Here is a 55,097-nt window from a genome sequence, read left to right as displayed (position 1 = left end):
GAGGCGGCCTTCGAGGACATGGACGTCAAGCGCCAGATCTTCACGGCGCTGGACGAGGCCTGCAAGCCCGGGGCCATTCTTGCCTCGAACACGTCGCGGCTGGACATCGACGAGATCGCCGGGTTCACGCGCCGGCCTGCCCGGGTGCTGGGGATGCACTTCTTCAGCCCGGCCCACGTCATGCGGCTGCTGGAGGTGGTGCAAGGCCGCGAGACGGACGGCGGCGTGGTCGCCGCGGTGTTCCGGCTGGCGCGCAGGATGGGCAAGCTGCCGGTGCTGGTGGGGGTGTGCGACGGATTCGTCGGCAACCGCATGGTCAGCCCCTACACGCGCGAGGCGCATTTCCTGCTGGAGGAAGGGGCGTCGCCGTCGCAGGTGGATGGCGCCTTGCAGCGCTTCGGGCTGGCCATGGGACCGCTGCGCATGGCGGACATGGCCGGGCTGGACATCAGCTGGGCGTTCCGCAAGCGCATGGCGCCCACCAGGCCTGCCCACCTGCGCTATTCGCGCGTGGCGGACAGCCTGTGCGAACAGGGGCGCTTCGGCCAGAAAACGGGCAGCGGCTTTTACCGCTACGAGGCGGGCAGCCGGGAACCGCTGGAAGATCCAGAGGTGCTGGCGCTGATCGAGGCTTGCGCCCGGCGCGACGGCATCGCGCGGCGGGCCATCTCCGACGAGGAGATCGTGCAGCGCACGATGTATGCCCTGGTCAACGAGGGCGCCCGCATCCTGGATGAGGGGATCGCCCGCCGCGCCTCCGATATCGACGTGATCTACGTCAATGGCTACGGATTCCCGGCGCACAAGGGAGGGCCGCTGTTCCATGCCGATCAGCAGGGGCTGCCGGCGGTCCTGGCCACGATCCGGCGCTTTCATGCGGAACACGGCGAGCTCTGGCGGCCGGCGCCGCTGCTGGAACGGCTGGCGGCAACGGGACAGTCCTTCGCGGACTTGTGAGGGGACGGGCGCCATGCATCGGGCGCGGCGCCCGGACAGAAGAACAGGAGACATCCATGCAGACAGAAACCGCCGGCGCCTCGATGCGCGGGCCGCAAGAACAGTATTTCTCCGCCCTGGCCGAGGGGCGCTTCCAGATCCAGCGCTGCGCGGGCTGCGGCGCGCACCAGTTCTTTCCCCGCGTGCTGTGCATGCACTGCGGCGCGACGGACCTGGCGTGGACCGAGCCGGTCGGCGCCGGCACCGTCTACTCCTTCAGCATCGTGCGGCGCAAGCCGGAGGCGGGCGGCGACTACAACGTGGCGCTCATCGACCTGGACGAGGGCGTGCGCATGATGAGCCGGGTAGACGGCGTCGCGCCGGAACGCCTGCGGATCGGCATGCCGGTCAAGGCGCGGGTGCTGCGTGACGAGGGCCAGGCCCTGGTGGTGTTCGTTTCCGCGGAGGCAGCATGATGTCGCTGGAATCGTTGCGCGGACAGGTCGCCATCGTCGGGGTGGGGCATGCCGGCCTGGGCGAAGCCCACGGCTACACCGAAATGGAAGTGCTGGCCCAGGCCGCGTCGCGGGCGGTGGCCGACGCCGGCCTGTCCATGCGGGATATCGACGGGCTGGCGACGTGCAGCTCTTCGGCCACGATGTGGAGCATGCCGGCCGCCGAATACCTGGGCTTGCGGCCCCGCTACATCGAAGCCACGATGCTGGGCGGATCGAGCTTTGTCTCGCACCTGCTGCCCTCGGTGATGGCGCTGGTCTCCGGCCAGTGCAACGCCGTGCTGGTCTGCTACGGCAGCACCCAGAAGACAGCCGCGTTCGGCCGCAAGGAAGGCGTCAAGGCGCGCACCCTGCTGGACCCGCAACCTTTCGAGCACCCGTATTCCCCCTTGCAGCCGGTCACGTCCTACGCGATGGCCGCCGCCCGCCACATGCACCAGTACGGCACGACGCGGGAGCAGCTGGCCGAGGTGGCCGTGGCCGCCAGGGCCTGGGCCAGGCTCAATCCCAAGGCCGCGATGCGCGATCCCCTGTCGATCGCCGACGTGCTGGGATCGCGGCCCGTGTCCGACCCCCTGACCGTGCGCGACTGCTGTCTGGTGAGCGACGGCGGGGGCGCCTACGTGATGGTGCGCGCGGACCGCGCCCGCCACCTCAGGCAGGCGCCGGTGTATGTGCTGGGCAGCGCCACCGCGGTGTGGAACCGGCAGATTTCGTCCATGGAGGACCTGACGGTCACGGCGGCGGCCGAATCGGGCAAGCGCGCGCTGGCGATGGCGGGGCTGAACGTGGGCGACGTGGACGTGGCCGAGCTCTATGACGCCTTCACGATCAATACCCTGCTCTTCCTGGAGGACCTGGGATTCTGCAAGAAAGGCGAGGGCGGCGCCTTCGTGCAGGGCGGCGGCATCGCGCCGGGCGGCCGGCTGCCGGTGAACACGAACGGGGGCGGCCTGTCCTGCGTGCACCCGGGCATGTACGGCATTTTCCTGGTGACCGAAGCCGTGCGCCAGCTGCGGGCGCAGGCGGGAGAGCGTCAGGTGCAGGGCGCCGACATCGCGCTGGTGCACGGCAACGGCGGCACCTTGTCCAGCCAGTCCACCGCCATCCTGGGCGGCCCGTCCACGCGTTGAGCGGCCAGTTTCCGCATCCTCGGAGAGAAATTCCATGCTGGACAAGACAGTCGATTCATTGGCGGCCGCGGTGGCGGGCGTGCAGGACGGGGCGGTCATCCTGATCGGCGGCTTCGGCGCCTCGGGCGTGCCCACCGAGCTGGTATGCGCGTTGCTGGAACAGGGCGCGCGCGAGCTCACCATCGTCAACAACAACGCCGGCAACGGCAAGCGCGGCTTGAGCGAGCTGGTGGAGGCCGGGCGGGTGCGCAAGATGATCTGCTCCTTTGCGCGCTCGTCGGACCGCAAGAACCCGAATGCCGCGGCCTTCGCGGACGCGTACCGCGCGGGGAAAGTGGAGCTGGAGTGCGTGCCGCAAGGCACCATGGCCGAGCGCATGCGCGCCGCGGGCGCCGGCCTGGGCCCGTTCTTCACGCCCACCGCCTATGGCACGCCGCTGGCCCGAGGCAAGGAGACCCGTGTGATAGACGGCGTGGGCTACGTGCTGGAGTCGCCGCTCAAGGGCGACTTCGCCTTCGTCAAGGCGCTCACGGCGGACCGTTGGGGCAATTTGGTTTATCGCTACGCCGGCCGCAACTTCGCGCCGGTCATGTGCATGGCCGCCGCCACGACCGTGGCGCAGGCGGAAGAGATCGTGGACCTGGGCGCAATCCCGCCCGAACACGTCATGACGCCCGGAATTTTCGTCAAGCGGGTGGTGAAGACAGGAGGCGCTCATGGCGCATGAAAAGCTAAGCCGGCAGCAGATCGCGCGCCTGGTGGCCGCGGACATCCCGGACGGGGCCTACGTCAACCTGGGCATCGGCATTCCGACGCTGGTGTCGGCCTTCCTGCCGCCCGGCCGCGACGTGATCCTGCATACCGAGAACGGCATCGTCGGCATGGGGCCGGGCGACCCGGGCGCGCCGCTGGACCTGGACCTGATCAATGCCAGCAAGGAGCCGGTGACCCTGCTGCCAGGCGCGTCCATCACGGATCACGTGGTGTCGTTCGCCATGATGCGCGGCGGCCACCTGGACCTGACCGTGCTGGGCGCGTTCCAGGTGTCCGGGCGCGGCGACCTGGCCAATTGGGATACCGGCGCGCCGGGGACGATTCCGGCCGTCGGGGGCGCCATGGATCTGGTGGCCGGCGCCCGGCAGGTCTATATCACGATGGAGCATGTCACGAAGGACGGGCAGCCCAAGATCGTCCGCGAATGCACCTATCCCCTGACCGGCGCCGGCGTGGTCGACCGGATCTATTCCGATCTGGCGGTCATCGACGTATTGCCCGACGCCATGCTGGTGAGGGCGGTGGTGGCGGGGCTGAGCTTCGAGGCCCTGCAGGCGCTGACGGACTGCCCGCTGACGCAGGCTGGCGATTGCCGGGTGCTGGCGCCGCAATAGCCCGCGGTTGCCGTACTTTCCCCGTGTTGACACGGGGAGTTTTCGATCCTTAGAATGTTCTTACAGAAAGAATAAGCGTTCTGTTTATAAGAACGCAAAAAAAGGGAAGAGACAATGGAAACCCAAGCCATGCCAGCGCAAGACGCTCGCGGCGCGCAGCTCGCGCATCGGTTCCGCCGCCGCGCCTTGTCGTTCTCGCGGCCCCGCCAGGTCGACATGGACCTGCTGCTGCGGTTCGGCGCCCATCCCGTGCTGGTCCGCATCCGGGATGGCCGGGTCGCCGCCGCCGACGTTCCGTCCGCGCCGCTGCCGTCCTGCGACGTGTCGCTGCGCGCGTCCGAAGACGCCTGGTCGCGCTTCTGGCAAGCCGTGCCGGATGCGGGTTGGCATGACATCTTCGCGCTCAGCAAGCGCGGCGAACTGGCCATCGAGGGCAACCTCCAGCCGCTCATGGCCCATCTGCAGTTCGTCAAGGATTTGCTGGCGACGGGCCGGGAGGGCCAGGCATGAGCGCCGCGCTGGAACCCATCGTCGGACGCTACGTGTCGTTCGACATCGCGGGCAAGTCCTGCCGCGTCTACTTCGAGGAAGCGGGCGAGGGCATCCCCCTGGTTTGCCTGCATACCGCCGGCGCCGACAGCCGCCAGTACCGCCACATGATGTGCGACCCGGCGATCACGTCGCGCTACCGCGTCATCGCGTTCGACATGCCGTGGCACGGCAAGTCCTATCCGCCGGAAGGTTGGCAGGACGAGGAATACCGGCTGTCCACCGGGCTGTACGTCGAAACCGTGACGGCGTTCTGCGATGCGCTGGCGCTGGAGCGTCCGGCGCTGATCGGCTGCTCCATCGGCGGGCGCATCGTGCTGCAGCTGGCGCATCAGCATTCCGAGCGCTTTCGCGCCCTGATCGGCGTCGAGGCCGCCGACTTCCAGGAGCCCTGGTACGACACCTCCTGGCTGCATCGCGGCGACGTCCACGGCGGCGAGGTCTGCGCCGCGCTGGTCTCGGGGCTGGTCGCGCCGCAGTCGCCCGCCGCCTACCGCCACGAAACGCTGTGGCAGTACATGCAGGGCGGCCCGGGCGTCTTCCGCGGCGACTTGTACTTCTACCGGGTGGACAGCGACCTGCGGGGCCGGCTGGACGGCATCCGCACCGACCGCTGCCCGCTCTATCTGCTGACGGGGGAATACGACTTCTCCTGCACGCCCGAAGACACTTTGCGCACCGCGGCCGGCATTCCCGGCGCGCAGGTGACCGTCATGCGCGAGTTGGGACATTTCCCGATGAGCGAAAACCCGCAGCAGTTCCGGGGCTACGTGCTGCCGGTGCTGGACGCCATCGCCCGCCTGTAGAGCCGGCATTACCGACGGGCAGCCACTGCCCGCGTTCCCTCAGGAGACATCATGCGTTATCCGATCATTCTGGCCGGCCTCGTGGCCCTGGCCGCAGTTCCCGCCGCAAAGGCGCAAGAGACGCTGAAGCTGGGCGCCCTGGTTACGCTGTCCGGCGCGGGCGCCGCATGGGGGCAGGGCATGAAGAACGCCGCCGAGGTCGCCGCCGACCAGGTGAACGAGGCCGGCGGGCTGGAGGTGGGCGGCAGGAAGTACCGGGTGCAGGTCGTGGCCTATGACGACAAGTACCAGGCCAACGAGGCCGTCACCGTGGCCAACCGCCTGGTGTTCGAGGACAAGGTGCGCTACGTGATCGGGCCGGTCGGGTCGGCGCCGGTGCTGGCCATCCAGCCCATGACCGAAAAGAACAAGGTGATCCTGCTGACCCTGGGCTTTACCGCCAAGGCGCTGGCCGCCGACAAGCCCTATACCTTCCGCCCGAACGTCACGACCGCCGAGGTCTCGCAGCCGCAGATCGACTGGCTGGTCAAGTCGCAGGGGCTGCGCAAGGTCGGCGCGCTGTTTCCCAACGACGAGACCGGGCAGCAGATCGCGCTGGACCTGGAGGGCGCGTACAAGAAGGCGGGAGCGGCCCTGGCCGCCAAGGAATTCTTCGAGCGCGACCGCGTCGACTTCGTGCCCATGCTGACCCGGATGATGGCGCGCGGCATCGACGCCATCGAGCTGGACGGCAACTCTCCCACCACCGCCGGGCTGATCGTCAAGCAGGCGCGCGAGCTGGGGTTCGAGGGGCGCATCGTGCGCACCGGCGGGCCGGCCACGCAGGAGATCGTCAACGTCGCCGGCAAGCAGGCCGCCGAAGGCATGCTGGTCCACACCCCGATCGATCCCGAACTGCCCGCCACCCAGGCCTACGCCGCGCGCTATGCCGCGAAGTACAAGCATCCGATGAACGGCTTCAGCCCGGCCTTCTACGACGGCACCAACATGCTGTTCGAAGCCATGCGCCGGGCAGGCACCGTGGACGACACGGACCGCGTGCGCGCCGAGATGGAAAAGCTCGACGGCTTCGACGGATCGCTGGGCAAGCTGAGTTGGACGGGCCAGGCCATGTACGGCATCAATCACCAGCTGAACGCGCCGTTCTACGTCGCCGAGGTCAAGGACGGCCGCGAAGTGATCCGGGCGCGCTGCACCGTCGAGGGATGCCGCTAGCGCGGCGGGAGAACCGACGTGGATTGGAGCATTCTGCTGGCGCAGGCCACGATCAACGGCTTGATCGTGGGACTGCTGTACCTGCTCATGGCCGTGGGCTTCACGCTGGTGTTCGGCGTGATGCGAATGGTGAACTTCGCCCATGGCGAGTTCTACATGCTGGGCGCCTTCGGCGCGTACTACCTGACGGCGCAGGCGGGCTTTTCGTTCCTGCCCGCCGTGGCGCTGACCTTCGCGCTGGCGGTGGCGGGCGGCGCGGTGCTGGAATGGGGCGTGCTCAAGCCGTTTCGCCGCGACGAGCTGAACGGCATGATCGCCACCATCGGACTGGCGATGATCCTGCAAAACCTGGCGCTGATGTTCTTCGGGCCGGATCCGCTGTCCATGCCCGCCGTCGCCCAGGGCACGGCGCGCATGGGCAAGCTGGTGGTGCCGCTCTCGCGCGTCTATGTGGTGGCGTTCGCGCTGCTTGCGCTGGCGCTGCTGTATGGCTTCCTGCGCTATTCGCGCCCCGGGCGGGCGCTGCGCGCCGTGGTGGAGGACTTCGAGATCGCCGCCATCCAGGGCATCCGCTCGCGCATCTATTACCCGCTGGGCTTTGGCCTGGGCGTGGGGCTGGCCGCGGTGGCCGGCGCGCTGATGGCGCCCCTGTTCTCGGTGTCGCCGTTCGTGGGCGCCACGCCGCTGCTCAAGGCGTTTATCGTGGTGATCCTGGGCGGGCTGGGCAGCATACCCGGCGCAGCGGTCGCGGGCCTGGCGCTGGGGCTGGCCGAGAGCTACGGCAGCCTGATGTTCGAAAGCAGCACGGCGGACATGCTGATCTTCGCCATCGTGATCGTGATGCTGGTCGTGCGGCCCAAGGGGCTGCTGGGCCGGGGGGAGGCATAAGCCATGACCGTACTTTCGCTTGAAGCCCGCGTTGCGCGGCCCGCGCCGCTGCGCTGGCTGTTGTGGGCCGCCCTGGCCGCGGCCGCGGCGACGCCCTGGTTCGCCGGGCCGTTCGTCCAGCATCTGGCGGTGCTGACCTGCCTGAACGTGCTGATCGTCAACGGGCTGGCGCTGATCGCGCGCTGCGGGCAGCTCTCCCTGGGGCATGCCGCCTTTGTCGCCGTGGGCGCCTATGGTTCGGTGCTGACAGCCCGCTACCTGGGCTGGAGCTTCCTGCCCGCCACGCTGGCCGGCATCGCGCTGACGGCCGGCGTCGCGCTTGCGCTGGGCGCGATCATCCTGCGGCTGAAGGGCGTGTACTTCGTCCTGGTCACGTTCGCGTTCGGGGAGCTGGTGCGCCTCATCCTGCTGGACGGGGCGTCCTGGTCGGGCGGCGCCAACGGCGTGGCCGGCATCCCGCCGGCTGCCCTGGCGGGGATGGCGTTCGACTCGCGCGCCAGCTTCTACGGCCTGGCGCTGTGCGTGGCGCTGGGCTCCGTGGCGCTGCTGGGCGCGGTGGCGCGGCGGCCGTTCGGCCACGCCATCGATGCCGTGGCCGAAAACCCGGCGCTGGCGGAGTCCACCGGCCTGAGCGTGCGCCGCATCCAGCTCTGCGCCTTCGTGGCCGGCTGCGCGCTGGCCGCGGCGGGCGGCGCCCTGCAGGCGCGCTATGTCGGCTACGTCTCGCCGGAGTCGTTCAACGCCAGCATCTCCATCGGCTTCATCATCATGCTGGTCATCGGCGGCCGCCGATCGGTGTGGGGCGGCCTCATCGGCGCCATGGTGCTGACGCCCTTGCCCGAACTGTTCCGCGGGGCGGTGCAGACGCAGCACATCTTCTATGGCGCGGCGCTGATCCTGATCTTGCGTTTTCTGCCGGCGGGCCTCGCCGGCTTGCCGGGGCCGTGGCAGGCGCGCCGGAAAAAGGAGTCCCAATGAACCAGCCTTTGTTGCAGGTGCAGGGCCTGTCGCGCAGCTTCGGCGGCCTGGCGGCCTTGCGCGGCCTGAGCTTTTCCGTCGCCCAAGGCGAAATCGTGGGCCTGATCGGGCCAAACGGCGCGGGCAAGACGACGGCGTTCAACGTCATCAGCGGCGCCATGCCGCCCAGCGCGGGCGCCGTCCGCTTCGACGGGCACGATATTTCTGGCGGACCGCCCAGCCGCGTGGTCGTGCTGGGGCTGGCGCGCACGTTCCAGTCCACCTCCACCTACCCCGACGTCACCGTCGCCGAGAACATCCGCCGCGGCATGCTGTCGCGGGCGCGGCATTCCTGGCTGCGCCGGCTGGCGGGACGCAGCCAGGACCTGCTCTCGGCGTCCCAGATCGCGCAGGAAGTCGACCGCCTGCTAACCCTGCTGGATCTGCAGGCCTGGCGCGACGCGCCCGCGGGGTCGCTGGCCTACGGCCTGCAGAAGAAGCTGGGGATCGCCGTCGCGCTGGCATGCCGTCCGCGCATGCTGCTGCTGGACGAGCCGGCAGCCGGCCTGAACCACGAGGAATGCAATGAACTGGGCCGCCTGCTGCGCCGCCTGCAGTCGGAAGAGGGGCTGACGATGCTGCTGGTCGAGCATCACATGGCGCTGGTCATGGAGCTTTGCCATCGCATCGTGGTGCTGGTCCAGGGCGAGAAGATCGCCGAGGGCGCGCCGCAGGCCATCCGCGACAACCCCGCCGTCATCGAAGCCTATCTGGGAGCGCCCGACTATGCCCATGCTTGAAGTCCAGGACCTGAACGTGCGCTACGGGCAGCTGGAGGCGGTGCGCGGCGTCAGCTTCCATGTCGAGCAGGGGCAGATCGTCGCGCTGGTCGGCTCGAACGGCGCCGGCAAGAGTTCGACGCTGAAGGCGCTGATCGGGCTGGCGCCCGTGGCGGGAGGACGCATCCTGTTCGAGGGACGCGATCTCGCCCGGCTGGCGGCGGCCGCCCGCGTGTCGGCCGGACTGGCCCTGTCGCCCGAAGGGCGGCGGCTGTTCGGCCGCATGACCGTGCTGGACAACCTGATGGCGGGCGCGCACTCGGTCAGGCCGCGCGCCGGCATCCGCGCCCGCCTGGACGAGATCTACGCGCTGTTTCCCCGCGTGCGGGAGCGGCGCGCGCAGCTGGCCGGCTCCCTGTCCGGCGGAGAGCAGCAGATGGTGGCCATCGGACGTGCAATGATGGCGCAGCCTCGCCTGCTGATGCTGGACGAGCCGTCGCTGGGCATCGCGCCCAAGATCGTGGCCGAGATCGCGGGCGCCATCGAGCGCATCAACCGCGAAAGCGGCATCTCCATCGTGCTGGTGGAGCAGAACGCCCGGCTGGCGCTGCGCCTGGCGCATCAGGCGTACGCGTTCGAGCACGGCGAGGTGGTGCGCAGCGGCAAGGGCGCGGAACTGCTGGCCGATCCGTTTGTCCAGAAGGCCTATCTAGGAGTCTGAAGTGAGCCCCGCGATGCAGAGCGTCCCTCCCGAATACGAGATCTACGCTGTCCGCTACGCCCGGATGCCGCGCCAGCGGCGCGACAACTTCCTGGGCGGCGATCCGCACGACGGCGACATGCCCATGGATTTCTTCGTGTGGCTGGTGCGCGGCGCCGGCCGTGTCGTGCTGGTGGACACCGGCTTTAACGCCGACACGGCGCGCAAGCGCCGCCGCGAACTGATCCATTGCCCGATCGGGGCGCTGGCGGCGCTGGGCGTGCAGCCCGAAGACGTGCAGCATGTGGTGCTCACCCATCTGCACTACGACCACGCAGGCAATCTGGACCGCCTGCCGCGGGCCCGCTTCCACGTGCAGGACGACGAGATGGACTACGCCACCGGCCGCTGCATGTGTTTCGAGCCCTTGAGGCATGCGTATGCGGTGGAGGACGTGGTCGCCCTGGTCAGGCGGGTGTATGAAGACCGGGTAGTGTTCCATGACGGCGATGGGGAGCTGCTGCCGGGCATCGAACTGCTCAAGATCGGCGGCCACACGAAAGGCCTGCAGGCGCTGCGGGTGCATACCGCGCGCGGCTGGGTGGTGCTGGCGTCGGATGCCAGCCACTACTACGAGAACATGGCGCAAGGACGGCCGTTCCCTATCGTCTACAACACCGCCCAGATGCTGTCGGGCTACGCCAGGCTCTACGGCGCGGCGCAGTCCGAACAGCATGTGGTGCCGGGCCATGATCCGGCGGTGCTGGAGCGCTATCCCCGCTGGGAGGGCTCCCCGCATGTGGCGATGCTGCATTTGCCGCCGCGAGAGGATTGATCCGCGCGGGGCTGTCAGCGGCGGCCGGCGGTTTCCGCGTAGTCCATGTACAGCTTGTGGGCGCGGCGGGCGAGCGGGCCGTATTCCAGGGCGCGCGATTCCACGCGGTTCACATGGACCACCTTGCCGTAGTTGCCGGACGAGAACACCTCGTCGGCTTCCTCGACGTCGGCGCGGGTCAGGCTGCGCTCCTGCACGTCGACGCCGTCGGCCTTGAGCAGGGCCAGCACGCGGCGGCGGGTGATGCCGTTCAGGAAGGTGCCGTTGTCCACGGGCGTGTAGACCACGCCGTTCTTGGCCAGCCAGAGGTTGCTGGTGGCGAACTCGGCGATGTTGCCCGCGCCGTCCAGCATGATGGCGTTGTCGAAGCCTTTTTCGGCGGCTTCGCGGATGGCGCGCTGGCCGTTGGGATAGAGGCAGGAGGCCTTGGCGTCGGTGGGCGCCATGTTCGGCCATGACCGCGCAAAGCTGGAGAAGCACGCCGAAAAGCCCTGGTCGCCGGGCATCGGCACCTTGAACACGTGCAGCACGAACTGCGTCTTGTCGGCGTCGGGCAGCAGGAAGCCGTCGGCGCAGAAGAACATGGGCTTGATGTACAGCTCGCTGCCTTCCGGAAACCTGGCGACCGCCTGCAGGCACAGCTTCTGGATTTCTTCCCAGCTGATCGCGGGCTTCATCAGCATTTTTTCGGCCGAGCGCACGACGCGCTGGCAGTGCAGGTCCAGGTCGGGGGTCAGGCCGCGGAAGGCGCGCGCGCCGTCGAAGACCATGCTGGCCATCCAGAAGGCGTGGTCGGCGGGGCCGAGCAGTTTGGGATTTTCGGTGGTCCAGTGACCGTCGTGACAGAACAAGGCGTCCATGTTTATCTTCCTTCGCTTGAATCGGGTTGGCGCCTGCGCGGCGCCGAAACGTCAGGATACATGAGCGGATGGCCGCCGCCGGGCGGCAGCCTCGGGGTCATTCGCGCGCCAGCGCCGCCTGCACGCGATCGGCCACGTCCGCCGGCATCCATTGCCGCCAGACGGGGCCGTACTGCTTCAGGAAGTAGCGCGCGGCGTCGTCGGGCTCTTTGCCCTCGGTTTCCAGCCAGCCCAGCGTGGCGTCGATGGCGTCGTCGGGCACGGTCAGCTTGGACAGGAAATCGGTCAGCCGCGGGGCCTCCTTGGCGAAGGCGGCATTCACGCCCGTCACGACGGGGTTGGGCTTGAACTCGGTGGCCACCGGCTTGGCGCACTTGGGGTCGGTCATGCAGGTGTAGGCGGCCTGGTCGAACGGGGGGAGCTCAAGCTTCACCAGGTCCAGCGCGCCGACCAGCGACGTGGGGGTCCAGTAGTAGAAGACGATGTCGCGCTTGCGCTTGTACGCCGACACGATGGCCGCCTTCTGCGCCGCGCCCGAGCCGGGGGCGAACAGCGAGTAGTCCTTGTCCAGCCCCAGGGCGCGCAGCAGGTTGTCGTTCAGCGTGCCGCAGGCCCAGCCGGCGGGGCAGCCGTAGATGCGACCGCGCCCGGGGTCCTCGGGGTCGGCGAACACCTCCTTGAAGCGCGCCAGGTCGGCGGCCGTCTTCAGGCCGGGGTGGCGTTCCACGGTGTAGCGGGGCACGTACCAGCCTTCGCCCGCGTCATACACATGGCCCACGCCCAGCACCTTGCCGCTGGCCAGCGCCTTTTTCCAGGCGCCTTCGATCTGGCCGGGCCAGACTTCGGGGGTGACGTCCACGTCGCCGCGCTGCAGCGCGGCCAGCATGGGCAGCGTTTCGCCGATTTCGACGGAGGTCTTGCAGCCGTAGCCATGCTCCAGCACGTAGCGTTCTATGCCGGCCAGGACCAGGTTGGATTCCCAGTTCAGCCCGCTGAAGCGCACGGGCCGGTCGACTTCGCAGCTGGGGGAGGAGGGGGCGGCCAGGGCGGCGGCGGGGGACAGCAGGGCGGCCGCGAGCGCCAGGGCGCGAAAGCGGGGGGCGAGATGCGTATTGCGCATGGTCGGCACCTGTGGGGTTGGGTGCCTGCCATTGTACGGGGGGGCGCGCGGCCTGGCCGGCTTCCGGATGCAAGCGGGGCCGCATTGCGCGGCCCCGTCGGTGTTGCGATGCCTGCTCAGGCGCGGGCCGCGCGTCGCCGGTCGATGAACGCGCCCACCTCGCCGACGATGCCACGGCGGAAGGCCAGCACGCAGATCACGAAGATCAGGCCGATCACGATCGTGACGGACTCGCCCAGGCGCAGGAACCATTCCACGCCGGTCAGGTTGGCCATCATCTGGCCGAAGTCGCCGACCTTGTTTTCCAGCAGCACCACGATGAAGGCGCCCAGGATGGGGCCGGTCAGGGTGCCCAGCCCGCCGATCAGCGTCATCAGGATCACCAGGCCCGACATCTGCCAGGTGGCGTCCGACAGTGTGGCCGACACGAACACCAGGGTCTTGGTGGCCCCGGCCAGCCCGGCCAGCGCGGCCGACAGGACGAAGGCCAGCAGCTTGAAGCGGTCGACGTCGTAGCCCAGCGAAATGGCGCGCGGCTCGTTTTCACGCAGCGCCTGCAGCACCTGCCCGAAGGGCGAGTTCACCGTGCGCCAGATGATGAAGTAGCCGATGACGAAGATGGCCATCACCAGGTAATACAGGTTGATGTCCTTGGACAGGTCGACCAGGCCCAGCAAGGTGCCGCGCGGCACGCTCTGCAGGCCGTCCTCGCCGCCGGTGAACCTGGCCTGCAGGAAGAAGAAGAACACCATCTGCGAGAGCGCCAGCGTGATCATGGCGAAGTAGATGCCGCTCCTGCGGATGGCGATGGCGCCCATCGCCAGGCCCAGCAGCGCCGCCACGGCCACGCCGAACAGCAGGCCGAGTTCGGTGGGCAGGCCCCAGACCTTCATGGCGTGCCCTGCCGCATAGGCCGCGCTGCCCAGGAAGGCGGCGTGCCCGAAGGACAACAGCCCCGTGAAGCCCAGAAGCAGGTTGAACGCGCAGGCGAAGAGGGCATAGCACATGATCTTCATGGCGAAGATCGGGTACACCCCGATGAAGGGAAGAATGGCCACCACGATGGCCAAGACCGCATAGCCCAGGAATTGACGATTCATTTTTCTTTTCCGAACAGCCCGGCCGGGCGGATCAACAGAACGATTGCCATGATGATGAACACGACCGTGCTGGAGGCCTCGGGCCAGAACACTTTGGTCAGGCCCTCGATCACGCCCAGGCCCAGCCCGGTGACGATGGCGCCCAGGATGGACCCCATGCCCCCGATCACGACCACCGCGAACACGACGATGATGAGGTTGGACCCCATCAGCGGGGAAATCTGCAGCACCGGAGCGGCCAGCACGCCGGCAAAGCCGGCCAGCGCCACGCCGAAGCCATAGGTCAGCGTGATCATGCGCGGCACGTTCACGCCAAAGGCCTCGACCAGCTTCGGGTTCTCGGTGCCGGCGCGCAGCAGGGCGCCCAGGCGGGTGCGCTCGATGACGAACCAGGTCGCCAGGCAGACCACCACAGAAGCCGCCACGACCCAGCCGCGATAGTTCGGCAGGATCATGAAGCCCAGGTTGGTCGCGCCGCGCAGGGCGTCGGGCGTGGGATAGGGCTGGCCCGACACGCCGTAGAAGCTGCGGAACAGCCCTTCGATCAGCAGCGTCAGCCCGAAGGTGAGCAGCAGTCCGTACAAGTGATCAAGCTTGTACAGGTGTTTGAGCAAGAGCTTTTCTATGAGGATGCCGAACAGCCCGACGATCAGCGGCGCCAGCACCAGCATGATCCAGTAGTTCAACCCCAGGTAGGACAGCCCCATCCAGGCGATGAAGGCGCCCAGCATGTAGAGCGCGCCATGCGCGAAGTTGATGACGTTCAGCAGCCCGAAGATAACGGCAAGCCCGAGCGACAGCATGGCATAGAAGGAACCGTTGACCAGGCCCAGTAATAGCTGGCCGAACAAGGCCTGTATAGGGATGCCAAAAAGGTCAGTCATCTTGTGAAAATCCTGCGCGTACGGATGGAAGCGAGCTAGTCAAGATGCGGCCGGCCTGCCAGGCCAGGCCGCATCTGGGATCACATGGGCCGGTTTACTTCTTGACCAGCTTGCAGGTGGACTCGGACAACTTGGTGTAGACCTCGTCGCCCGGCAGCGTCGCCACGACCTTGTAGTAGTCCCACGGGCCCTTGGACTCGGCGGGGGTCTTCACTTGCATCAGGTACATGTCGTGGATCATGCGGCCGTCTTCGCGGACGAAGCCGCCCTGGGCGAAGAAGTCGTTGACCTTGTTCGACTTCATCCACTTCATTACGTCGTCGCCGTTGTCCGAGCCCGTGGCCTTCACGGCGTTCAGGTAGAACATCGCCGACGAGTAGTCGCCCGCCTGCAGCATCGACGGCTTGCGGCCCACCTTGGTTTCGAACTTCTTGGCCCAGGCGCGCGAGGCGTCGGATTGATCCCAGTACCAGCCGTCGGTCAGGTACATGCCCTTGGTGGCTTCCAGGCCCAGCGAGTGGACGTCGTTGATGAACACCAGCAGCCCGGCCAGCTTCATGGTCTTGGTGACGCCGAATTCATTGGCGGCCTTGACCGTGTTGATGGTGTCGCCGCCGGCATTGGCCATGCCGAGGATCTGCGCCTTGGAGGCCTGCGCCTGCAGCAGGAAGGACGAGAAGTCCGAGGCGCCCAGCGGTGCGCGCACCTGGCCCTTCACTTCGCCGCCCGCGGCCTTGACGACCGCCATCGTGTCGCGTTCCAGCGCGTGGCCGAAAGCGTAGTCGGCGGTCAGGAAGAACCAGCTCTTGCCGCCGTCCTTCACCACCGCCGAACCGGTGCCGCGCGCCAGCGCCACGGTGTCGTAGGCGTAGTGCACGGTGTAGGGCGAACATTGGGCGTTGGTCAGGTCGGACGAGCCGGCGCCGACCGCGATGAAGGGCTTCTTCTTTTCGGCGGCAACCGCCGCCATGGCCAGGCTGGTGGCCGAGTTGGTGCCGGCGATGATGACGTCGACCTTCTGCTGGTCGAACCATTCGCGGGCGCGGGCCGACGCCACGTCGGCCTTGTTCTGGTGATCCGCGGATACCACCTCGATCTTCTTGCCGTTGATCGAGCCGCCGGCGTCTTCGATCGCCATGCGGATCGCGTCCAGACCGGCCTTGCCGTCGATGTCGGAATAAACGCCCGACATGTCGGTGATGAAGCCGATGCGGATGACATCGTCGGAGATACCTTGAGCGTGGGCGGTGGCCCCCGCGAATCCCAGGCCCGCCATGGCCAGTGCAGCAGTGATGGTGTGCAGCTTCATGGGATGACTCCTCTTCCCTACGGTGTAGTGTTGCCGGGGTTCCGGCGGGTGACAGGTTGCTTTAGACGCCCAGCAGTTCGTTGAGCGTGTCCTGTTTTTCTGAAAGTTCGGCGGCTTCGAAATGCTCGACGATCTGGCCGTGCTCCATGACATAGAAGCGGTCCGCCAAGGGCGCCGCGAAGCGGAAATTCTGTTCCACCATGACAATGGTGTAGCCCCGCTGCTTGAGCGTCGTGATCATGCGCGCCAGCGCCTGCACGATGACGGGCGCGAGGCCTTCGGAGATTTCGTCGAGCAGCAGCAGGTTCGCGCCGGTGCGCAGGATGCGCGCCACCGCAAGCATCTGCTGTTCGCCGCCCGACAAGCGCGTGCCCGGAGAATTCCGGCGCTCTTGCAGGTTGGGGAACATGTCGTAGATCTCGGCCAGCGACATGCCGCCGCCCAAGGAGCCGACGACCGGCGGCAGCAGCAGGTTTTCTTCGCAGGACAGGCTGGCGAAGATGCCGCGTTCCTCGGGGCAATAGCCGACGCCCAGGTGGGCGATCTTGTAGGTGGGCAGGTCGATGGCCTCGGTGCCGTGTATGCGCACCGAGCCTTTGCGCGAGCCGGTCAGGCCCAGGATGGCCCGCAAGGTCGTGGTGCGTCCGGCGCCGTTGCGGCCCAGCAGCGTGACGACCTCGCCTTGCCCCACGCGCATATCCACGCCGTGCAGGATATGCGATTCCCCGTACCAGGCCTGCAGGCCTGAGATCTCGAGTGCCGGGGTGCTCATGCGTGCGCTCCTTGAAGTTCGCCGTCGGTCGTGCCCATGTAAGCCTGCATCACGGCCGGATGGCGGGAGACTTCGGCGTAGGAACCTTCGGCCAGCACCGAGCCGCGCGCCAGCACGGTAATGGTGTTGGCGATGGAGGACACGACGTTCATGTTGTGCTCCACCATGAGGATGGTGCGTCCGGCGCTGACTTGCTTGATCAATTGCGTGACGCGGTGCACGTCCTCGTGGCCCATGCCCTGCGTGGGCTCGTCCAGCAGCATCAGTTCGGGCTCCATCGCCAGCGTCGTGGCGATCTCCAGCGCGCGCTTGCGGCCGTACGGCAGGTTCACCGTGGTCTCGTTGGCAAAGGCGCCCAGGTCCACCTGTTCAAGCAGGGCGCGGGCAGGCTCGTTCAACGAGGCCAGGCGCTTGTCGCTTTGCCAGAAGTGGAACGACAGCCCGGTCTTGCGCTGCAGGCCGATCCGCACGTTCTCCAGCACGGTCAGGTGAGGAAACACCGCCGATATCTGGAACGAGCGGATGATGCCGCGCCGCGCGATCTGCGCGGGCCGCTCGCCCGTAATGTCGAGGCCGTTGAATTTGATGGTTCCCGAAGTGGGAGATAGGAATTTAGTAAGCAGGTTGAAGCATGTGGTCTTGCCCGCGCCGTTAGGCCCGATCAAGGCATGGATCTCGCCTCGCTTGATACGCAAATCGACCCCATTGACCGCGACGAATCCGCGGAATTCCTTGGTGAGGCCTTTTGTCTCCAGGATTGTGTCATCCATGTTCGCTGCACCAGCGTTGTTTTCATTTGGTCTCCACCTGGCGTCGTTGCGTCAGGCCCCCGCGGGGTCGGGAAAACTATTTGCGTGCGTAGTTTTCTTATGAGTTGCCGGCGAGTATGCGGACGTCGCAATCAAAATTCCATGAGGGTTTGTCATAGGTTTTGCACTGCGGAAAGGCCAATTGTCGGCACGCCGACAATGCTTGCTCCGCATGGGGAGAAAGCAATTCCAAAACAGAAATGCGTTGCAGCAAATATGCGTTGACCGTCATCAACATGTCACGCGATTAAAGCGAGGGAAAACCCGGTTTTCCCATTCGCTCAATTGCGTGCGCGCGCCTTGCGGAAGGCGTTATGCGGGGGTTTTCTGCTTGAATTCGCAGAGGTCGGAAATGCCGCATTGCGGGCATTTCGGTTTGCGCGCCACACAGACGTAGCGACCCAGCAGGATGAGCCAGTGATGGGCGTCCTGCATATATTCGCGCGGCACGAACTTCTCGAGTTTCTGTTCGACTTCCAGCACGTTTTTTCCGGGCGCGATGCCGGTGCGGTTGGACACGCGGAATATGTGCGTGTCCACCGCCATGGTGGGGTGGCCGAAGGCGGTGTTGAGCACGACGTTGGCCGTCTTGCGGCCCACGCCGGGCAAGGCTTCGAGCGCCTCGCGGGTTTGCGGCACATCGCCGCCGTGCTGCTCGATCAGGATCCTGCAGGTGGCGATCGTGTTCTTGGCCTTGGTGCGGTACAGGCCGATCGTCTTGATGTAGTCGGACAGGCCTTCCTCGCCCAGCGCCAGCAGCGCCTGCGGCGTGCCGTAGCGCGGAAAGAATTTGCGCGTGGCGATGTTGACCGACTTGTCGGTGGCCTGCGCCGACAGCAGCACCGCTATCAGCAGCTGGAACGGCGTGTCGTATTCAAGCTCGGTTGTCGGATGGGGGTTGGCCGCCTGCAGGCGGGCGAATATCTCTCGGCGTTTGGCGGCGTTCATGACTGCGTGGGGTTGCGGCGTGCCCGGGCGCGGGCCAGCGCGGATTCAATGGTGGAGCGCTTGCGGTCTTCCTTCTGCGCATCGTCGGCGGCAGGCGCGGCGGCGGCGGGCGAGGCGGACGCCTCGGGGGCCATCAGGCGGGCGTTGTCGGCCGCCAGGCGTTCGGCGCGGGCCAGGTGGCCCTGGTGCCTCTGCCGGCTGACGGCGGCGTCCTGGGCGCTCCAGGCGCGGCCGGCGGGCACCATCTGGATGCAATCGACCGGACAGGGCGCCACGCACAGGTCGCAGCCGGTGCACCAGTCTTCCAGCACCGTGTGCATATGCTTGTTGGCACCCACGATGGCGTCCACCGGACAGGCCTGGATGCACAGCGTACAGCCGATGCAATGGGATTCGTCGATGCGCGCGACCAGCAGCGGGCCCGGCTCGCCGCGGGACAGGTCCAGGGGCAGGGCGGGCGTGCCGAGCAGGGCGGACAGCGCGGCGACGCCTTCGTCGCCTCCGGGCGGACAGCGGTTGATCGGGGCGGCGCCCTCGGCGATGGCGTCGGCATAGGGCCGGCAGCCGTCGTAGCCGCACTTGGTGCATTGCGTCTGAGGCAGCAAGGCATCAATGCGGTCGGCAAGTGAGCGACAGGACATGTAAAGCCAATAAAAGAAAAGGGGCCGCTCGGGCCCCGTGGAATACGGATCAGGCTGCCGGCGGCGCGAGACGTTTTCCCGCGCGCCGCCTGGCGGACGGCGCGATGCCGTCCTTATGCCGATTGCCGGATGAACTCGGCAATTTTAGGACAGATCATTTCGCGCCAGCGCCGGCCCGAGAAAATCCCGTAGTGGCCGCAGTCGGGCGCGGTGTAGTGCGTCTTGCGTTCGGGCGGGATGTTCTTGCACAGCTTGATGGCGGCGCGCGTCTGGCCCTGGCCCGAGATATCGTCCAGTTCGCCTTCGATGGTGAACAGGGCGACGTTCTTGATATCGGCAGGGCGGACCAGCTTGCCGTCCACTTCCCAGGTGCCGTTGGGCAGGGCAAAGTCCTGGAACACCATGCGGATCGTGTCCAGGTAGAACTCGGCCGGCATGTCCAGGACCGCGTTGTACTCGTCGTAGAAGCGGCGGTGCATTTCGGCGTCGCTGTCGTCTCCGCGCAGCAGGTCCAGGTAGAAGTCGTAGTGGGACTTCATGTGGCGGTCCGGATTCATGGCCATGAACCCCGCATGCTGCAGGAACCCCGGATAGACCTTGCGGCCCGAGCCCGGATAGCGCGGCGGAACGGGGTGGATGACCTGGCTCTCGAACCAGGCGTAGGGCTTGGTCGTGGCCAGGCGGTTCACCTGCGTGGGCGACTGGCGCGGATCGATGGGGCCGCCCATCATCACCATGCTGCGCGGCTGGCAGGGATCATTGGCCGAGGCCATCAGGGAGACTGCCGCCAGCACCGGCACCGTCGGCTGGCAAACGGAAATGACATGCACGTCCGGGCCGAGGTGGCGGATGAAGTCCTGCACGTAGAGGACGTAGTCGTTCAGATGGAACGGCCCGGCCGCCAGGGGCACCATGCGCGCGTCGACCCAGTCGGTTACATAAACGTCATGGGCGGGCAGCAGGGCGCGCACGGTGTCGCGCAGCAGGGTGGAGTGGTGGCCGGACAGCGGGGCGACCAGCAGGACCTTGGGATCGTTCTTGCCGGCGAGGCGGACGTCGCGCTGGAAATGCACCAGGCGGCAGAACGGCTTGGCCAGCGCCACGGACTCGATGACCCGGACCGGCTTGCCGCCGATCTCGGTGGTGGGAAGGTTCCAGGCCGGCTTCTGGTATTCCTTGCCGATACGCGTCATCAGCTCGTACCCGGCGGCCATCTGGCGCGAAATCGGGGTGTAGGCGAGAGGGCTGTAGGGGCTGGAGAACAGCTGAGAACCGGCGTCCGTGAATGCAGCGAACGGAGTCAGGAAGGCGCGCTGCATTTCGTGCAATTGGTACAGCATTTCGGGGAAGTCCTTCTGGGTCGAGCGTGTGCCCCGATTATTGCCCCGGGGAGTAACGATATTTCGAATCAGCCTGAAGAATCTGCGGCAAAGTCCCGTTTATGTTGCTAAAAAGCGACCTGTCATACCTCTGGCACCAGTTTAGGGCGCTTTTTATGCCTTGCGGTGATACCAAACGGAGGATTTATGCACTAGTCCGGACCCTGCGGAATCACCAGTAGTTTTCTACCGCCAGGTTGCCCGGAATGCCCCGGCGGCCCGGCTTGAAGCCGCGTTCGCCAAGAAGCTTGCGGGCGTCGGCCAGCATGTCCGGATTGCCGCAAAGCATGATCTTGGCGCGCTCCGGATCCAGCGGATGCCCGGCCAATTGCTCCAGGCGGCCGTCGGCGATCAGCGTGGTCAGGCGTTCCCGAGGCATGCCGGGGACGGATTCGCGGGTGGCGATCGGCAGGTAGACGAGCTTGTCGGGATCGGCCGCGAACAGGTCGGCCAGGCCGGGTTCCTTGCGCCAGGATTCGATCTCCTGGCGATAGGCGAGCTCCGCCGCGGTGCGCACGCCGTGCACCAGGATGATGCGGCGGTAGGCGCGCCAGGCAGCGGGGTCGCGCAGGATGGACAGGTAGGCCGACAGGCCGGTGCCCGAGGCCAGCAGCCACAGGTCGCCGCCCGGGGCGAAGCGCTCCAGCGTCAGGAAGCCGTAGGGCGCTTTTTCGACATACAGCGAGTCGCCGGGCTGCAGGCGCGCCATGCGCGGGCTGAACAGTCCTTCCGGGACCACGATGGAATAGAACTCCAGCCAGGGCTCATGCGGGGCCGAGACCATGGAATAGGCGCGCCACAGCGTGGGCGGGCCTTCGGGGGCGTCCGCGCCCGGCAAACCGACCCGGGCAAACTGGCCCGGCAGGAACGTATACGCGTCGTCGCGCGTCACGCGCACGGAGAACAGCTTGTCTGGCACCCAGGTGTGGACGCTGGTTACGGTCTGGCGCGTGTATTTGGAGTCGTCGGTCATCGGGGCATCGCGCGATGCCGGCCTCTTGGGGCCGGCGGTCGCGGATTATTTTTCCAGGTATTGCAGCTTGTCCTGCTTGCCGTTCCATTCGTCGGCGTCGGGCAGGGGCTTCTTGGCGCGGCTGATGCTGGCGAACTCGGGGGAGAGCTCGGCGTTCAGGGCGATGAAATTCATTTGGTCCTGCGGCACGTCTTCTTCGGCGTAGATCGCGTTGGCCGGGCATTCGGGGATGCAGACCGCGCAATCGATGCACTCGTCCGGATCGATCACGAGGAAGTTCGGGCCCTCACGAAAACAGTCCACCGGACATACATCTACGCAGTCGGTGTACTTGCATTTGATACAGTTTTCGGTGACAACGTGGGTCATTCAGGAACTCCGGGATCGGCGGCATTTGTGTCTTGTTGGGCGGATTTTACCCAATGCCGCGCCGATGTGCCGGTAATACCCGTATTGACATAGTGGCCCATCGTCCCGGACGGCCTGTGCTCTATGCTATGGTGTCGCGAAACGAAACGCGCAACCATGATAATCACCTCGCTGCTCGACACCGATCTGTATAAATTCAGCATGATGCAGGTGGTGCTGCATCAGTTTCCCGCTGCCCAGGTCGAGTACCGGTACAAATGCCGTACCCCGGGGGCCGATCTGCGCCCCTATCTGGACGAAATCCGCGAGGAAGTGCATCAGCTTTGCCAGTTGCGCTTCACCCAGGAAGAACTTAAATATCTCGGCGACTTGCGCTTTATCAAAAGCGACTTCGTCGATTTCCTCGGCCTGTTCCACATGCCCGAGCGCTGCATCCACATCACCGAAGGCGATGCCCCTGGCGAGATCAGCATCGAAGTGAAAGGCCCGTGGCTGCACACGATTCTCTTCGAGATCCCGGTGCTGGCCATCGTCAACGAAGTCTATTTCCGCAACACGCGCAAGAATCCCGACTGGGAAGAGGGCCGCCAGCGCCTGCAGTCCAAGATGCACCTGGTGCTGGACGACCCCGCCCTGGCGGATTTCCGCGTGGCCGAGTACGGCACCCGCCGCCGCTTCTCCAAGGTCTGGCACGAGGAAATCGTGTCGACCATGAAGGAGCAGATGGGCCCGCATTTCGCCGGCACCAGCAATGTGCTGCTGGCCAAGCAGCATGAAGTGCTGCCGCTGGGCACGATGGGCCACGAATACCTGCAGGCCTGCCAGGCACTGGGTCCGCGCCTGCGCGACTCGCAGGTGTTCGCCCTGGAAGTCTGGGCCAAGGAGTACCGCGGCGACCTGGGCATCGCGCTGTCCGATGTTTATGGCATGGACGCCTTCCTGCGCGATTTCGACATGTATTTCTGCAAACTGTTCGACGGCGCGCGCCACGACTCCGGCGATCCTTTCGTCTGGGGCGAGCGCCTGCTTGAGCACTACCGCAAGAACCGCGTCGACCCGCGGGCCAAGACGCTGGTGTTCTCCGATTCGCTGACCTTCCCGCGCGCCATCGAACTGGCCCGCCAGTTCTCCGGCCGCTGCAAGGTGTCCTTCGGCATCGGCACCAACCTTACCAACGACCTCGGCCACGAGCCGCTGCAGATCGTCATGAAGATGGTCCGCTGCAACGGGCAGCCCGTGGCCAAGGTGTCGGACGCGCCGGAAAAGACCATGTGCGACGATCCGGCCTACCTGGCCTATCTGCGCCAGGTTTTCCAGCTGCCTCCCGCCTGAGGGCGGCTCGCGGTAAATTGCGCATTCCTTTGCATTGTTCCACCCAACCCATTCGACTCTAGGGGAATATTCATGAGCAGCATCAAGCGCTTCCACGTCGCCAAGCGCCTGTCGGACATGGCCGTGTACAACGGCGTCGCGTACCTGGCGGGCCAGGTGCCGGACGACGACACGCTGGACATCACCGGCCAGACCGAGCAAGTGCTCGCGACGATCGATCGCCTGCTGGCCGAAGCCGGCACCGACAAGACCAAGATCCTGATGGCCCAGATCTACGTGGCCAACATGAAGGAATTCGATGGCATGAACAAGGCATGGGACGCCTGGGTCGCCGACGGCAATTCGCCGCCGCGCGCCACGGTCGAGGCCCGCCTGGCCAACCCGGACTACAAGGTCGAGATCGTTGTGACGGCCGCTGTCTGAGCCTCTCTGCGCGTCAGGCGCCAAAGGCGACTGACGCCAGCCAGAAGAAAGCCCTTCGGCACGCGCCGAGGGGCTTTTCTTTGCGCGCGGGCCGCGTCACGCGCCCATCAGCATCATCCCCGCCAGCAGTCCGCCCAGTTCCTCGCACCGCGCAAGCTCCGGCGCCGCGACGGTCTTGGGCGCCAGGATCCGCTCTGGCGTCTGCGCGCCCATGTTGACGATCAGGGGCGGGGCCACGGCGCTTAGCCGCCAGCCCGTGCAGATCCGCTCCACCTGCCGCGCCGCGCCGGCGCCGTCGCTGCCGGCGCTGATCATCGCCGCATAGGGCTGGCCCTGTATCCGGTCCAGCACGGCGTAGTAGTTGCGGTCAAAGAACTCCTTCATTTCGCCGCTCAGGCTGGCCAGGTTCTCGGGGGCGCAAAACAGATAGCCCTGGCTGGCGAGCAGCGCCTGCGCGTCCACGTCCGAGGCGCGGCGCAGCACGACCAGAAGCTCGTCCGCCTGCTCGAGCTGCCCGGCGGCCGCGGCCGCTCCGCGGGCGGCGGCCTCGGCCATCTGCCGCGCGGCGCCCGTGCGCGAATGCCAGACGATCAGCAACTGCTTCATGCGTAGCGCTCCAGGGGGTCCTGCCGGTAGTAGGCCCGCAGCAGTCCATACCACTCGGGCAAGGCCTGCTGCATGGGGTAGGGGTCCACGAAGAAGTGCTCCGAACTGACGGCGAAGAACTCCGCCTCGTCGGTGGCGGCGTACGGGTCCATCGGCAACTGGCCGTACCAGGCGTCCGCCTCCTCGCTTTCGGGGTCCACATCGCGCGGGATGGCCGCCTCCACCGCTTCCACCGCCGCAATGAAGCGGTCCAGGCTGTCGTCCAGCACCCGGCGCCAGGCCTTGGGCTTGAGCTCCGGGTGCGCCGCCAGCGAGGGCATGCCGTCGGCAAAGCCCGAGCGCAGGTCCAGCTTGTGGGCGAACTCGTGGATCACCACGTTGAAGCCGCCTTCGGAGAGCTGCGTGTCTTCCCAGGACAGCACCAGCGGCCCCCCCTCCCAGGCCTCGCCCGCCGCGTCCTCGACATACTCGTGGACCACGCCGTCCTCGTCCTGCCGCGAGCGGGGGATGCGAAAGCTGGCCGGATACACGATGATCTCGTCCCAGCCCTCGTACAGCTCGGGGACGAGGTTGAGGATGGGCAGGCTGGCCTGCGCCGCGATCGACAGGCGCATGAAGTCCGACACCTCAAGGCCTTGCGCGCCGTTGATGGTCTTGCTCGCCAGCAGCCAGGCGGAGCGCGCCTGCAACTGGGCGGCCTCGTCGGCGTTCAGCGCCGCCAGGAATGGGTGGGCGTCCAGCACCCCCCGCCAGAGTTCCGGCGAGATGCGGGCCTGCATCTCGGCCACTGCCGACGGACGGGCGCCCCGGCCCTTGAGCCAGCGCAACATAAGCTTTGGTTCCTTCTATATGCCGGGATAAGGCAGGGTGTTCAGGGTGATCAAACCCTAGTGTAGAGTGTCGGGATACTCAACCAACACCCGCACGAAACCCCTCATGTCCGCCCCGCCTGTTCCCAATGCGCCTTCGCCTTTCGACGCTGCCTGGCGACTGGAGGTGGGGGCAGGCCTGGATGCCGGCGGCCTGGCGCTGATCGACCAGGCCGTCGCCTGGTCCGTGCCCAGGTTCGAGGGGCAGCACGCGCTCACCGGCGAGCCCCTTGCCGGGCATGGCGCCGGCGTCGTCCGCATTCTGGCCGCCTTGCATACCGACGCCGCGACGCGCGCCGCCGCGCTGCTCGCCGCCTTGCCCACCGACCTGATGGCGCCCGCGCCGTCCCTGCGCAGCGACCCGGTCGCCGCCGCGTTCGGCGCCGAAGTCGCGCGGTTGGTGCAGGGCACGCGAGCGCTGCTGCGCCTGGGCGTGGTCGCCCGCCAGGCCAGCGACGCCGAGGCCGAAAGCGGCTCTCAGAAGGAAATGCAGCGCAAGATGCTGCTGGCCATGGCGGCCGACCTGCGCATCGTGCTGATGCGGCTGGCATCCCGGCTGCGCACCCTGCGCTGGCACGCGGAAAGCAAGGCGCCGTGCTCGCCCGATTTTGCCCGCGAGACCCTGGACCTGTATGCGCCCCTGGCCAACCGGCTGGGCATCTGGCAGATCAAATGGGAAATGGAAGACCTGTCCTTCCGCTTCCTGGAGCCGGACAAGTACAAGCAGATTGCCCGCCTGCTGGAAGAAAAGCGCGTGGAGCGCGAGGCCTTCATCGCCGGCGCCATCGAGCGCCTGCAGACCGCGCTGGCCAAGACCGGCATCCAGGCCGAGGTCAGCGGCCGGCCCAAGCACATCTACAGCATCTGGAACAAGATGCGCGTGAAGCGCCTGGATTTCGCCCAGATGTACGACCTGCGCGCACTGCGCATCATCGTCGACGACGTCCGCGCCTGCTATACGGCGCTGGGCATGGTGCATGAAATGTGGACGCCGCTCTCGGACGAGTTCGACGACTACATTTCGCGGCCCAAGCCCAACGGCTACCGTTCCCTGCACACGGTGGTGGCCGATGACGACGGCCGTCCGTTCGAGGTGCAGATCCGCACGCGCGAAATGCACCAGTTCGCCGAATACGGCATGGCCGCGCACTGGCGCTACAAGGAAGCCGGCGCCAAGGGCGGGCAGGTCGCGGCCTCCAGCGAATACGACCGGCAACTGGCGTGGATGCGCCAGCTGCTCGCCTGGAACAGCGATGTCGAAGGGGGCGGCGAGCCCGCGCCGGAACCCGCCAAGGCCGCGTCGGGCAAGCCCGCCACGGGCAAGAGCCGCAACGCCGTGGCGGCGCCTGCCCACACCGACGAGCGCATCTATGTGCTGACCCCGCAGGCGCGCGTGATCGAACTGCCCGCCGGCGCCACGCCGGTGGACTTTGCCTATCACCTGCATACCGACCTGGGCCACCGCTGCCGCGGCGCGCGCGTCGACGGCCAGATGGTGCCCCTGCAGACGCGCCTGTCCACCGGCCAGACCGTGGAGATCATCTCCGCCAAGTCCGGCGGCCCGTCGCGCGACTGGCTCAACCCCCAGCTTGGATTCCTGGCCAGTCCGCGGGCCCGCGCCAAGGTGCGCATGTGGTTCAACGCCATCGAGCTGCAGCAGCGCATCACCCAGGGCCAGGCGCTGGTGGAAAAGGAACTGCAGCGCCTGGGCAAGACCGCCGTCAATCTTGAGCAATTGGCCCAGAACCTGGGCTTTGCCCGCGCCGACGACCTGTACGTGGCGGCGGCCAAGGAAGAATTCAGCCTGCGCCAGATCGACGCGCTGTTCCAGCAGCCGGCGCCGGCCGCAGAGCCGCAACCGGCGGCGCTGCGCCACGCCAGCGCGGGCAGCGCCGAAAAAAGCGGCAAGAGCGGCGTGCTGGTGGTGGGCGTGGGGTCGCTGCTGACGCAGCTGGCGCGCTGCTGCCGTCCGGCGCCGCCCGACGCGATCTCCGGTTTCGTCACGCGCGGCAGGGGCGTGTCCATCCACCGCAGCGACTGCCACAGCTATCTGGCGCTCGCCGCGCGCGAACCCGAGCGCATCATCGAAGTGGCCTGGGGCGAAACGGCGGACACCTTTTATCCGGTGGACGTCAGCGTGCGCGCGCATGACCGCTCGGGCCTCTTGCGGGACCTCTCGGAAGTCTTTGCGCGGCTGCGCCTGAACGTGGTGGGCGTGAACACGCAGAGCAAGCAGTCGCTGGCCCACATGGTGTTCACGGTGGAAGTGCGCGGCGGGGAATCGCTGTCCCGCGCGCTGGACGCCCTGGCCGAAGTGCCGGGCGTGTCCTCGGCGACGCGCCGCTAGGACGGAAAGCCCCCGGGCCGCGCGCGGCCCCGGGGCTGTCTTGCTCGGGCCTTAGTGGTCCAGTTCCTCATGTGCGCGATCGCGCATGTAGAACGCGGCGATCAGGCCCAGCGCCACGCCGAACATCACGTAGTAGGCGGGAGCCATCGGCGAGCCGGTGGTCTTGATCAGCCAGGTCACGATGAACTGCGCGAAGCCGCCAAAGATCATCACGGCCACGTTGTAGGCCAGCGACAGGCCCACCGAGCGCACGCGCGCCGGGAACAGTTCCGCCATCACCGTGCTGAACACGCCGAAGAAGGCCGAAACGAACAGGCAGACCACGACCTGCACGGTCAGCAGGCGGGCGATCGACGGCGCGTCCGACAGCCAGTAGTACAGCGGGTACAGCACGACCAGGTAGCCGATCAGCGAGCCGATCACGATGGGGCGGCGGCCGACGCGGTCCGACCAGGCGCCCATGAAGGGCGTCAGCAGCACCATCAGCGCCGCGCCCGCCATCTGGACCAGGAAGGTCTGGTTCAGCGGCAGCTTCAGGATTTGCGTGGAGTACGTCACCAGGTACGTGAAGGTGATGTAGATGGACACCGTGGCCGTCACCACCAGGCCCACGCCGATCAGCGTCTCGCGCGTATGGGTCTTGAGCATCTGGCCCAGGCTCAGGCGCTGCACCTTGCCGCTCGCGGCGGCTTGGCGCTCTTCTTCCTTCATCTGCTTGAAGACTTCGGTTTCGTCGACGTTGCGGCGGATATAGATGGCGATGGGAACAATCACCAGGCCGAAGGCGAACGGCAGGCGCCATGCCCAGTCGGCGATCTGCTGTTGCGTGAAGAACTCGGTGATCAGCGTGCCGCAAGCCGCGCCGATCAGCAGCGCCAGCATCTGGCCCGCCATTTGCCAGGAGCCGTAGAAGCCGCGCTTGCCGTTGGGCGCCATCTCGATCAGCAGCGCCGTCGAGGTGCCGAATTCGCCGCCGGCCGAGAAGCCCTGCAGCAGGCGCGCGATCAGGATGAAGATCGGAGCCAGGATGCCAGCGGCGTGGTAGGTGGGGGCCACCGTGATCAGCGCGATGGACACCGCCATCAGCGACGTGACCATCACCATGGCGGCCTTGCGGCCCTTTTTGTCGCCGTACAGGCCCAGGATGATGCCGCCGACCGGCCGCATGAAGAACCCGACGCCGAAGATGGCGGTCGTCATGAGGATGGCGTTCAGCTCGCTGCCGGGAATGCTGGGGTCCGTGGGGAAGAACAGCTTGGCGATGATCGGCGTCATGAACGCGAACACCAGGAAGTCATACCATTCGAGGGCGTTGCCTATCACTGCGGCCACGATGTTGCGTGTGGGGACTGCTTTGTGCTGCACGGTTTCTCCTTGGGGGTGTTTTCCAATCCGGGCGCCATTCTAGGCGCTTGGCCGGCGGACCGTCCGCCCGGCCGTCCGAGACGCGGGCGCTTCCTGGCTTTACACTTCTCTTTTTCCCCAAGAGAGTTGTGACCATGAATGCGCGCACCTGGCTGGAAACGCTGGTTGGCTTTGACACCACCAGCCGCAATTCCAATCTTGCCCTGATCGAAACCGTCCGTGATTGGCTCAAGGGCCAGGGGGTCGAGGCATGGCTGGCGCACAACCCCGAGCGCACCAAGGCCAATCTGTTCGCCACCCTGCCCGCGCAGGACGGCAACCAGCAGGGCGGGATCGTCCTGTCGGGCCATACCGACGTGGTGCCCGTGGATGGCCAGGACTGGAGCACGGATCCGTTCAAGCTCGTCGAAAAAGACGGGCTGCTCTACGGGCGCGGCAGCTGCGACATGAAGGGCTTCATCGCCGGATCGCTGGCGCTGGTGCCGGAATTCCTGGCCATGCCGCGCAAGAAGCCCATCCACCTGGCGTTCTCCTACGACGAGGAAGTCGGCTGCGCCGGCGCGCCCTACATGCTGGCCGACCTGCACGAACGCGGCATCCGCCCCGAGGGCTGCGTGGTGGGCGAACCCACCGGCATGCAGGTGGTGGTGGCTCACAAGGGCATCAACCTTTTCCGCTGCAAGGTGCATGGCAAGGCGGCGCACTCGTCGCTGACGCCTCGCGGCTGCAACGCCATCGAATACGCCGCCCGCCTGATCTGCCGCATTCGCGACCTGGCCGACAGCTTCAAGGCCAATGGCCCGTACGACCAGTTCTACGACGTGCCGTTCTCCACGATGACCACCAACCAGATCCGGGGCGGCATCGCGGTCAACACCATCCCCGAGCTGTGCGAATTCACTTATGAATTCCGCAACCTGCCGGGCATGCAGCCCGACGAGATCCAGGCGGAAGTCGAAAAATACGTGCGCGAAGAGCTGTTGCCGCGCATGAAGGCGGAGTTCGACGGCGCCAGCATCGAGATCGAGACCGGCGCCGCCGCGCCCGCCCTGGAAGCCTCCGAAGAGGCCGCCATCACGCAGCTGGTGCGCGCCCTGACCGAGGACCGCGCCACCCGCAAGGTGGCCTACGGCACCGAGGCCGGCCTGTTCCAGGGCATCGGCATCCCGACGGTGGTCTGCGGTCCTGGCCACATCGAACAGGCCCACAAGCCCAACGAATATGTCGCGCTGGACCAGCTGGCCTCGTGCGAGACCTTCCTGCGCCGCATGGGGCAGTCTCTCTAAGAGTTGCGCGGGCAGCCGGGCCCGGCGCCCGGTCGCCGCCCGCGTCAGGTAAAATGACGGGTTGCAAACCGGATTTGCGGCCGGCAGTGGCTTGCCGCGATGCCCGGGGGAGATGCTTGGTGAAACCTTACGACTTTCCGGATGCCAAGGGCCATTTCGGCCCTTATGGCGGTGTTTTCGTGGCGGAAACGCTGATGCACGCGCTCGACGAGCTGCGCGCGGCCTACGACCATTACCGTGTCGACCCCGCCTTCCTGGAAGAGTTCAACTACGAACTCAAGCATTTCGTCGGCCGGCCCAGCCCGGTCTACCACGCCCGCCGCTGGTCCGAGCTGGTGGGCGGCGCCCAGATCTGGTTCAAGCGCGAAGACCTGAACCACACGGGCGCCCACAAGGTGAACAACTGCATTGGCCAGGCATTGCTGGCCAAGCGCATGGGCAAGCCCCGCGTCATCGCCGAAACCGGCGCCGGCCAGCACGGCGTGGCCTCGGCCACGGTGGCGGCGCGCTACGGCATGGAATGCGTGGTGTACATGGGCAGCGAAGACATCCGCCGCCAGGCCTCGAACGTCTACCGCATGAAGCTGCTGGGCGCCACCGTGGTGCCGGTCACTTCCGGTTCGCGCACCCTGAAGGACGCGCTGAACGAAGCCATGCGCGACTGGGTCACCAACATCGAAAACACGTTCTACATCATCGGCACGGTGGCGGGCCCCGATCCCTACCCCCGCATGGTGCGCGACTTCCAGACCGTCATCGGCAATGAATGCCTGACGCAGATGCCCGAGGCCATCGGCCGCCAACCCGACTACGTGGTGGCGGCGGTGGGCGGCGGCTCCAACGCCATGGGCATCTTCCATCCCTATATCCCCTACGAAAACGTGCGCCTGATCGGCGTCGAGGCAGCGGGCGAGGGCATGGACAGCGGCAAGCACGCCGCATCGCTGGCCGCGGGCCAGGTGGGCGTGCTGCACGGCAACCGCACCTACGTCATGCAGGATGCGGACGGCCAGGTCCAGGAAACGCATTCGGTCTCCGCCGGCCTGGACTACCCCGGCGTCGGTCCCGAGCACGCCTGGCTCAAGGATTCCGGCCGCGCCGAATACGTCGGCATCACCGACGAGGAAGCCTTGAAGGCCTTCCATGACTGCTGCCGCATCGAAGGCATCATGCCGGCGCTGGAATCGTCCCACGCCATCGCCCAGGCCGTGAAGATGGCGGCCACGCTGCCCCGCGACGCCGTCATCCTGGTCAACTTGTCGGGCCGCGGCGACAAAGACATGCATACCGTCGCCGAACGCGCCGGTATCGAGCTCTAACACCATGACAACTCGCACCGATCGTATCGCCGCCGCATTTGCGCGCACCGCCGAATCCGGCCGCGCCGCGGCGCTGATTCCCTACATTGCGGCAGGCGATCCTACGCCTGCCGCCACCGTTCCCCTGATGCACGCGCTGGTCGAGGCCGGCGCCGATGTCATCGAGCTGGGCGTGCCGTTTTCCGATCCCATGGCCGACGGCCCGGTGATCCAGCGCGCCGCCGACCGCGCCATCGCGCAGGGCGTGGGTCTGCCCCGGGTGCTCGACCTGGTGGCTGAATTCCGCCAGCGCGATGCCTCCACCCCGGTGGTCCTGATGGGGTACGCCAACCCGATCGAACGCATGGGCCAGGCCGAATTCGCCCGCAGGGCCGAAGAGGCCGGCGTGGACGGCGTGCTGGTCGTGGACTATCCGCCGGAAGAAATCATCGAGTTCGCCGCCACCCTGGGCGAGCACGGCATTGCGCCCATTTTCCTGCTGGCCCCGACATCCACCGAAGCGCGCATCAAGGCGGTCGCCGAAGTGGCCCGCGGATACGTCTACTATGTGTCGCTCAAGGGCGTGACCGGCGCGGGATCCCTGAACACCGACGACGTCGCCGAGCGCGTGGCCGTGATTCGCCGCCATGTGCGCAACATTCCGGTCGGCGTGGGCTTCGGCATCCGCGATGCCGAGAACGCCCAGCGCGTGGCGCGCGTGGCCGATGCGGTCGTCATCGGCAGCAAACTGATTGAAACCATGGAGCAGGCGGTCGCGAATGCGCCCGCTGCCCAGAAAACCGACGCCGCAGTCGCCGCAGCCAGCGGCTGGCTGCGCACCATCCGGCTAGCGCTGGATCAAGTAAAACGAGAAAACGCGTCGGCCTGAGCGGCCGGGTGCGACCTCACACGGGATGAAAAATCAATGAGCTGGATCGATAAACTCCTGCCTCCTCGCATCAATAAAACCAGCGACAGCGGCGCCCGCCGCGTTCCCGAAGGCCTTTGGGTGAAATGCCCGTCGTGCGAATCGGTGCTGTACAGCGAAGACTTGGCGGCCAACCTGCACGTTTGCCCCAAGTGCGATCACCACATGCGTATCGGGGCCCGCGCCCGCATCGATTCGCTGCTCGACATGGAAGGCCGCGTTGAAATCGGCCAGACCACGCGTTCGGTCGATACGCTGAAGTTCAAGGACACGCGCAAGTACCCCGAGCGCCTGCAAGAGGCGGTCAAGGCAACGGGCGAGTCCGATGCGCTGGTGGTCATGAGCGGCTCGATCCGCGGCGTGCCGGCAACGCTGGCCTGCTTTGAATTCGAATTCATGGGCGGGTCCATGGGCTCGGTCGTGGGCGAGCGCTTTGCGCGCGGCGCGCAGGCCGCCCTGGACAACAAGACGCCGTTCATCTGCGTGGCCGCTTCCGGCGGCGCGCGCATGCAGGAAAGCCTGCTGTCGCTTATGCAGATGGCCAAGACCAACGCCATGCTGACCCGCCTGTCGGCGGCCGGCCTGCCGTTCATCAGCGTCCTGACCGACCCCACGATGGGCGGCGTGTCGGCCAGCTTTGCCTTCATGGGCGACGTAGTCATTGCCGAGCCCAAGGCGCTGATCGGCTTTGCCGGCCCGCGCGTGATTGAACAGACCGTGCGCGAGAAGCTGCCCGAAGGCTTCCAGCGCGCCGAGTTCCTGCTGCAGAAGGGCGCGATCGACATGGTCATCGACCGCCGCCAGTTGCGCGAGGAAATCGCGCGCCTGCTGGCGCTGTTGAACAATCAGCCTGCGGACGTGGTCACGGCCTGATCAAGCTTTTGCCGTCCCGGCGCCGCCACATGGCCGCCGGGCGCGCGGAAGATGCCGTCGGCAGCCTGCAGGTTGCAGGCGGCATTTTCGTTGGAACGTTGCCAGATGCGCGGCTTGCCCTCGCGGGGACATGGAAGAGTCCGATCACGCTCGCAACATGCGTTTTTCGGAACAGTGTTTTTCACGCGGGTATGTTGCCTTATTGCTACAAGGCCGATCCATCTGGCCCGGATTTTGCTATGTTGCCGGTTAGTCCTGAAATATACGGAGTTATCCAATGCAGTCGACCAAGAAGAAAATGCTCACGCGCCTTGCCGGCTTGGCTCTGGCCGGAGCCGCCACGATGGCAAGCGCCCAGTCGTCAGAAGGCACGCAAGGCGGCGTGAGCCTCCACTACGGCATTGGCGACCACTACCAGCGCCTGACGCTGAACTACGAAACTCCCTCGGTCTGGACCTATCACTTTGGCGGTAATTGGGGCCGGCTGGACCTGACGCCCGAACTGGGCGCGTCCTACTGGCAGGCTGACGGCTCGCGTTCGCCGGGCCATGTCTGGCAATTCAACGCCATCCCGATGTTCCGCTGGTGGACCGGCGAGCGCTTCTACATCGAGGCAGGCATTGGCGCCACGCTCTTCTCCAGCACGCGCTTCGCCAACGAGAACATCAGCACCGCCTTCCAGTTTGGCGATCACGTTGGCCTGGGCTTCCTGTTGACGCCCAACAACCGCATCGGCGTGCGTTATTCGCACTTCTCGAATGCCAGCATCAAGCGCCCGAACCCGGGCCTGGATGTGGTGCAGCTCACCTATACGTACCAGTTCTGATTCCACCGCGAACAGAAGCAGGCAGCCCTCGGGAACGAGGGCTTTTTTTCGCCCGGACGTTATGGACCGGGACCCGGATCGCGATCGTGGCGTCCGTTCATAAAAAAAGCCCCCGTCATGAGACGGGGGCTTCTTCAGGCTTGCGGCTTAGTGGTGCGTTTCGACCTGAACCAGCGGCTCGTTGGAAACTGCTGCCACGGGCTTGCGCTCGCGGCCCAGGCGGGTCGGGGTGTGCGCTGCGGCGATGCGCAACTGCGTCTGCGCGTGGCGGTCCGGATCGGTCTCCACCCATTGCAGGCCGGCGGCGTTGACCACCTCGTGCAGGGCTTGGGCCTTGGCCGACGGCGCCGCTGCGGGCATCACGATGGGCTGCTGCGCGGCGACCGGAGCCACGGGGGCCGGGGCCGGAGCGGCGGCGGGGGCCGCCGGAGCGGCTGCCACTTCGGGCGCGGGGGCGGCGGGGGCCACGGGGGCCTCGACCACGGGTTCCACGGCCGGAGCTTGCACCGGGGTTTCCACGGGCGCGGCCGGGGCCGAGGCCTGGGCGGGTTCCACGGAGACCGGTTGCGTCGCCTCGGGGGCAGCGGCTTGCACGGGCTGGGCCACGGGTTCAGCGGCGGCCTGCACGGGTTCGGCCTTGGGGGTTTCAGCCGCTTGGGCTTCGACCTGTTGGGCCTGGACCGGTTGGGCGGCAACTTCCTCGGCCTGAGCCGGCGCGGCTTGCGCCTCTTGCACCTGCACCGGAGCGGCTTCGGCCTTGGGGGCTTCCACTTGCTCAGCGGCTTGGGCGGGCTGGGCGGCTACGCCTTCGGCCTGCTCGCCGGCGTCGTCGTCGGAACCGTCTTCCAGGCGCTCGTCGCTGCCGGCCAGGCCAGCTTCGTCCTGGCTGCGACGGCCGCGGCGGCTGCGGCGGCGGCGGCGCTTGCGTTCCGGATCGGCTGCGCCTTCGGCGCCTTCGGCGGTCGGGATGCCATCGGCGGTGAGCTCGGCGGCATCGGCGTCCTGCGCGGACTCAGCGGACGGCTTGGAGTCGGGCAGGGCGGTGGCAACGGTCTGGGCCAGCGCCGCGACCATGCTTTCCTGTTCGCTCATCGGCGCGTCGCTCTGGCCTTCCTCGCGGCGGTTGCGGCCGCGGCCGCGGCGGCGGTTGCGGCCGGCGCCCGTGTCTTCGCCATTGAGTTCCGTCGCATGCTCGGGGTGGCTGGACGCCAGGGCCGATTGGGTGGCCTGGGTGTCGCGCTCGCCGCGGGCTTCGTTGCGGTTGTGGCGTTCGCCGCGTTCCTGGCGTTCACCGCGCTCGCCCTCGGCGCGGCGGTTGCCGCGCACGTGGTGGCGGCCGCCTTCGCTGCCCTCGGCGCCTTCGCCGCGCGATTCGCCGCGACGGTTGCGGTTGCGGTCCGAACCATGGCGCTCGCCACGGCGTTCCTGGCCGTCATGGCCGCCGCGGCCCTTGCCGCGGCCGGAAGTGGCGCGCTTGGCGCTGTCTTCCTGGACGGCGGGGGCGGGCTTGGCGGGTTCGGCGCTGCCGGTCAGCCAACCGACCAGGCGCTTGAACAGGCCGCCCAGGCCGCCTGCCGCCGCGGGAGCGGCGGGGGCGGCAACGGGCGCTGCGGGCGTCGAGACCGGAGCGGGCTGCGAAGGCGTGATGCCCTTGACCAGCGCTTCCGGGCGAGCCTTGATTTCGCTTTCGCGAGGCTGCCAGGGCGCATCCGTGGCCGGCGCTTCAACCAGCTCGAAGCTGGTTTTCAGTTCTTCCAGGCGCGGATCGTCGTGGCGCAGGCGCTCGATGTGGTGGTGCGGCGTTTCCAGATGCTTGTTGGGGATCAGCATCAGGTTGACCTTCAGGCGGGCTTCCATCTTGGTGATGTCGGCGCGCTTTTCGTTCAGAAGGTAGGTGGCCACATCGACCGGCACCTGGGCGTGGACCGCCGCGGTGTTTTCCTTCATGGCCTCTTCCTGCAGCAGGCGCAGCACGTGCAGCGCGCTGGACTCGGCGTCGCGGATCACGCCGGTGCCGTTGCAGCGCGGGCAGGTGATGTGCGAGCCTTCGTTCAGGGCCGGACGCAGGCGCTGGCGCGACAGTTCCATCAGGCCGAAGCGCGAGATCTTGCCCATCTGGACGCGGGCGCGGTCGAAATGGAGAGCATCGCGCAGGCGCTGTTCAACGGCGCGCTGGTTCTTGCTGTCTTCCATGTCGATGAAGTCGATGACGATCAGGCCGCCCAGGTCGCGCAAGCGCAACTGGCGGGCCACTTCGTCGGCCGCTTCCGAGTTGGTGCGCAGCGCGGTTTCCTCGATGTCGGCGCCGCGCGTGGAGCGGGCCGAGTTGACGTCGACGGAAACCAGCGCTTCGGTGTGGTCGATCACGATGGCGCCGCCCGAGGGCAACTGTACGGTGCGCGAGTAGGCCGTTTCGATCTGGTGTTCGATCTGGAAGCGCGAGAACAGCGGGATATCGTCGCGGTAGCGTTTGACGCGCTGGACGTTGTCCGGCATCACCACGCTCATGAAGGCGGTGGCTTGGTCGGCGATCTCGTCGGTATCGATCAGGATCTCGCCGATTTCCGGCGAGAAATAATCGCGGATGGCCCGGATGACCAGGCTGGATTCCAGATAGATCAGGATGGGCGCGGAGTTGTCGCGCGCGGCGCCGTCGATGGCCGTCCACAGCTGCAACAGGTAGGACAAGTCCCACTGGAGCTCTTCGACGTTGCGGCCGATGCCGGCCGTGCGCGCGATGATGCTCATGCCCTGGGGCAGTTCGAGCTGCTCCATGGTGTCGCGCAGTTCCTGGCGGTCCTCGCCCTCGACGCGGCGCGAAACGCCACCGCCACGGGGGTTGTTGGGCATCAGGACCAGATAGCGGCCAGCCAGCGAGATGAACGTGGTCAGGGCAGCGCCCTTGTTGCCGCGTTCTTCCTTTTCGACTTGGACGATCAGTTCCTGGCCTTCGCGCAGGGCGTCCTGGATGCGGGCGCTACGGACATCCACGCCTTCCTTGAAGAAGCTGCGGGCAACTTCCTTGAAGGGCAGAAAGCCGTGACGGTCTTCGCCATAGTTGACGAAGCAGGCTTCGAGGCCGGGTTCGATCCGGGTGATGACACCTTTGTAGATATTGCCTTTGCGTTGTTCGCGGCCGGCAGTCTCGATGTCGAGGTCGATGAGTTTTTGCCCATCGACGATAGCGACGCGTAATTCTTCCTGATGCGTCGCATTGAACAGCATGCGCTTCATGAGAGGGTTTCTCCGTTGTCATGACGCGCCGATATCGGCGCGTGACCTCGGGTCACTCGGGCTGCGGCTGAAGCGGGCAAGAAATGCGGACCGTACCTGGGCGGCGCCCAGGCGTATCCGCCGCGGGTCAGGCGGGCACGTCGTGCCGTGGGGCACGGGGTTCTGTCAGCAGGAGGGTCAGCTTCACTGAATGTGGTTTGACGGAAAAATTGCTGTGAACGGCAGCTGCGGTCGGATTGGTTGCCTACACGCAGCTGGTGCTTTAAATATGCGACGATTCTTGCAGTGCTTCAGAGCCGCTTGCGGCATGCAACGGACCTGCTGGGACAGCGGGCAAAATGAATGCCACACCACTATCCGGCAGGGCGCGGTTGCGCCGGCGACCAAGAGACCCAGGGGTTGAATGAGCAGGCAGTACAATGGCGGCCCGCGCGCTCGACGGAGTTGCGTGTAAGTTGCATCTCTACGCCAGGCGGCTAGTTCAGCCCCTTAAGGCTGTCCCGATTATATGTCGCTTTCCGCAATGCGCAAAGAAACTTCCTCCCCCATATCCTCCTCTAAAGCCGCCCCCGCCGTCCGAATGGTGGAGGTCGGCGCCGAGCATGCCGGCCAGCGCCTCGACAACTATCTGATGCGGCTGTGCAAGGGCGTCCCCAAAACGCATATCTACAAGGCCATCCGTGGCGGCGAGGTGCGAGTAAACAAGGGACGCATCTCCGTCGACTACCGCATCGTGGAAGGCGATATCGTCCGCATCCCGCCCTTGCGGCTGCCTGACCCGGGCAAGCCCCGGCCGGTGCCCGGCGCAGAATTTCCCGTCGTGTTCGAAGACGACGCCATGCTGGTGGTGGACAAGCCCGCCGGCGTGGCGGTCCATGGCGGCAGCGGCGTGTCCTTCGGCGTGATCGAGCAGTTGCGCGCCGCCCGGCCCGAGGCCAAGTTCCTGGAACTGGTGCACCGGCTGGACCGCGAGACCTCGGGCCTGCTCATGGTGGCCAAGAAGCGCAGCGCGCTGCTTGCGCTGCACGCCATGCTGCGCGAGGGCAAGAGCGACAAGCACTACCTGGCGCTGGTCGAGGGCGATTGGGTCAATGACCGCCAGCACATCAAGCTGGGCCTGTCCAAATGGACTACGCAGTCCGGAGAGCGCCGCGTCAAGGTGGATCCGGACGGGCAGACGGCGCATACCATCGTCACGCTCAAGCAGCGGTTCGGCGGCTACAGCCTGGTGGACGCCGAGCTGCGCACGGGGCGCACGCACCAGATCCGGGTGCACCTGGCGGCCAGCGGCTTTCCCATCGTGGGCGACGACAAGTACGGCCACGACGAGGTGCGCGCACACTTTGCGCGCCAGGGGTTCGGCCGCATGTTCCTGCACGCCCACCAATTGACCCTGGCCCACCCTCTGACGGGCGAGGTCATGACGCTTACCGCCGAGCTGCCGCCTGCGTGCCGGAACATACTGAAATTACTGGAGTCGGTCTGATATGTCGTATTCACTGGTCGTTTTTGACTGGGATGGAACCCTGATGGATTCCACGCACAGCATCGTGGCCGCCATCCAGGGCGCTTGCCGCGACCTGGAACTGGCGGTGCCGTCGGCGTCCGACGCGAGCTGGGTGATTGGCCTGTCCCTGGAAAGCGCCCTGCGTCGGGCCGTGCCGGACCTCACGCAAGCCATGCTGCCGCGCTTTCTTGAGCGCTATCGCACTCACTATCTGCTGCGCGACCCCGAGCTGCGCCTGTTCGAGGGTGTGCAGGAATTGCTGACGGAACTGGCAGGGCAGAACGTGCGGCTGGCCGTCGCCACCGGCAAGAGCCGCGTCGGCCTGACCCGCGCGCTGGCCGCCACCGGCCTGGGCCCGCTGTTCGATGCCACTCGCACGGCCGACGAAACCTTCAGCAAGCCCCATCCCGCGATGCTGCACGAGCTGATGCAGGAGCTGGACGTGGATCCGGCCCGCGTGGTGATGGTGGGCGATACCTCGCACGATCTGCAGATGGCGGCCAACGCCGGCGTGCATGGCTTGGGCGTCACGTACGGCGCGCATACCATGAAGGAACTTCAGGGTTGTGCGCCGCAAGCCGTGCTCGACAGCGTGCCGCTGATGCGCGAATGGCTGTTGCCCCGGGTCGGCGCGGGCATCTAGCCTTCATGCGCTGGACGTCGGCGCGGAATATTATGGGGTTGTCCGGCGTCCATGGGTTGCGCAGGGCGCGCCCATGACCCTGCGGGCGCCATACCGGAGACCATGATGCTGATACGCAAGCCCGACGATTTTGTCCCGTCCGAGATCACTCCCGAGGCCGTATGGCGCTCGCGCCGCGACTTGATGCTGCGCGCCGGGTTGGCGGCCGCCGCCGTGGGCTTGCCGGGCTGGGCGGCCCGCAGCGCCTTCGCCCAGGACGCGGGCGCGCTGCCGGGCACGGCCAGCCCCGCGTTCAGCGTCATGGACAAGCAGACCTCGCTGGCTGACGTCACGTCCTACAACAATTACTACGAGTTCGGCGTCGATAAAGGCGATCCGGCCGCCAATGCCGGCAAGTTGCAGACGCGCCCCTGGACCGTCAGCGTCGAGGGCGAGGTCGGCAAGCCGCGCACGTTCTCCATCGAAGAGCTGCTCAAGCTGGCGCCGATGGAAGAGCGCGTGTATCGGCTGCGCTGCGTCGAAGGCTGGTCGATGGTCATTCCCTGGGTGGGCTATTCGCTGTCGGCGCTGCTCAAGCAGGTGGAGCCCACCGGCAACGCCAAGTACGTGGAGTTCGTGACTGCCGTGCAGCGCGAGAACATGCCCGGCGTGCGCACGGCGATCCTGGAATGGCCCTATGTGGAAGGGTTGCGCATCGACGAGGCCATGAACCCGCTGGCCATGCTTGTTTTCGGCGTCTATGGCCGGGTGCTGCCCAACCAGAATGGCGCTCCCCTGCGGCTGGCCGTGCCCTGGAAATACGGTTTCAAGTCGGCCAAGTCCCTGGTGAAGATCCGCCTGGTGGAAAAGCAGCCGGTCTCGTCCTGGATCAAGGCCGCGCCGCAGGAATATGGCTTTTACGCCAACGTGAATCCCAATGTGGCCCATCCCCGCTGGAGCCAGGCCACCGAGCGCCGCATCGGCGAGGACGGCCTGTTCAGTCCCAAGCGCAAGACCTTGATGTTCAACGGCTATGGCGAGCAGGTGGCCTCGCTCTACCAGGGCATGGACCTGAAAGCGAACTACTGAGGCAGCCCATGTCCGCAGGTGCTCCGCAGGCGGCTCCGGCCGCGCCGCCGCGCAAGGCGCAGATTTCCGCCAGGACGGTCGGGCGTTTCAAGCCCCTCTTGTTCCTGCTGGGGCTGGCGCCGTTTGCGCGCTGGGTCTGGCTGGGGGTGAACAACGGCCTGACGGCGAATCCGGTCGAATTCCTGACCCGCTCGTCCGGCACCTGGACCCTGGTCTGCCTGCTTGTCACGCTGGGCATCACCCCGTTGCGCCGCTTGACGGGGCAGCCGGCGCTGGTGCGCGTGCGCCGCATGTGCGGGCTGTTCGCCTTCTTCTACGGCTCCATGCATTTCATGGCCTGGGTCTGGTGGGACCGTGGCTTTGATCCGGCGGGAATGTTGAAGGATATCGCCGAACGTCCCTTCATCATGGTGGGATTTTCCGCCTTCGTGCTCATGACGGCGCTTGCCGCCACCTCGACGCAGTGGGCCATGCGCAAGCTCGGCAAGCGCTGGCAGACCCTGCATCGGGCCGTCTACGCCATCGGTTTGCTGGCGATCGTGCATTTTTGGTGGCACAAGGCCGGCAAGAACGACCTGGCGCAGCCCGCGCTGTACGCCGCGGTGCTTGCCGTGCTGCTGGGCTGGCGCGTGGTGGCGTGGTGGAAGCGCCGGCCCTAGCGCCGGCGCCTTACAGAATCGCCAGCATGATGGCCGCCGTTTCCGCGTCCGGCTGGCCGTCGTGCAGCGCTGGGCGGTAGTGCATCTGGAATGCCGCCAGCGTGTTGATCGTGGCGCGGTCCAGCGTGCCGTCCTGAGGGCAGGCGTAGCCCAGCCGCTGCAGCTGCTTCTGGAACCAGGCCACGTCGGGCGTGCCTTCCGCCTGCAGCCGCGCCAGGTGCTCGGCGGCGCCTGCTTCGTTATACCAGCGGCCGATCCCGGCCTCGGCCAGCGTCTTCCACGGGAAAAGCGGGCCCGGATCCACCTTGCGCTGCGGCGCGATGTCGCTGTGGCCCACGACGTTCTCGGGCGCGATGCCGTGGCGCTGGATGATGTCCCGCAGCAGGATGGTCAGCGCGCGCACCTGGCGGTCGTTGTAGGCATGCCATAGCGGCTTGCCGTCTTCGCCCTCGGTCCAGCCCGGGTTCACGACCTCGATGCCGATGGAAGTGCTGTTCATCGCGATGTTGCCGTACCAGGAGGCGGCGCCCGCGTGCCACGCGGAGCGGTTCTCGTCGACCAGCCGATAGGCGCGCCCGGCATCGTTCACCAGGTAGTGGGAGCTGACCTTGCCTTTGGACAGCAGGTGCATCGACCGGACGTCGTCCACGGTGGTGTAGTGCACCACCACGTAGCGGACTCGGCTGCTCTGGCTGACGGCCGTGACCGAGGTGTCCAGGTCCAGCCCGGCGGGGCCGCGCGCGGCGCAGCCGGCCAGGACTGCCGCGGCCAGCAGTGTGGCGATAAGGCGAAACATGATCAGCGGGCCAGGTAGAGGAACAGCGTGGGCAGCTTGTCGAGCTGGGGCGCCGGCAGCTTTTTCCAATCGGCGACGGTGTGCGTGACGACCCATTCGTCGGCCGTCGTCACCGAGCGGGCCACGCAGAGTTGCGTGTCCGCCTTCAGGCTGGCCAGCAGCGTGGCGAACATGGCGGCGTTGCGGTAGGGGGTTTCGATCAGCAGCTGGGTCTGGTTGTGCTTGGCCGAGTGCTGCTCCCAGGCGCGCAGCTGCTTGGCGCGTTCGGCGGGGTCCACCGGGGCGTAGCCATGGAAGGCGAAGCGCTGGCCGTCCAGGCCGCTGGCCATGAGGCCCAGCAGGATGGAGGAGGGGCCGACCCAGGGCTTGACGGTGATTCCCATGCGGTGCGCCGCAGCGACCACCTTGGCGCCGGGATCCGCCACGGCGGGGCAGCCAGCCTCGGAAACCAGCCCGATCTCCCCTCCCTGCGCAACCGGCGCCAGCCAGGTCTTGATCTGGGCGGCGTCGACCTTGTCGGTCAGGGTGTGGACCGTGATCTCCTGCAGCGGCCGGGTGGTGCCGACGAGCTTCAGGAAGGCGCGGGCCGTCTTGGCGTTCTCGGCGATATACGTGTCCAGCCGGCCGGCCAGGGCGCGGACCTCGGCGGGCAGCCAGCGCTCGGGCGGGGCGTCGCCCAGGCCGACGGGTATCAGGTGCAGGGCGCCGCTCATGCGGGCGCTCCCGGCGCGTCCAGCGGATCCAGGCCGAACCGGGCCAGCATGCGCGTCAGCTCGATCAGCGGCAGGCCGATGATGGCGGTCGGGTCGTCGCTCTGCATGCTTTCCATCAGGGCGATGCCCAGGCTTTCCGCCTTGGCGCTGCCTGCGGTATCGTAGGGTTCTTCGGCGCGCAGATAGGCGTCGATGGAGTGGGGAGGCAGTTGGCGGAAGCGGCAGCGGGTGATGATGTCGGCCTTTTCCACGCGCAGCCCGTCGGTAACCGCCAGGGCGCTGTGGAATTCCACGGTCTGGCCCGACAGGGCGCGCAGTTGCGCCTGGGCGCGCGCGAAGTCTCCCGGTTTGCCGATGGGCGTGCCGTCCACGGTGGCCACCTGATCCGATCCGATCACGATGCTGCCGGGGTGATTGGCCGCCACCGCCATGGCCTTTGCCACGGACAGGCGCAGGGCCAGCGCTTCGGGCGTTTCGCCGGGCTGTGGCGTTTCGTCTACATCGGGGGAAATCGCCGTAAAGGGCAGGCGCAGGCGCGACAGCAGTTCTTTGCGGTAACGCGAGCTGGACGCGAGGATCAGGCTAGGCTTCAGAGGCATGCGGGATTTGACGGTGATACGTAAGTCACAGTATTATCTAACGTTTTGCGGCATTTTTGCAGGAACATCAACATGACACCCAAGGGATTGCCTGACGGCGCAAGCCGCAACTCGGGCGGATCGGCAGGTGCAGGGAAGAATGTCGCTGCGGAAATGGCTGCGGATGCAAAAGTAAATGTTAAAGCAGATGCGCAGGTAGATCCTACCCGCATTGATGCTTACGCTTATGCCCGTTTGGGCAAGCAGGCGCAGGGCACCATCGCATTGCTGCGGCTTGCCCGGGTGGTTGAAGGCTTGCCTGAACAACCGCTGGGCGAGGCCGGTCTGGTGACATGGTCCGTGCGCGGCGAAGAGGGCAAGACCGGCTTATTGCTGGGTCAGCCGCTCTTGCATCTGCGTGTGCAGGCAAATCCGGTCGTTGTATGTCAACGGTGCAATGTTCCGTTTGCGTATCCGGTCGATAGCGAAGTCCTGCTGCAATTGGTCAAATCTGAAGACGACCTCGACGATGGTTCTTCCGTTGCTGAACAAGGCGACGGTTACGACGACGAGGACGACGAAGGCGAAGGAAGGAATTCTGCGCCCCATCTGCCTGAAAAGGTGGTGGGATCGCATCGTTTTGATCTGCTGGCCCAGGTCGAAGATGAGCTCATTCTGAGCATTCCGTATGTGCCCAAGCATGATGTATGCCCGGGCGCGCAGGCCAAAGTCAGTGAAGCTCCTGAAGAGGGGCCCGCTGTCAAGCGTCCGTCGCCGTTTGCGGTGCTGGAACAACTGAAGCACAAAGATTGAGATCAACATCGGGCCGCATCGCGTACAATGCGCCCCGTTTCTAGGAGTCATCATGGCCGTTCAACAAAACAAGAAGTCCCCCTCCAAGCGCGGTATGCACCGCTCGCACGATTTTCTGGTGAGCCCGTCGACGGCCATCGAGCCGAACACCGGTGAAACGCACCTGCGTCACCACATCAGCCCGAACGGTTTCTATCGCGGCCGCAAGGTCCTGAAGACCAAGGCCGACGAATAAGGCCCCCGGGCCGAACTCGTACCCGGACCAACTCGGCTGAGCGCTGATACCTGGCACCCGTGATACGCATCGCCATAGACTGTATGGGCGGAGACTTCGGTCTGCCCGTCACGATTCCGGCTGCGATCGAGTTCGCCCGGCAATTTCCGGATACCCGGCTGTTGCTGGTCGGGCTTCCCGACGCTATCGAAGCGGCGCTCTCCGAGCATCGCAACGTGGCGCGGGATCGCATGGAAATCGTGGCGGCTTCCGAAGTCGTCACCATGGACGACCCTGTCGAGGTCGCCCTGCGCCGCAAAAAAGACTCCTCCATGCGCCTGGCCGCTCAGTCCGTCAAGGACGGGCGCGCCGACGCCTGCGTTTCCGCGGGCAACACCGGCGCCTGGATGGCCATTTCACGCTACGTGCTCAAGACGCTGGACGGCATAGACCGCCCCGCGATCGCCACGTCCATTCCGAACCAGACGGGCCGCGCCACCACGGTGCTGGACCTGGGCGCGAACGTGGACTGCACGGCCGAGCACCTATTGCAATTCGCCATCATGGGCGCCGCGCTGTCGCAGGCGGTGGACCATCGCGAGAACCCCACCGTGGGCTTGCTCAACATTGGCGAAGAAGTCATCAAGGGCAATGAAGTCGTCAAGGAAGCCGCCGAGCTTCTGCGCGGCAGCCCGCTGAACTTCTACGGCAACGTCGAAGGCAATGACATTTTCAAGGGCACGGTCGACGTCGTCGTCTGCGACGGATTCGTCGGCAATGTCGTGCTCAAGTCCGTCGAAGGGCTGGCGAAGATGCTGTCCAGTGTCATTCGCGAAGAGTTCAAACGCAATCTGATCACGCTGCTGGCCGGCGCGGTGGCCAGGCCGGTGCTGAACCGCCTGCGTAACCGGGTCGACAACCGGCGCTACAACGGCGCCGCATTGCTGGGCCTGCGTGGCGTGGTCATCAAGAGCCATGGTTCCGCGGACGTTTACGCCTTCGGTTTTGCGTTGCAACGAGCCCGCGAAGCCGTAGTGAGTAAACTGCTGGAGCGCACCGCTCAGACGGTAGCGCAAATTACCAAGCGCGTTCAATCAGGCGATGGCCCTTCGGCGTCGTCGCCAAACGTGGCTGGGGACACCGCTTGATGGATACCGCAATGAAATATTCCGTGATCGCGGGCACCGGCAGCTTCCTGCCGGAACGCGTGGTTTCGAATGACGAACTGGCAGCGGAGCTGGCGACGCGCGACATCGCCACCTCCGACGAATGGATCGTCGAGCGCACGGGCATCCGCCAGCGCCACCTTGCCGAGCGTGGCGTCACCACCAGCCAGCTCGCCACCGAGGCGTCGCGCCGCGCGCTGGCCGATGCGGGCGTGGACGCCTCCGAAGTCGATCTCATCGTCGTGGCCACGTCCACCCCGGACTTCGTGTTTCCCAGCACGGCCTGCCTGGTGCAGGCCAACCTGGGCGCCAAGGGCTCGGCGGCTTTCGACGTGCAGGCGGTCTGCAGCGGCTTCGTCTATGCGCTCACCACCGCCGACAGCTTCATCCGCGCGGGCCGCGCCCGCTGCGCGCTGGTAATCGGCGCGGAAGTGTTCTCGCGCATCCTGGACTGGAACGACCGCAGCACCTGCGTGCTGTTCGGCGACGGCGCCGGCGCCGTGGTGCTGAAGGCTTCCGACCAGCCCGGCATCCTTGCCGCGCAACTGCATGCCGACGGCAGCCAGATGAAGATCCTCAGCGCGGCCGGAAACGTGGCCTATGGCGACGTGACGGGAGACCCGTTCCTGCGCATGGACGGCCAGGCCGTCTTCAAGCAGGCCGTCACCGTGCTGGACCGCTCCGCGCGCGACACCTGCGCCGAAGCCGGCATCGAAGTCGCCGACGTCGATTGGCTGATCCCGCATCAGGCCAATGTGCGCATCCTGAATTTCCTGGCCCGCAAGCTTGGCGTGCCGGTCGAGAAAGTCGTCATTACCGTCGACAGCCACGCCAATACGTCGGCGGCCAGCGTGCCGCTGGCGCTGGATGCCGCGCGCCGCGATGGCCGCGTCAAGCCGGGCCAGCTCATCCTGATGCAAGGCGTAGGCGGCGGATTCACCTGGGGCTCGGTACTGGCCCGCATGTAAGGGTGCGCCCGGGCGGAGCGGCATGCGTGCCGCGCCCGCCGGGAGAGCGCGCCTGACATTCTCCACAGACACTGAATCAATCCACACGGTCAATCATGAAAATCGCTTTTGTCTTTCCCGGCCAAGGTTCGCAAGCTGTCGGCATGCTGGATGCCTGGTCGGGCGTTGCGGCCGTCACGGACACCGTGGCGCAAGCGTCGCAGGCCCTCGGGCAGGACCTGGGCGCGCTGATCGCCCAGGGTCCCGTTGAGCAGCTCAACCTCACCACCAATACCCAGCCCGCCATGCTGACCGCCGGGGTTGCGTTCTACGCGGCCTGGTGCGCGGCGGGCGGCCGCAAGCCCGACGTCGTGGCCGGCCACAGCCTGGGCGAATACGCCGCGCTGACCGCAGCGGGTTCGCTGGCGCTGGCCGACGCCGTGCGCCTGGTGCGCGTGCGCGCCGACGCGATGCAAGCCGCCGTGCCGGTCGGCACCGGCGCCATGGCCGCCATCCTGGGCCTGGACGATGATGCCGTGCGCGCCGCGTGCGCATCCGCCGCGCAAGGCGAGGTCGTCGAGGCGGTGAACTTCAACGCGCCCGCGCAGGTCGTGATCGCGGGTCACAAGGCCGCCGTCGAACGCGCCTGCGAACTGGCCAAGGCGGCGGGCGCCAAGCGCGCGCTGCTGCTGCCGGTGTCCGCGCCGTTCCACTCCAGCCTGCTCAAACCCGCCGCCGATGTGCTGGCCGGCGCCCTGGCCGGCGTGGCCGTGTCCGCGCCGCAGATCCCCGTCATCAACAACGTCGATGTGGCTGCGCCCACGGAACCCGGGGCAATCCGGGATGCGCTGGTGCGTCAGGCATGGCATCCTGTGCGCTGGGTCGAAACCCTGCGCGCGATGAAGGCGCAAGGCGTCACGCACATCATCGAGTGCGGCCCCGGCAAGGTGCTGGCAGGCCTGACCAAGCGCATCGATCCCGAACTTACCGGCCTGGCCATCACCGATCCCGCTTCGCTTGAAGCCGCGTTGGCCGCCGTTAACGGAAATTAAAGACATGGATAACACCTCGATCGAACTGCAGGGCAAGATCGCGCTGGTAACGGGCGCCACGCGCGGCATCGGCCGCGCCATCGCCCAGGAACTGGCCGCCCGCGGCGCAACCGTCGTCGGCACCGCCACGTCCGAATCGGGCGCGGCCGCCATCACCGAAGCGCTGGCCCCGTTTGGCGGCCGCGGCGTGGTGCTCGACGTGACCAACGCCGAAGCCTGCGATGCGCTGATCGACGCGCTGGGCAAGGAAGGCGGCGGCCCGCATATCCTCGTCAATAACGCCGGCATCACCCGTGATACGCTGGCGATGCGCATGAAGGACGACGACTGGTCCGCGGTCATCGACACCAATCTGGCGTCGGTCTTCCGCCTGTCGCGCGCGGTGTTGCGCAGCATGATGAAAGCCCGTTGGGGACGGATCATCAACGTGACTTCGGTGGTGGGCTCCAGCGGCAACGCAGGCCAGGCCAACTATGCCGCCGCCAAGGCGGGCGTGGCGGGCATGTCGCGCGCGCTGGCGCGCGAACTGGGCAGCCGCAACATCACCGTGAACTGCGTTGCCCCGGGCTTCATCGATACGGACATGACGCGCGCGCTGGGTGAAAACCAGACCGCGGCCTTGCTGCAGCAGATTCCGCTGGGCCGTTTGGGCTCGCCCACGGACATCGCCCATGCGGTGGCATTTTTGTCCGGGCCGCAGGCGGGTTACATTACCGGCACCACCCTGCACGTCAACGGCGGGATGTACATGCAATAAATCACGAATCGCGCGCGGCGGCCCCGGCCGCCGCGCCGCCGCCGGGCAACCGGCGGGGCAGCGCGCGATTCACCGGAAACGCCGCACACAGGTATTCCTGCGTCACTCTTGGCGACAGAACAAGTGAGCGGTGTTATTTTTGTCACGGTCAGGCGTTGCATCACTCCGCGCTTGGCTATAATTCGCGGGATTTTTCCCAATTGGAGATCTGCATGGAAAGCATCGAACAGCGCGTCAAGAAGATCGTCGCTGAACAACTTGGCGTGAACGAAGCCGAGATCAAGAACGAATCCTCCTTCCTTGACGACCTCGGTGCCGATTCGCTCGACATGGTCGAACTGGTCATGGCGCTCGAAGACGAATTCGAGACCGAGATCCCCGACGAAGAGGCCGAAAAGATCACGACCGTGCAACAAGCGATTGACTACATCAATTCGCACGGTAAGCAGTAAGCTCAGCCTATATCGTTCTGGTTGCCGAGATGACCTCGGCCGGCCGGAAATCGGGGCGGTTTCAGGAATTTGCCGTGTGGGCCACCTGCGGGAAGGGCGTCGTAAAGCCCGACCCGCTTTCGTGTGGTCCACACGCGCAGCGCATCCCGAAAACCGCCTTTCTTTTGTCTGTTTGAGGAGTCATCCGTGAAGCGACGTGTCGTCATCACCGGCCTGGGTATCATTTCCCCCGTAGGGAACGATCTGACCACCGCTTGGGACAATATCGTCAACGGACGTTCTGGCATCAGCCGTATCACCCGTTTCGATCCCTCGGCCATCACTACCCACATTGCTGGCGAAGTCAAAGACTTCGACATCAGTACCTATATCTCGGCCAAGGAAGCCCGCCAGATGGATACGTTTATCCATTACGGCCTGGCCGCGGGCATGCAGGCCTGGCGCGATTGCGGCCTGGAAGTCACCGAAGCCAATGCCGAGCGCATCGGCGTGATCGTGGGTTCCGGTATCGGCGGCTTGCCGCGCATCGAAGAAACCCAGGTCGAATATCTGGCCAAGGGTCCTCGGCGGATTTCTCCGTTCTTCGTGCCGGGTTCGCTGATCAACCTGATCTCCGGCCACCTGTCGATCACCTACGGCATGAAAGGCCCGAGCTACGCCGTTGTGTCGGCGTGCACCACCGGCCTGCATTGCATTGGCGATGCCGCGCGCCTGATCGAGTACGGCGATGCCGACGTCATGGTGGCCGGCGGCGCCGAATCGACCGTGTCGCCGCTGGGCATTGGCGGCTTTGCCGCCATGCGCGCGTTGTCGACCCGCAACGATGACCCCGAAACGGCTTCGCGTCCCTGGGACCGCGACCGCGACGGCTTCGTGCTGGGCGAGGGCGCGGGCGTCCTGGTGCTGGAAGAGTACGAGCACGCCAAGAAGCGCGGCGCGCGCATCTACGGCGAACTCGCAGGCTACGGCATGAGCTCGGACGCGCACCACATCACGGCCCCCGACAAGGACGGTCCGCGCCGCGGCGTCTTGAACGCCCTGCGCAACGGCGGCCTGAACGCGGATGACATCCAGTATGTCAACGCGCACGGCACGTCCACGCCCCTGGGCGACAAGAACGAGACCGACGCGCTGAAGCTGGCGTTTGGCGACCACGCCAAGAATCTGGTGGTCAACTCGACCAAGTCCATGACCGGCCACCTGCTCGGCGCCGCCGGCGGCATCGAGGCCGTGTTCACGACCATGGCCGTGTACAACCAGGTTTCGCCTCCGACGATCAACATCTTCAATCAAGATCCCGAATGCGATCTGGACTACTGCGCCAACGAGGCGCGGCAGATGAAGATCGAAGTCGGCCTGTCCAACTCGTTCGGCTTTGGCGGCACCAACGGCTCCATGGCCGTTCGCCGGGTCTGATTTGGAAGGCCCGGTCCGGGGGCATTGGTCGTTTCGCGTGCCTGTCCTGCAGCCCAGGGGCGCAACCGCGCTCTTCGGGCTGGCGCTGGCCGCGGCCGTGACCAGCGCGGCAACGGCGGCATCCTGGCACGGCCAGGCATGGGCGGGCATCGCGGCGATCGCGTTCCTGCTTGTGCTGGCCGGGCTGTTACACTCGGCACGGAGCAGCCTGTCCCCGGTAACGGCATTGCGCACGGCAGCCGGGGGTGGCCACTGGCAGGTGCGCCGGCCGCAGGGCTGGCAAGAGGCGCTGTTGTTGGATCAGCAGCGCGGCCCTGTCTGGCTGACGCTCACTTTCCAGCCCTTGCCCACCGGGAGTACGGCCTTTACCACTAGCAAAATCACTCTCACCGTCTGGCGGCAGACGTTGCGACCCGAGTCCTGGCGGCGCCTGCGCCTGCTGACGGGCACGGCGCGGCGCGCGCATACGGTGCTCCACCCGCGGGAGGCCTCATGAGCGAGCGCGAAGTCGACGCCGAGCTTGTCGCGCGCGTCCAGCGGGGCGACAAGAAGGCATTTGATCTGCTGGTGCTCAAGTACCAGCGGAAGATTCTCCGCCTGCTGGCCCGGATGATCCGGGACCCCTCGGAAATCGAAGACGTGGCCCAGGAGGCTTTTATCAAGGCCTATAGGGCCTTGCCCCAGTTCCGGGGAGAGAGCGCCTTCTACACCTGGCTGTATCGCATCGCCATCAATACGGCCCGCAATTGGCTGGCTTCCCAGGGCCGGCGCCCCAGCGCGCCGAATGCGATAGAAACGGAAGACGGTGAAACTTTTAACGAAACCGACAACCTAACCGATATAAGCACGCCGGAAGCCATGGTTGCCAGCCGCGAAATCGCCGAGACGGTGAACGCGGCCATCGAGGAATTGCCCGAAGAGTTGCGCACCGCAATTGTCCTGCGTGAAATCGAAGGTATGAGTTACGAAGACATCGCCCAGAGCATGGATTGCCCGATCGGTACGGTGCGCTCCCGCATTTTTCGTGCGCGCGAAGCCATCGCGACCAAGTTGCGTCCATTGCTCGACACCGATGTCGAGCGTCGCTGGTAAGGAGTGGCAGTCATGCAAACAGCAGCCAAGTCCGTTGTGATCACCGAGTCCTCCTGGGAGGAATCGGTTTCCGCCTGGATGGACGGAGAGGATTCCGACGATATTCTTCCCAGTCTGTTGTCCAAAGAAGGACGCCAGACCTGGGACACCTATCACCTGATAGGTGATTCCCTGCGCAATTCAGACCTGGCGCTGACGCCCAGCGCGGCCTTCCAGGCCCGCCTGGCACGGGCGCTGGATGCGGAATTGCCTATCGTAGCGGCGCCCCGGCGCCGTTCGCCATTGCGGGTGGGGCTGTCCGGCCTGGCCGTGGCGGCGGCGGTCGCGACGGTCGCCTGGGTGGCGCAGCCGTACCTGACGGGCGCGCCCTCCACGGAAGTGCGCGTGCTGGCCGACGCCAGCATGCCGGCTTCGGCGTCCGACGATTCGGGCCTGCGCGACTACCTGGAGGCCCATCGCCAGATGGCGGGCCCCAGCGCGGTGCGGCAGGTATCGTTTGATGTCGGAGCGGGACGTTGATGGCGCTTGTGCTTCCGTCACGCTGGCCGGTGCTGGGACGCGCCGCCTCATGGCAGGCGCACCGCGCCGGCTGGTTCGCCGCCACGCTCCTGACTGCTTTCCTGGCCGCGCACGAACCCGCGGCGGCCGCCGACAAGGCCCCGGCTGGCCAGGCCGACGACATCGTCCAGCTGCTGACGCGCATCCAGCAGGCGGCGCGCAAGCAGGACTACGCCGGCGTCTTCATGTATCAGCAAGGCGAGATGATCCAGTCCTCGCGCCTCGTGCACGTCATGGACGGCACGGGCGAGCGGGAGCGCCTCGAGATTCTCGACGGCCAGCCGCGCGAGTATCTGCGCCACAACGACGATGTGCAGTGCCTGATTCCCGAACGCAAGACCGTGCTGGTCGAGCGCCGCCGGGGAGACCGCTTTCCCGGCCTGCTCCTAGGAGATCCGGCCAACCTGTCCGAGCACTACAAGATCCGCACCGAGCCCGCGCTGCACCGCGTGGCGGGCCGGGAATGCCGGCTGATCACGATCGAGCCGCTGGACAAGCTGCGCTACGGCTATCGCTTGTGCGCGGACGTCGAAACCAATCTGTTGCTGAAGGCCCAGACCTTGAACGCCGCCCGCGGCGTGGTCGAGCAGGTGTCTTTCACCTCGTTGCGCCTGGGTTCGGAAGTGGATACCCAGTCGCTGTCGTCGCGCTGGAACACGCGCGACTGGAAGGTGCTTGAGGCCACCATGAAGCCGGTGGACCTGGCCGCCCAGGGCTGGCGCATTCCCGCGCCCAAGGGTTTCTCGGTGATCATGCAGGTGGCGCGCTCCATGGGGCGCGGCGCCCCGGTCAGCCAGATGGTGCTGTCCGATGGCCTGGCGGCCATCTCGGTCTTCATCGAGCCCTATGACAGCCAGCGCGGCCATCATCCGCCCGAAGGCGCGGCGCAGCGCGGAGCCATCACCGTCTTCAGCACGCGCATCGCGGACTTCTGGCTGACGGCCGTGGGCGAAGTGCCCGTGGCGACGCTGGAACAGCTTGCGGAAGCCACAGAATACGTGCCCGCCGCACCCGCGGCAGCAGCACCGGCAGGGGCGGGATCCAAGTGATCCGCCCGGCGCGGCAAGCAGTAATTTCGGAGTAACTTATGAAAGCAATGACGGTGTCGAACGCTTTTTTCCGGCGCCTTCTGGCGGCTGTCGCGGCGGGCGTGATGTTGTCCACCGCCTATGTCCCCGATTCGGTTGCGCAGACGCCGCCGGCCGGGTTGCCTGACTTCACGAACATCGTCGAAAAGGCCGACCCCGCGGTCGTGAACATCCGCACCACGGCCACGGTGCCGGTGCGCGGACCCGGCGGCCCTGGCGGCAGCGACCCGTACGAGCTGTTCCGCTGGTTCTTCGGCCCCGAATTCCAGCCCCCGGGCGGCGGTCAGCCGTCGCCGAACCCGCGCCAGCGCCCGCAGCCTTCCCAGCCGGAAGAGCGCACGGTGCCGCGCGGCGTGGGCTCGGGCTTTTTCATTTCGGCCGACGGCTTCATCCTGACCAATAACCACGTGGTGGTGGATGCGACGGACATCTACGTGACCCTGACCGACGGCCGCGAATTCAAGGCCAAGGTCATCGGCACGGACGAGCGCACCGACGTGGCGCTCATCAAGATCGAAGCCAAGGACATGATCTCGCTGGTGATCGGCGACCCCAAGAAGCTGAAGAAGGGGCAGTGGGTGCTGGCCATCGGTTCGCCGTTCGGCCTGGATTCCACCGTGACCTCGGGCATCGTCAGCGCCATTGGCCGCGACACCGGCGAGTACCTGCCGTTCATCCAGACTGACGTCGCGGTCAACCCCGGCAACTCGGGCGGCCCGCTGATCAACCTGGAAGGCGAGGTGGTGGGCATCAATTCCCAGATCATTTCGCGCAGCGGCGGCTTCATGGGCATTTCGCTGGCCATTCCGATCGACGAAGCCATGCGCGTGGTGGACCAGTTGCGCGCCACGGGCAAGGTCACGCGCGGCCGCGTCGGCGTGCAGATCGGCGAAGTGGGCAAGGACGTGGCCGAGGCCATCGGGCTGCCCAAGGCCGAAGGCGCGCTGGTCAGCAGCGTGGAAGCCGAGGGCCCGGCCGAACAGGCCGGCGTCCAGCCGGGCGACGTCATCCTGAAGTTCAATAACGAGCCAATCAAGCGCTGGTCCGACCTGCCGCGCATCGTGGGCGAAACCAAGCCGGGCACGCGCGCCGACATGGAAGTGTGGCGCAAGGGCAAGAGCATGACGCTGTCGGTCAAGGTGGGCGAGATCCCGACCGAGAAGGCGGCTGCCGCCGGCAAGAAGGCGGCGCCCGTTCCCGAGGTGACCAATGCGCTGGGGCTGGGCGTGGTGGATGTGCCCGCCGACGTGCAGAAGAAGCTGCGCATCAAGGGCGGCGTCCAGGTGAAGGTCGCCGAGGGCGTGGCCGCCAAGGCCGGGCTGCAGGAAGGCGATATTGTGTTGGCCCTGAACGACACCGACGTCACCGGCGCCAAGCAGTTCGCCGAACTCGTGGCCAAGCTGGACAAGGGCCGGGCGGCAGGCCTGCTGGTGCGCCGCGGCGACCAGACGCAGTGGGTGGCGGTGCCGGCGTCGAAGTAGTCCGCGGAGAGCGCTTTTTGCCTCGGTACGGCGCCAGGCAAAAAAAAAGGCCCAAGACCAGCTAAAATGGCTGGTTGCCGCAAGAGGGGGCGCCAGGCGCCCCCTCGTTTTGCCCGGGCTAGTCCCGTCAGCGCCCTTCACGTCAGCCGTGCGTACTCCGGCGGCGGTGTCTTCCGGCAGTGTGCCGAGTGTTCCGTCCCTTATAAATTCAAGCATGCAGCATATTCGCAACTTCTCCATCATTGCCCACATCGATCATGGCAAATCGACCCTGGCCGATCGCCTGATCCAGCGCTGCGGCGGGTTGGCGGATCGCGAAATGTCGGCGCAGGTCCTCGACTCCATGGAAATCGAGCGCGAGCGCGGCATTACCATCAAAGCCCAGACTGCCGCCCTGCATTACAAGGCGCAGGACGGCAAGACCTACAACCTGAACCTGATCGACACCCCGGGGCACGTGGACTTCTCGTATGAGGTCAGCCGTTCCCTGTCGGCGTGCGAGGGCGCGCTGCTGGTGGTGGACGCGTCCCAGGGCGTCGAGGCCCAGACCGTCGCCAACTGCTACACCGCCATCGAGCTGGGCGTGGAAGTGCTGCCCGTGCTGAACAAGATGGACTTGCCGCAGGCCGACCCCGACGGCGCGCGCCAGGAAGTCGAGGACGTGATCGGCATCGACGCCTCGGAAGCCGTGCTAGCCAGCGCCAAGACCGGCATGGGCATCGACGAGATCCTCGAATCCATCGTGGCCCGCGTGCCGCATCCCAAGGGCGACCCCGATGCGCCGCTGCAGGCGCTCATCATCGACTCGTGGTTCGACAACTACGTGGGCGTCGTGATGCTGGTGC

General features: G+C 66.5%; 58 protein-coding genes (2 of these 58 running past the window's edge). 39 read left to right on the top strand and 19 right to left on the bottom strand.

Features of this window, described 5'->3' with window-relative positions; genetic code table 11:
- The 13 genes from ACFWP0_RS18170 to ACFWP0_RS18110 form a co-directional block, all read left to right on the top strand.
- A protein-coding gene (locus ACFWP0_RS18170) for a 3-hydroxyacyl-CoA dehydrogenase NAD-binding domain-containing protein (protein WP_377844304.1) crosses the window boundary here: on the top strand, positions 1-957 show its 3' portion. 1,131 nt of this gene lie to the left of the window's left edge; the window shows 957 of its 2,088 coding nt (coding positions 1,132-2,088); its start codon lies beyond the left edge, outside the window; it ends in the stop codon at positions 955-957.
- Between the two features lie 56 nt (positions 958-1,013).
- A complete protein-coding gene (locus ACFWP0_RS18165; protein ID WP_377844302.1) occupies positions 1,014-1,412 on the top strand; it encodes a Zn-ribbon domain-containing OB-fold protein in 399 nt (132 codons plus the stop codon).
- The gene (locus ACFWP0_RS18160) at positions 1,412-2,584 is read left to right on the top strand and encodes a thiolase (protein WP_377844554.1); all 1,173 of its coding nucleotides are present in this window, start codon (positions 1,412-1,414) and stop codon (positions 2,582-2,584) included. The genes ACFWP0_RS18165 and ACFWP0_RS18160 overlap by 1 nt, the downstream gene beginning before the upstream one ends.
- Before the next feature lie 34 nt (positions 2,585-2,618).
- Positions 2,619-3,311 carry a 3-oxoacid CoA-transferase subunit A gene (locus ACFWP0_RS18155; RefSeq protein WP_377844300.1) on the top strand — a complete coding sequence of 231 codons (693 nt, stop codon included), beginning with the start codon at positions 2,619-2,621 and terminating at the stop codon, positions 3,309-3,311.
- Positions 3,301-3,972, top strand: a complete 672-nt coding sequence (locus ACFWP0_RS18150; protein ID WP_377844299.1) for a 3-oxoacid CoA-transferase subunit B — start codon at positions 3,301-3,303, stop codon at positions 3,970-3,972. Before ACFWP0_RS18155 ends, ACFWP0_RS18150 begins: the two co-directional genes overlap by 11 nt.
- A 129-nt stretch (positions 3,973-4,101) precedes the next feature.
- Positions 4,102-4,482, top strand: coding sequence for a hypothetical protein (locus ACFWP0_RS18145; protein WP_377844297.1), 381 nt, complete (start codon positions 4,102-4,104; stop codon positions 4,480-4,482).
- Positions 4,479-5,327: an alpha/beta fold hydrolase gene (locus ACFWP0_RS18140; RefSeq protein WP_377844295.1), complete on the top strand. Its 849-nt coding sequence runs from the start codon at positions 4,479-4,481 to the stop codon at positions 5,325-5,327. Before ACFWP0_RS18145 ends, ACFWP0_RS18140 begins: the two co-directional genes overlap by 4 nt.
- 51 nt (positions 5,328-5,378) lie before the next feature.
- Entirely contained in the window at positions 5,379-6,542 is a 1,164-nt protein-coding gene (locus ACFWP0_RS18135; RefSeq protein WP_377844294.1) for an ABC transporter substrate-binding protein, read from the top strand.
- 18 nt (positions 6,543-6,560) lie between these two features.
- Positions 6,561-7,430 carry a branched-chain amino acid ABC transporter permease gene (locus ACFWP0_RS18130; RefSeq protein WP_377844293.1) on the top strand — a complete coding sequence of 290 codons (870 nt, stop codon included), beginning with the start codon at positions 6,561-6,563 and terminating at the stop codon, positions 7,428-7,430.
- A 3-nt stretch (positions 7,431-7,433) separates the two neighbouring features.
- Positions 7,434-8,408 carry a branched-chain amino acid ABC transporter permease gene (locus ACFWP0_RS18125; protein ID WP_377844291.1) on the top strand — a complete coding sequence of 325 codons (975 nt, stop codon included), beginning with the start codon at positions 7,434-7,436 and terminating at the stop codon, positions 8,406-8,408.
- Positions 8,405-9,187 carry an ABC transporter ATP-binding protein gene (locus ACFWP0_RS18120; RefSeq protein WP_377844290.1) on the top strand — a complete coding sequence of 261 codons (783 nt, stop codon included), beginning with the start codon at positions 8,405-8,407 and terminating at the stop codon, positions 9,185-9,187. The genes ACFWP0_RS18125 and ACFWP0_RS18120 overlap by 4 nt, the downstream gene beginning before the upstream one ends.
- Positions 9,174-9,887 (top strand): ABC transporter ATP-binding protein, encoded by a 714-nt coding sequence (locus ACFWP0_RS18115; protein ID WP_377844288.1) that lies wholly within the window; start codon positions 9,174-9,176, stop codon positions 9,885-9,887. Before ACFWP0_RS18120 ends, ACFWP0_RS18115 begins: the two co-directional genes overlap by 14 nt.
- 1 nt (position 9,888) lies before the next feature.
- Complete coding sequence (locus ACFWP0_RS18110) at positions 9,889-10,701, top strand: N-acyl homoserine lactonase family protein (protein WP_377844287.1); 813 nt, start codon at positions 9,889-9,891, stop codon at positions 10,699-10,701.
- A gap of 14 nt (positions 10,702-10,715) precedes the next feature.
- On the opposite strand, the gene ACFWP0_RS18105 is transcribed toward ACFWP0_RS18110, so the two are convergent.
- The 12 genes from ACFWP0_RS18105 to fdxA all read right to left on the bottom strand — a co-directional run bounded on the left by ACFWP0_RS18105 (position 10,716) and on the right by fdxA (position 21,865).
- Positions 10,716-11,561 (bottom strand): branched-chain amino acid aminotransferase, encoded by an 846-nt coding sequence (locus ACFWP0_RS18105; RefSeq protein ID WP_377844285.1) that lies wholly within the window; start codon positions 11,559-11,561, stop codon positions 10,716-10,718.
- 97 nt (positions 11,562-11,658) lie between these two features.
- A complete protein-coding gene (locus tag ACFWP0_RS18100) occupies positions 11,659-12,681 on the bottom strand; it encodes an ABC transporter substrate-binding protein (RefSeq protein WP_377844283.1) in 1,023 nt (340 codons plus the stop codon).
- Positions 12,682-12,797: 116 nt separating this feature from the next.
- Positions 12,798-13,781, bottom strand: a complete 984-nt coding sequence (locus ACFWP0_RS18095; protein ID WP_377844282.1) for a branched-chain amino acid ABC transporter permease — start codon at positions 13,779-13,781, stop codon at positions 12,798-12,800.
- Complete coding sequence (locus ACFWP0_RS18090) at positions 13,778-14,665, bottom strand: branched-chain amino acid ABC transporter permease (protein ID WP_377844280.1); 888 nt, start codon at positions 14,663-14,665, stop codon at positions 13,778-13,780. The genes ACFWP0_RS18095 and ACFWP0_RS18090 overlap by 4 nt, the downstream gene beginning before the upstream one ends.
- 94 nt (positions 14,666-14,759) lie before the next feature.
- Positions 14,760-15,974: an ABC transporter substrate-binding protein gene (locus tag ACFWP0_RS18085; RefSeq protein WP_377844278.1), complete on the bottom strand. Its 1,215-nt coding sequence runs from the start codon at positions 15,972-15,974 to the stop codon at positions 14,760-14,762.
- A 61-nt stretch (positions 15,975-16,035) separates the two neighbouring features.
- The gene (locus ACFWP0_RS18080; protein ID WP_006223796.1) at positions 16,036-16,746 is read right to left on the bottom strand and encodes an ABC transporter ATP-binding protein; all 711 of its coding nucleotides are present in this window, start codon (positions 16,744-16,746) and stop codon (positions 16,036-16,038) included.
- Complete coding sequence (locus ACFWP0_RS18075) at positions 16,743-17,516, bottom strand: ABC transporter ATP-binding protein (protein WP_377844276.1); 774 nt, start codon at positions 17,514-17,516, stop codon at positions 16,743-16,745. The genes ACFWP0_RS18080 and ACFWP0_RS18075 overlap by 4 nt, the downstream gene beginning before the upstream one ends.
- Positions 17,517-17,867: 351 nt before the next feature.
- Positions 17,868-18,503, bottom strand: a complete 636-nt coding sequence (gene nth / locus ACFWP0_RS18070) for an endonuclease III (protein ID WP_377844274.1) — start codon at positions 18,501-18,503, stop codon at positions 17,868-17,870.
- Positions 18,500-19,144 carry an electron transport complex subunit RsxB gene (gene rsxB / locus ACFWP0_RS18065; protein WP_377844272.1) on the bottom strand — a complete coding sequence of 215 codons (645 nt, stop codon included), beginning with the start codon at positions 19,142-19,144 and terminating at the stop codon, positions 18,500-18,502. Before rsxB ends, nth begins: the two co-directional genes overlap by 4 nt.
- A 113-nt stretch (positions 19,145-19,257) precedes the next feature.
- Positions 19,258-20,484: a polyhydroxyalkanoate depolymerase gene (locus ACFWP0_RS18060; RefSeq protein WP_377844270.1), complete on the bottom strand. Its 1,227-nt coding sequence runs from the start codon at positions 20,482-20,484 to the stop codon at positions 19,258-19,260.
- 211 nt (positions 20,485-20,695) lie between these two features.
- Entirely contained in the window at positions 20,696-21,496 is an 801-nt protein-coding gene (locus ACFWP0_RS18055; protein WP_377844269.1) for a ferredoxin--NADP reductase, read from the bottom strand.
- Between the two features lie 45 nt (positions 21,497-21,541).
- Entirely contained in the window at positions 21,542-21,865 is a 324-nt protein-coding gene (gene fdxA, locus ACFWP0_RS18050) for a ferredoxin FdxA (RefSeq protein WP_013392198.1), read from the bottom strand.
- A gap of 123 nt (positions 21,866-21,988) precedes the next feature.
- Between fdxA and pncB the strand changes: the two genes are divergently transcribed.
- Positions 21,989-23,197, top strand: coding sequence for a nicotinate phosphoribosyltransferase (gene pncB / locus ACFWP0_RS18045; RefSeq protein ID WP_377844267.1), 1,209 nt, complete (start codon positions 21,989-21,991; stop codon positions 23,195-23,197).
- A 72-nt stretch (positions 23,198-23,269) separates the two neighbouring features.
- Entirely contained in the window at positions 23,270-23,620 is a 351-nt protein-coding gene (locus tag ACFWP0_RS18040; protein WP_377844266.1) for a RidA family protein, read from the top strand.
- A 96-nt stretch (positions 23,621-23,716) separates the two neighbouring features.
- Here the strand turns inward: ACFWP0_RS18040 and ACFWP0_RS18035 are convergent, their stop codons facing one another.
- Together ACFWP0_RS18035 and ACFWP0_RS18030 are read right to left on the bottom strand one after the other, a co-directional pair.
- Complete coding sequence (locus ACFWP0_RS18035) at positions 23,717-24,226, bottom strand: NAD(P)H-dependent oxidoreductase (RefSeq protein WP_377844264.1); 510 nt, start codon at positions 24,224-24,226, stop codon at positions 23,717-23,719.
- Positions 24,223-25,056 carry a zinc-dependent peptidase gene (locus ACFWP0_RS18030; RefSeq protein WP_377844262.1) on the bottom strand — a complete coding sequence of 278 codons (834 nt, stop codon included), beginning with the start codon at positions 25,054-25,056 and terminating at the stop codon, positions 24,223-24,225. Before ACFWP0_RS18030 ends, ACFWP0_RS18035 begins: the two co-directional genes overlap by 4 nt.
- Before the next feature lie 106 nt (positions 25,057-25,162).
- Between ACFWP0_RS18030 and ACFWP0_RS18025 the strand changes: the two genes are divergently transcribed.
- Entirely contained in the window at positions 25,163-27,442 is a 2,280-nt protein-coding gene (locus tag ACFWP0_RS18025) for a RelA/SpoT family protein (RefSeq protein WP_377844260.1), read from the top strand.
- Positions 27,443-27,493: 51 nt separating this feature from the next.
- Here ACFWP0_RS18025 and ACFWP0_RS18020 read toward each other — a convergent pair whose 3' ends face one another.
- On the bottom strand, positions 27,494-28,807 hold the full coding sequence (locus ACFWP0_RS18020; protein WP_377844258.1) for an MFS transporter: 1,314 nt from the start codon (positions 28,805-28,807) through the stop codon (positions 27,494-27,496).
- A 134-nt stretch (positions 28,808-28,941) separates the two neighbouring features.
- On the opposite strand from ACFWP0_RS18020, the gene argE reads away from it, so the two are divergent.
- The 5 genes from argE (at position 28,942) to ACFWP0_RS17995 (ending at position 34,018) form a co-directional block, all read left to right on the top strand.
- Entirely contained in the window at positions 28,942-30,093 is a 1,152-nt protein-coding gene (gene argE, locus ACFWP0_RS18015) for an acetylornithine deacetylase (protein WP_377844256.1), read from the top strand.
- 119 nt (positions 30,094-30,212) lie between these two features.
- Positions 30,213-31,412, top strand: coding sequence for a tryptophan synthase subunit beta (gene trpB, locus ACFWP0_RS18010; RefSeq protein WP_377844255.1), 1,200 nt, complete (start codon positions 30,213-30,215; stop codon positions 31,410-31,412).
- Between the two features lie 4 nt (positions 31,413-31,416).
- On the top strand, positions 31,417-32,280 hold the full coding sequence (gene trpA, locus ACFWP0_RS18005) for a tryptophan synthase subunit alpha (protein WP_377844253.1): 864 nt from the start codon (positions 31,417-31,419) through the stop codon (positions 32,278-32,280).
- Positions 32,281-32,316: 36 nt separating this feature from the next.
- On the top strand, positions 32,317-33,192 hold the full coding sequence (accD, locus tag ACFWP0_RS18000) for an acetyl-CoA carboxylase, carboxyltransferase subunit beta (protein WP_377844251.1): 876 nt from the start codon (positions 32,317-32,319) through the stop codon (positions 33,190-33,192).
- Positions 33,193-33,469: 277 nt separating this feature from the next.
- A complete protein-coding gene (locus ACFWP0_RS17995; RefSeq protein WP_377844250.1) occupies positions 33,470-34,018 on the top strand; it encodes an acyloxyacyl hydrolase in 549 nt (182 codons plus the stop codon).
- 147 nt (positions 34,019-34,165) lie between these two features.
- Here ACFWP0_RS17995 and ACFWP0_RS17990 read toward each other — a convergent pair whose 3' ends face one another.
- Entirely contained in the window at positions 34,166-37,252 is a 3,087-nt protein-coding gene (locus tag ACFWP0_RS17990) for an Rne/Rng family ribonuclease (protein WP_377844249.1), read from the bottom strand.
- Positions 37,253-37,775: 523 nt separating this feature from the next.
- Between ACFWP0_RS17990 and ACFWP0_RS17985 the strand changes: the two genes are divergently transcribed.
- The 4 genes from ACFWP0_RS17985 (at position 37,776) to msrQ (ending at position 41,129) form a co-directional block, all read left to right on the top strand.
- Positions 37,776-38,738 carry an RluA family pseudouridine synthase gene (locus tag ACFWP0_RS17985; RefSeq protein ID WP_377844248.1) on the top strand — a complete coding sequence of 321 codons (963 nt, stop codon included), beginning with the start codon at positions 37,776-37,778 and terminating at the stop codon, positions 38,736-38,738.
- 1 nt (position 38,739) lies between these two features.
- Positions 38,740-39,402, top strand: coding sequence for an HAD family hydrolase (locus ACFWP0_RS17980; protein ID WP_377844247.1), 663 nt, complete (start codon positions 38,740-38,742; stop codon positions 39,400-39,402).
- Positions 39,403-39,507: 105 nt separating this feature from the next.
- Positions 39,508-40,470, top strand: a complete 963-nt coding sequence (gene msrP / locus ACFWP0_RS17975; RefSeq protein WP_377844552.1) for a protein-methionine-sulfoxide reductase catalytic subunit MsrP — start codon at positions 39,508-39,510, stop codon at positions 40,468-40,470.
- Positions 40,471-40,478: 8 nt separating this feature from the next.
- Positions 40,479-41,129 (top strand): protein-methionine-sulfoxide reductase heme-binding subunit MsrQ, encoded by a 651-nt coding sequence (gene msrQ / locus ACFWP0_RS17970; protein WP_377844245.1) that lies wholly within the window; start codon positions 40,479-40,481, stop codon positions 41,127-41,129.
- A 10-nt stretch (positions 41,130-41,139) separates the two neighbouring features.
- On the opposite strand, the gene ACFWP0_RS17965 is transcribed toward msrQ, so the two are convergent.
- From ACFWP0_RS17965 to ACFWP0_RS17955, 3 genes are read right to left on the bottom strand one after another with little or no spacing between them, the layout of a single operon-like run.
- Complete coding sequence (locus ACFWP0_RS17965; RefSeq protein WP_377844244.1) at positions 41,140-41,925, bottom strand: N-acetylmuramoyl-L-alanine amidase; 786 nt, start codon at positions 41,923-41,925, stop codon at positions 41,140-41,142.
- Between the two features lie 2 nt (positions 41,926-41,927).
- Positions 41,928-42,638, bottom strand: a complete 711-nt coding sequence (locus ACFWP0_RS17960; protein WP_377844242.1) for an SAM-dependent methyltransferase — start codon at positions 42,636-42,638, stop codon at positions 41,928-41,930.
- Complete coding sequence (locus ACFWP0_RS17955) at positions 42,635-43,237, bottom strand: Maf-like protein (protein ID WP_377844240.1); 603 nt, start codon at positions 43,235-43,237, stop codon at positions 42,635-42,637. Before ACFWP0_RS17955 ends, ACFWP0_RS17960 begins: the two co-directional genes overlap by 4 nt.
- 153 nt (positions 43,238-43,390) lie before the next feature.
- On the opposite strand from ACFWP0_RS17955, the gene ACFWP0_RS17950 reads away from it, so the two are divergent.
- The 14 genes from ACFWP0_RS17950 to lepA form a co-directional block, all read left to right on the top strand.
- Positions 43,391-44,029: a YceD family protein gene (locus ACFWP0_RS17950; protein WP_377844550.1), complete on the top strand. Its 639-nt coding sequence runs from the start codon at positions 43,391-43,393 to the stop codon at positions 44,027-44,029.
- Positions 44,030-44,081: 52 nt separating this feature from the next.
- Positions 44,082-44,264: a 50S ribosomal protein L32 gene (gene rpmF / locus ACFWP0_RS17945; RefSeq protein ID WP_006223822.1), complete on the top strand. Its 183-nt coding sequence runs from the start codon at positions 44,082-44,084 to the stop codon at positions 44,262-44,264.
- A 59-nt stretch (positions 44,265-44,323) separates the two neighbouring features.
- The gene (gene plsX, locus ACFWP0_RS17940) at positions 44,324-45,391 is read left to right on the top strand and encodes a phosphate acyltransferase PlsX (RefSeq protein ID WP_377844239.1); all 1,068 of its coding nucleotides are present in this window, start codon (positions 44,324-44,326) and stop codon (positions 45,389-45,391) included.
- Complete coding sequence (locus ACFWP0_RS17935; protein ID WP_377844548.1) at positions 45,391-46,377, top strand: beta-ketoacyl-ACP synthase III; 987 nt, start codon at positions 45,391-45,393, stop codon at positions 46,375-46,377. The genes plsX and ACFWP0_RS17935 overlap by 1 nt, the downstream gene beginning before the upstream one ends.
- A 95-nt stretch (positions 46,378-46,472) precedes the next feature.
- On the top strand, positions 46,473-47,408 hold the full coding sequence (fabD, locus tag ACFWP0_RS17930) for an ACP S-malonyltransferase (RefSeq protein WP_377844237.1): 936 nt from the start codon (positions 46,473-46,475) through the stop codon (positions 47,406-47,408).
- Between the two features lie 4 nt (positions 47,409-47,412).
- Complete coding sequence (gene fabG, locus ACFWP0_RS17925; RefSeq protein WP_377844235.1) at positions 47,413-48,165, top strand: 3-oxoacyl-ACP reductase FabG; 753 nt, start codon at positions 47,413-47,415, stop codon at positions 48,163-48,165.
- 212 nt (positions 48,166-48,377) lie between these two features.
- Positions 48,378-48,617 (top strand): acyl carrier protein, encoded by a 240-nt coding sequence (gene acpP / locus ACFWP0_RS17920; RefSeq protein ID WP_003813816.1) that lies wholly within the window; start codon positions 48,378-48,380, stop codon positions 48,615-48,617.
- Positions 48,618-48,803: 186 nt separating this feature from the next.
- Complete coding sequence (gene fabF / locus ACFWP0_RS17915; protein WP_377844233.1) at positions 48,804-50,033, top strand: beta-ketoacyl-ACP synthase II; 1,230 nt, start codon at positions 48,804-48,806, stop codon at positions 50,031-50,033.
- A 37-nt stretch (positions 50,034-50,070) separates the two neighbouring features.
- Positions 50,071-50,529, top strand: a complete 459-nt coding sequence (locus tag ACFWP0_RS17910; protein WP_377844232.1) for a hypothetical protein — start codon at positions 50,071-50,073, stop codon at positions 50,527-50,529.
- Positions 50,526-51,125, top strand: coding sequence for an RNA polymerase sigma factor RpoE (rpoE, locus tag ACFWP0_RS17905; protein ID WP_377844230.1), 600 nt, complete (start codon positions 50,526-50,528; stop codon positions 51,123-51,125). The genes ACFWP0_RS17910 and rpoE overlap by 4 nt, the downstream gene beginning before the upstream one ends.
- Before the next feature lie 12 nt (positions 51,126-51,137).
- A complete protein-coding gene (locus tag ACFWP0_RS17900; RefSeq protein WP_377844228.1) occupies positions 51,138-51,644 on the top strand; it encodes a sigma-E factor negative regulatory protein in 507 nt (168 codons plus the stop codon).
- Positions 51,644-52,732, top strand: coding sequence for a MucB/RseB C-terminal domain-containing protein (locus ACFWP0_RS17895; protein WP_377844226.1), 1,089 nt, complete (start codon positions 51,644-51,646; stop codon positions 52,730-52,732). Before ACFWP0_RS17900 ends, ACFWP0_RS17895 begins: the two co-directional genes overlap by 1 nt.
- 38 nt (positions 52,733-52,770) lie before the next feature.
- Positions 52,771-54,252 carry a DegQ family serine endoprotease gene (locus tag ACFWP0_RS17890; protein ID WP_377844224.1) on the top strand — a complete coding sequence of 494 codons (1,482 nt, stop codon included), beginning with the start codon at positions 52,771-52,773 and terminating at the stop codon, positions 54,250-54,252.
- Positions 54,253-54,466: 214 nt separating this feature from the next.
- Positions 54,467-55,097, top strand: partial view of a translation elongation factor 4 gene (gene lepA, locus ACFWP0_RS17885; RefSeq protein ID WP_377844222.1) — the start only. It continues 1,163 nt past the right edge of the window; 631 of the gene's 1,794 nt are visible here — the first part of the coding sequence; the start codon lies at positions 54,467-54,469; its stop codon lies beyond the right edge, outside the window.

Source organism: Achromobacter sp. NPDC058515 (assembly GCF_042721735.1).
Taxonomy (GTDB): domain Bacteria; phylum Pseudomonadota; class Gammaproteobacteria; order Burkholderiales; family Burkholderiaceae_B; genus Achromobacter.
This window is presented reverse-complemented; position numbering and strand designations above follow the sequence as displayed.

Excerpts from the sequence above, each read along its gene's own strand:
- ACFWP0_RS18165 (WP_377844302.1), top strand. The coding sequence starts at position 1,014 with ATGCAGACAGAAACCGCCGGCGCCTCGATGCGCGGGCCGCAAGAACAG.
- ACFWP0_RS18160 (WP_377844554.1), top strand. The coding sequence starts at position 1,412 with ATGTCGCTGGAATCGTTGCGCGGACAGGTCGCCATCGTCGGGGTGGGG.
- ACFWP0_RS18155 (WP_377844300.1), top strand. The coding sequence starts at position 2,619 with ATGCTGGACAAGACAGTCGATTCATTGGCGGCCGCGGTGGCGGGCGTG.
- ACFWP0_RS18150 (WP_377844299.1), top strand. The coding sequence starts at position 3,301 with ATGGCGCATGAAAAGCTAAGCCGGCAGCAGATCGCGCGCCTGGTGGCC.
- ACFWP0_RS18145 (WP_377844297.1), top strand. The coding sequence starts at position 4,102 with ATGCCAGCGCAAGACGCTCGCGGCGCGCAGCTCGCGCATCGGTTCCGC.
- ACFWP0_RS18140 (WP_377844295.1), top strand. The coding sequence starts at position 4,479 with ATGAGCGCCGCGCTGGAACCCATCGTCGGACGCTACGTGTCGTTCGAC.
- ACFWP0_RS18135 (WP_377844294.1), top strand. The coding sequence starts at position 5,379 with ATGCGTTATCCGATCATTCTGGCCGGCCTCGTGGCCCTGGCCGCAGTT.
- ACFWP0_RS18125 (WP_377844291.1), top strand. The coding sequence starts at position 7,434 with ATGACCGTACTTTCGCTTGAAGCCCGCGTTGCGCGGCCCGCGCCGCTG.
- ACFWP0_RS18120 (WP_377844290.1), top strand. The coding sequence starts at position 8,405 with ATGAACCAGCCTTTGTTGCAGGTGCAGGGCCTGTCGCGCAGCTTCGGC.
- ACFWP0_RS18115 (WP_377844288.1), top strand. The coding sequence starts at position 9,174 with ATGCCCATGCTTGAAGTCCAGGACCTGAACGTGCGCTACGGGCAGCTG.
- ACFWP0_RS18105 (WP_377844285.1), bottom strand. The coding sequence starts at position 11,561 with ATGGACGCCTTGTTCTGTCACGACGGTCACTGGACCACCGAAAATCCC.
- ACFWP0_RS18100 (WP_377844283.1), bottom strand. The coding sequence starts at position 12,681 with ATGCGCAATACGCATCTCGCCCCCCGCTTTCGCGCCCTGGCGCTCGCG.
- ACFWP0_RS18095 (WP_377844282.1), bottom strand. The coding sequence starts at position 13,781 with ATGAATCGTCAATTCCTGGGCTATGCGGTCTTGGCCATCGTGGTGGCC.
- ACFWP0_RS18090 (WP_377844280.1), bottom strand. The coding sequence starts at position 14,665 with ATGACTGACCTTTTTGGCATCCCTATACAGGCCTTGTTCGGCCAGCTA.
- ACFWP0_RS18085 (WP_377844278.1), bottom strand. The coding sequence starts at position 15,974 with ATGAAGCTGCACACCATCACTGCTGCACTGGCCATGGCGGGCCTGGGA.
- ACFWP0_RS18080 (WP_006223796.1), bottom strand. The coding sequence starts at position 16,746 with ATGAGCACCCCGGCACTCGAGATCTCAGGCCTGCAGGCCTGGTACGGG.
- ACFWP0_RS18075 (WP_377844276.1), bottom strand. The coding sequence starts at position 17,516 with ATGGATGACACAATCCTGGAGACAAAAGGCCTCACCAAGGAATTCCGC.
- nth (WP_377844274.1), bottom strand. The coding sequence starts at position 18,503 with ATGAACGCCGCCAAACGCCGAGAGATATTCGCCCGCCTGCAGGCGGCC.
- rsxB (WP_377844272.1), bottom strand. The coding sequence starts at position 19,144 with ATGTCCTGTCGCTCACTTGCCGACCGCATTGATGCCTTGCTGCCTCAG.
- ACFWP0_RS18060 (WP_377844270.1), bottom strand. The coding sequence starts at position 20,484 with ATGCTGTACCAATTGCACGAAATGCAGCGCGCCTTCCTGACTCCGTTC.
- ACFWP0_RS18055 (WP_377844269.1), bottom strand. The coding sequence starts at position 21,496 with ATGACCGACGACTCCAAATACACGCGCCAGACCGTAACCAGCGTCCAC.
- fdxA (WP_013392198.1), bottom strand. The coding sequence starts at position 21,865 with ATGACCCACGTTGTCACCGAAAACTGTATCAAATGCAAGTACACCGAC.
- pncB (WP_377844267.1), top strand. The coding sequence starts at position 21,989 with ATGCTATGGTGTCGCGAAACGAAACGCGCAACCATGATAATCACCTCG.
- ACFWP0_RS18040 (WP_377844266.1), top strand. The coding sequence starts at position 23,270 with ATGAGCAGCATCAAGCGCTTCCACGTCGCCAAGCGCCTGTCGGACATG.
- ACFWP0_RS18035 (WP_377844264.1), bottom strand. The coding sequence starts at position 24,226 with ATGAAGCAGTTGCTGATCGTCTGGCATTCGCGCACGGGCGCCGCGCGG.
- ACFWP0_RS18030 (WP_377844262.1), bottom strand. The coding sequence starts at position 25,056 with ATGTTGCGCTGGCTCAAGGGCCGGGGCGCCCGTCCGTCGGCAGTGGCC.
- ACFWP0_RS18025 (WP_377844260.1), top strand. The coding sequence starts at position 25,163 with ATGTCCGCCCCGCCTGTTCCCAATGCGCCTTCGCCTTTCGACGCTGCC.
- argE (WP_377844256.1), top strand. The coding sequence starts at position 28,942 with ATGAATGCGCGCACCTGGCTGGAAACGCTGGTTGGCTTTGACACCACC.
- trpA (WP_377844253.1), top strand. The coding sequence starts at position 31,417 with ATGACAACTCGCACCGATCGTATCGCCGCCGCATTTGCGCGCACCGCC.
- accD (WP_377844251.1), top strand. The coding sequence starts at position 32,317 with ATGAGCTGGATCGATAAACTCCTGCCTCCTCGCATCAATAAAACCAGC.
- ACFWP0_RS17995 (WP_377844250.1), top strand. The coding sequence starts at position 33,470 with ATGCAGTCGACCAAGAAGAAAATGCTCACGCGCCTTGCCGGCTTGGCT.
- ACFWP0_RS17990 (WP_377844249.1), bottom strand. The coding sequence starts at position 37,252 with ATGAAGCGCATGCTGTTCAATGCGACGCATCAGGAAGAATTACGCGTC.
- ACFWP0_RS17985 (WP_377844248.1), top strand. The coding sequence starts at position 37,776 with ATGCGCAAAGAAACTTCCTCCCCCATATCCTCCTCTAAAGCCGCCCCC.
- ACFWP0_RS17980 (WP_377844247.1), top strand. The coding sequence starts at position 38,740 with ATGTCGTATTCACTGGTCGTTTTTGACTGGGATGGAACCCTGATGGAT.
- msrP (WP_377844552.1), top strand. The coding sequence starts at position 39,508 with ATGCTGATACGCAAGCCCGACGATTTTGTCCCGTCCGAGATCACTCCC.
- msrQ (WP_377844245.1), top strand. The coding sequence starts at position 40,479 with ATGTCCGCAGGTGCTCCGCAGGCGGCTCCGGCCGCGCCGCCGCGCAAG.
- ACFWP0_RS17965 (WP_377844244.1), bottom strand. The coding sequence starts at position 41,925 with ATGTTTCGCCTTATCGCCACACTGCTGGCCGCGGCAGTCCTGGCCGGC.
- ACFWP0_RS17960 (WP_377844242.1), bottom strand. The coding sequence starts at position 42,638 with ATGAGCGGCGCCCTGCACCTGATACCCGTCGGCCTGGGCGACGCCCCG.
- ACFWP0_RS17955 (WP_377844240.1), bottom strand. The coding sequence starts at position 43,237 with ATGCCTCTGAAGCCTAGCCTGATCCTCGCGTCCAGCTCGCGTTACCGC.
- ACFWP0_RS17950 (WP_377844550.1), top strand. The coding sequence starts at position 43,391 with ATGGCTGCGGATGCAAAAGTAAATGTTAAAGCAGATGCGCAGGTAGAT.
- rpmF (WP_006223822.1), top strand. The coding sequence starts at position 44,082 with ATGGCCGTTCAACAAAACAAGAAGTCCCCCTCCAAGCGCGGTATGCAC.
- ACFWP0_RS17935 (WP_377844548.1), top strand. The coding sequence starts at position 45,391 with ATGGATACCGCAATGAAATATTCCGTGATCGCGGGCACCGGCAGCTTC.
- fabD (WP_377844237.1), top strand. The coding sequence starts at position 46,473 with ATGAAAATCGCTTTTGTCTTTCCCGGCCAAGGTTCGCAAGCTGTCGGC.
- fabG (WP_377844235.1), top strand. The coding sequence starts at position 47,413 with ATGGATAACACCTCGATCGAACTGCAGGGCAAGATCGCGCTGGTAACG.
- acpP (WP_003813816.1), top strand. The coding sequence starts at position 48,378 with ATGGAAAGCATCGAACAGCGCGTCAAGAAGATCGTCGCTGAACAACTT.
- rpoE (WP_377844230.1), top strand. The coding sequence starts at position 50,526 with ATGAGCGAGCGCGAAGTCGACGCCGAGCTTGTCGCGCGCGTCCAGCGG.
- ACFWP0_RS17900 (WP_377844228.1), top strand. The coding sequence starts at position 51,138 with ATGCAAACAGCAGCCAAGTCCGTTGTGATCACCGAGTCCTCCTGGGAG.
- ACFWP0_RS17895 (WP_377844226.1), top strand. The coding sequence starts at position 51,644 with ATGGCGCTTGTGCTTCCGTCACGCTGGCCGGTGCTGGGACGCGCCGCC.
- ACFWP0_RS17890 (WP_377844224.1), top strand. The coding sequence starts at position 52,771 with ATGAAAGCAATGACGGTGTCGAACGCTTTTTTCCGGCGCCTTCTGGCG.